This is a genomic window from Micrococcus sp., assembly GCF_034179925.1.
Classification (GTDB): domain Bacteria; phylum Actinomycetota; class Actinomycetes; order Actinomycetales; family Micrococcaceae; genus Micrococcus.
The window spans coordinates 1-55,072 of the sequence record NZ_JAXFPG010000029.1 but is presented as its reverse complement, the minus strand read 5'-3'; the positions used below and the strand labels follow the sequence as shown (position 1 = coordinate 55,072).

Annotated in this window: 52 protein-coding genes (1 of these 52 cut by a window edge); 22 read left to right on the top strand and 30 right to left on the bottom strand. The window is 74.4% G+C overall.

Annotation, left to right across the window (positions count from 1 at the left end):
* The 3 genes from SPI96_RS05355 to nth all read right to left on the bottom strand — a co-directional run.
* Window positions 1-116, bottom strand: partial view of a CpaF family protein gene (locus SPI96_RS05355; protein ID WP_321081329.1) — the 5' end (the start) only. Its footprint begins 1,114 nt before the window's first position; the window shows 116 of its 1,230 coding nt (coding positions 1-116); its start codon is at window positions 114-116; the stop codon falls past the left edge of the window.
* Window positions 117-196: 80 nt separating this feature from the next.
* On the bottom strand, window positions 197-970 hold the full coding sequence (locus SPI96_RS05350; protein ID WP_321081328.1) for a CoA pyrophosphatase: 774 nt from the start codon (window positions 968-970) through the stop codon (window positions 197-199).
* 149 nt (window positions 971-1,119) lie between these two features.
* Entirely contained in the window at window positions 1,120-1,974 is an 855-nt protein-coding gene (gene nth, locus SPI96_RS05345) for an endonuclease III (RefSeq protein ID WP_414601914.1), read from the bottom strand.
* Window positions 1,975-2,070: 96 nt separating this feature from the next.
* Between nth and acs the strand changes: the two genes are divergently transcribed.
* Window positions 2,071-4,005, top strand: coding sequence for an acetate--CoA ligase (gene acs / locus SPI96_RS05340; RefSeq protein WP_321081326.1), 1,935 nt, complete (start codon window positions 2,071-2,073; stop codon window positions 4,003-4,005).
* 160 nt (window positions 4,006-4,165) lie between these two features.
* Here the strand turns inward: acs and SPI96_RS05335 are convergent, their stop codons facing one another.
* The 3 genes from SPI96_RS05335 to SPI96_RS05325 form a co-directional block, all read right to left on the bottom strand.
* A complete protein-coding gene (locus tag SPI96_RS05335) occupies window positions 4,166-4,312 on the bottom strand; it encodes a methionine/alanine import family NSS transporter small subunit (protein WP_321081325.1) in 147 nt (48 codons plus the stop codon).
* 3 nt (window positions 4,313-4,315) lie between these two features.
* Window positions 4,316-5,911 (bottom strand): sodium-dependent transporter, encoded by a 1,596-nt coding sequence (locus tag SPI96_RS05330; protein WP_321081324.1) that lies wholly within the window; start codon window positions 5,909-5,911, stop codon window positions 4,316-4,318.
* A gap of 133 nt (window positions 5,912-6,044) precedes the next feature.
* Entirely contained in the window at window positions 6,045-7,451 is a 1,407-nt protein-coding gene (locus SPI96_RS05325; RefSeq protein WP_321081323.1) for a CvpA family protein, read from the bottom strand.
* A 170-nt stretch (window positions 7,452-7,621) separates the two neighbouring features.
* Here SPI96_RS05325 and SPI96_RS05320 point away from each other — a divergent pair, with 170 nt between their 5' ends.
* Complete coding sequence (locus tag SPI96_RS05320; protein WP_321081341.1) at window positions 7,622-8,299, top strand: Crp/Fnr family transcriptional regulator; 678 nt, start codon at window positions 7,622-7,624, stop codon at window positions 8,297-8,299.
* On the opposite strand, the gene SPI96_RS05315 is transcribed toward SPI96_RS05320, so the two are convergent.
* Genes SPI96_RS05315 through SPI96_RS05305 form a run of 3 tightly spaced genes read right to left on the bottom strand, consistent with a single transcriptional unit; the run spans window position 8,284 to window position 9,888 of the window.
* Window positions 8,284-9,234, bottom strand: a complete 951-nt coding sequence (locus SPI96_RS05315) for an NUDIX hydrolase (RefSeq protein ID WP_321081322.1) — start codon at window positions 9,232-9,234, stop codon at window positions 8,284-8,286. The genes SPI96_RS05320 and SPI96_RS05315 overlap by 16 nt on opposite strands.
* On the bottom strand, window positions 9,224-9,718 hold the full coding sequence (locus SPI96_RS05310) for a RidA family protein (protein ID WP_321081321.1): 495 nt from the start codon (window positions 9,716-9,718) through the stop codon (window positions 9,224-9,226). The genes SPI96_RS05315 and SPI96_RS05310 overlap by 11 nt, the downstream gene beginning before the upstream one ends.
* 2 nt (window positions 9,719-9,720) lie before the next feature.
* Window positions 9,721-9,888, bottom strand: a complete 168-nt coding sequence (locus tag SPI96_RS05305; protein WP_321081320.1) for a hypothetical protein — start codon at window positions 9,886-9,888, stop codon at window positions 9,721-9,723.
* A gap of 117 nt (window positions 9,889-10,005) precedes the next feature.
* On the opposite strand from SPI96_RS05305, the gene SPI96_RS05300 reads away from it, so the two are divergent.
* The gene (locus SPI96_RS05300) at window positions 10,006-12,192 is read left to right on the top strand and encodes a transglycosylase domain-containing protein (protein WP_321081319.1); all 2,187 of its coding nucleotides are present in this window, start codon (window positions 10,006-10,008) and stop codon (window positions 12,190-12,192) included.
* Between the two features lie 2 nt (window positions 12,193-12,194).
* A complete protein-coding gene (locus SPI96_RS05295; protein ID WP_321081318.1) occupies window positions 12,195-13,166 on the top strand; it encodes a metallophosphoesterase in 972 nt (323 codons plus the stop codon).
* Between the two features lie 315 nt (window positions 13,167-13,481).
* Here the strand turns inward: SPI96_RS05295 and SPI96_RS05290 are convergent, their stop codons facing one another.
* Both SPI96_RS05290 and purD read right to left on the bottom strand, forming a co-directional pair.
* Window positions 13,482-14,417, bottom strand: coding sequence for a phosphoribosylaminoimidazolesuccinocarboxamide synthase (locus tag SPI96_RS05290; protein ID WP_321081317.1), 936 nt, complete (start codon window positions 14,415-14,417; stop codon window positions 13,482-13,484).
* Window positions 14,414-15,703, bottom strand: a complete 1,290-nt coding sequence (purD, locus tag SPI96_RS05285) for a phosphoribosylamine--glycine ligase (RefSeq protein WP_321081340.1) — start codon at window positions 15,701-15,703, stop codon at window positions 14,414-14,416. The genes SPI96_RS05290 and purD overlap by 4 nt, the downstream gene beginning before the upstream one ends.
* Before the next feature lie 46 nt (window positions 15,704-15,749).
* On the opposite strand from purD, the gene SPI96_RS05280 reads away from it, so the two are divergent.
* Window positions 15,750-16,007: a hypothetical protein gene (locus tag SPI96_RS05280; protein WP_321081316.1), complete on the top strand. Its 258-nt coding sequence runs from the start codon at window positions 15,750-15,752 to the stop codon at window positions 16,005-16,007.
* A gap of 30 nt (window positions 16,008-16,037) precedes the next feature.
* On the opposite strand, the gene SPI96_RS05275 is transcribed toward SPI96_RS05280, so the two are convergent.
* Both SPI96_RS05275 and SPI96_RS05270 read right to left on the bottom strand, forming a co-directional pair.
* Entirely contained in the window at window positions 16,038-16,682 is a 645-nt protein-coding gene (locus SPI96_RS05275; RefSeq protein ID WP_321081315.1) for a response regulator transcription factor, read from the bottom strand.
* Window positions 16,679-18,130 carry a sensor histidine kinase gene (locus SPI96_RS05270; protein WP_321081314.1) on the bottom strand — a complete coding sequence of 484 codons (1,452 nt, stop codon included), beginning with the start codon at window positions 18,128-18,130 and terminating at the stop codon, window positions 16,679-16,681. The genes SPI96_RS05275 and SPI96_RS05270 overlap by 4 nt, the downstream gene beginning before the upstream one ends.
* 162 nt (window positions 18,131-18,292) lie before the next feature.
* On the opposite strand from SPI96_RS05270, the gene SPI96_RS05265 reads away from it, so the two are divergent.
* Window positions 18,293-19,435 (top strand): ABC transporter permease, encoded by a 1,143-nt coding sequence (locus tag SPI96_RS05265; protein ID WP_321081313.1) that lies wholly within the window; start codon window positions 18,293-18,295, stop codon window positions 19,433-19,435.
* 1 nt (window position 19,436) lies between these two features.
* Window positions 19,437-20,198: an ABC transporter ATP-binding protein gene (locus tag SPI96_RS05260; protein ID WP_414601913.1), complete on the top strand. Its 762-nt coding sequence runs from the start codon at window positions 19,437-19,439 to the stop codon at window positions 20,196-20,198.
* Here SPI96_RS05260 and SPI96_RS05255 read toward each other — a convergent pair.
* A complete protein-coding gene (locus SPI96_RS05255) occupies window positions 20,179-21,114 on the bottom strand; it encodes a glycosyltransferase (protein ID WP_321081312.1) in 936 nt (311 codons plus the stop codon). The genes SPI96_RS05260 and SPI96_RS05255 overlap by 20 nt on opposite strands.
* A 58-nt stretch (window positions 21,115-21,172) precedes the next feature.
* On the opposite strand from SPI96_RS05255, the gene SPI96_RS05250 reads away from it, so the two are divergent.
* The 5 genes from SPI96_RS05250 to purM are packed head-to-tail and all read left to right on the top strand — an operon-like array spanning window position 21,173 to window position 25,954.
* The gene (locus SPI96_RS05250; protein WP_321081311.1) at window positions 21,173-22,279 is read left to right on the top strand and encodes an asparaginase; all 1,107 of its coding nucleotides are present in this window, start codon (window positions 21,173-21,175) and stop codon (window positions 22,277-22,279) included.
* The gene (locus SPI96_RS05245; protein WP_321081310.1) at window positions 22,276-22,677 is read left to right on the top strand and encodes a sterol carrier family protein; all 402 of its coding nucleotides are present in this window, start codon (window positions 22,276-22,278) and stop codon (window positions 22,675-22,677) included. Before SPI96_RS05250 ends, SPI96_RS05245 begins: the two co-directional genes overlap by 4 nt.
* Window positions 22,678-22,719: 42 nt before the next feature.
* Window positions 22,720-23,211: a hypothetical protein gene (locus SPI96_RS05240; RefSeq protein WP_321081309.1), complete on the top strand. Its 492-nt coding sequence runs from the start codon at window positions 22,720-22,722 to the stop codon at window positions 23,209-23,211.
* Window positions 23,208-24,812 carry an amidophosphoribosyltransferase gene (gene purF / locus SPI96_RS05235; RefSeq protein ID WP_321081308.1) on the top strand — a complete coding sequence of 535 codons (1,605 nt, stop codon included), beginning with the start codon at window positions 23,208-23,210 and terminating at the stop codon, window positions 24,810-24,812. The genes SPI96_RS05240 and purF overlap by 4 nt, the downstream gene beginning before the upstream one ends.
* The gene (purM, locus tag SPI96_RS05230) at window positions 24,809-25,954 is read left to right on the top strand and encodes a phosphoribosylformylglycinamidine cyclo-ligase (RefSeq protein WP_321081307.1); all 1,146 of its coding nucleotides are present in this window, start codon (window positions 24,809-24,811) and stop codon (window positions 25,952-25,954) included. Before purF ends, purM begins: the two co-directional genes overlap by 4 nt.
* 90 nt (window positions 25,955-26,044) lie before the next feature.
* Here the strand turns inward: purM and SPI96_RS05225 are convergent, their stop codons facing one another.
* The 6 genes from SPI96_RS05225 to SPI96_RS05200 all read right to left on the bottom strand — a co-directional run bounded on the left by SPI96_RS05225 (window position 26,045) and on the right by SPI96_RS05200 (window position 32,236).
* A complete protein-coding gene (locus tag SPI96_RS05225; RefSeq protein WP_321081306.1) occupies window positions 26,045-27,037 on the bottom strand; it encodes a hypothetical protein in 993 nt (330 codons plus the stop codon).
* Between the two features lie 344 nt (window positions 27,038-27,381).
* Window positions 27,382-28,329 carry a Sir2 family NAD-dependent protein deacetylase gene (locus SPI96_RS05220; protein WP_321081305.1) on the bottom strand — a complete coding sequence of 316 codons (948 nt, stop codon included), beginning with the start codon at window positions 28,327-28,329 and terminating at the stop codon, window positions 27,382-27,384.
* Window positions 28,329-28,544 carry a DUF3073 domain-containing protein gene (locus tag SPI96_RS05215; protein ID WP_321081304.1) on the bottom strand — a complete coding sequence of 72 codons (216 nt, stop codon included), beginning with the start codon at window positions 28,542-28,544 and terminating at the stop codon, window positions 28,329-28,331. The genes SPI96_RS05220 and SPI96_RS05215 overlap by 1 nt, the downstream gene beginning before the upstream one ends.
* Before the next feature lie 141 nt (window positions 28,545-28,685).
* The gene (locus SPI96_RS05210; RefSeq protein ID WP_321081303.1) at window positions 28,686-30,161 is read right to left on the bottom strand and encodes a M20/M25/M40 family metallo-hydrolase; all 1,476 of its coding nucleotides are present in this window, start codon (window positions 30,159-30,161) and stop codon (window positions 28,686-28,688) included.
* A 117-nt stretch (window positions 30,162-30,278) separates the two neighbouring features.
* The gene (locus SPI96_RS05205; protein WP_321081302.1) at window positions 30,279-30,893 is read right to left on the bottom strand and encodes a response regulator transcription factor; all 615 of its coding nucleotides are present in this window, start codon (window positions 30,891-30,893) and stop codon (window positions 30,279-30,281) included.
* Complete coding sequence (locus tag SPI96_RS05200) at window positions 30,890-32,236, bottom strand: sensor histidine kinase (protein WP_321081301.1); 1,347 nt, start codon at window positions 32,234-32,236, stop codon at window positions 30,890-30,892. The genes SPI96_RS05205 and SPI96_RS05200 overlap by 4 nt, the downstream gene beginning before the upstream one ends.
* A gap of 177 nt (window positions 32,237-32,413) precedes the next feature.
* Here SPI96_RS05200 and SPI96_RS05195 point away from each other — a divergent pair, with 177 nt between their 5' ends.
* Window positions 32,414-32,980: a hypothetical protein gene (locus tag SPI96_RS05195; protein ID WP_321081300.1), complete on the top strand. Its 567-nt coding sequence runs from the start codon at window positions 32,414-32,416 to the stop codon at window positions 32,978-32,980.
* Between the two features lie 18 nt (window positions 32,981-32,998).
* On the opposite strand, the gene clpB is transcribed toward SPI96_RS05195, so the two are convergent.
* The 5 genes from clpB to SPI96_RS05170 form a co-directional block, all read right to left on the bottom strand.
* The gene (gene clpB / locus SPI96_RS05190) at window positions 32,999-35,608 is read right to left on the bottom strand and encodes an ATP-dependent chaperone ClpB (protein ID WP_321081299.1); all 2,610 of its coding nucleotides are present in this window, start codon (window positions 35,606-35,608) and stop codon (window positions 32,999-33,001) included.
* A gap of 97 nt (window positions 35,609-35,705) precedes the next feature.
* Window positions 35,706-37,256 (bottom strand): multicopper oxidase family protein, encoded by a 1,551-nt coding sequence (locus tag SPI96_RS05185; protein ID WP_321081298.1) that lies wholly within the window; start codon window positions 37,254-37,256, stop codon window positions 35,706-35,708.
* Window positions 37,257-37,363: 107 nt separating this feature from the next.
* Window positions 37,364-38,473 (bottom strand): sensor histidine kinase, encoded by a 1,110-nt coding sequence (locus SPI96_RS05180; RefSeq protein WP_321081297.1) that lies wholly within the window; start codon window positions 38,471-38,473, stop codon window positions 37,364-37,366.
* The gene (locus SPI96_RS05175) at window positions 38,470-39,183 is read right to left on the bottom strand and encodes a response regulator transcription factor (RefSeq protein WP_321081296.1); all 714 of its coding nucleotides are present in this window, start codon (window positions 39,181-39,183) and stop codon (window positions 38,470-38,472) included. Before SPI96_RS05175 ends, SPI96_RS05180 begins: the two co-directional genes overlap by 4 nt.
* Window positions 39,180-40,748, bottom strand: coding sequence for a CYTH and CHAD domain-containing protein (locus SPI96_RS05170; RefSeq protein WP_321081295.1), 1,569 nt, complete (start codon window positions 40,746-40,748; stop codon window positions 39,180-39,182). The genes SPI96_RS05175 and SPI96_RS05170 overlap by 4 nt, the downstream gene beginning before the upstream one ends.
* A gap of 165 nt (window positions 40,749-40,913) precedes the next feature.
* On the opposite strand from SPI96_RS05170, the gene SPI96_RS05165 reads away from it, so the two are divergent.
* From SPI96_RS05165 to SPI96_RS05145, 5 genes are all read left to right on the top strand, one after another.
* Entirely contained in the window at window positions 40,914-42,149 is a 1,236-nt protein-coding gene (locus SPI96_RS05165; protein WP_321081294.1) for a YihY/virulence factor BrkB family protein, read from the top strand.
* A gap of 131 nt (window positions 42,150-42,280) precedes the next feature.
* Window positions 42,281-43,438, top strand: a complete 1,158-nt coding sequence (locus tag SPI96_RS05160) for a Clp protease N-terminal domain-containing protein (RefSeq protein WP_321081293.1) — start codon at window positions 42,281-42,283, stop codon at window positions 43,436-43,438.
* 90 nt (window positions 43,439-43,528) lie between these two features.
* Window positions 43,529-44,350, top strand: a complete 822-nt coding sequence (locus tag SPI96_RS05155; RefSeq protein ID WP_321081292.1) for an ABC transporter substrate-binding protein — start codon at window positions 43,529-43,531, stop codon at window positions 44,348-44,350.
* On the top strand, window positions 44,347-45,171 hold the full coding sequence (locus SPI96_RS05150) for an amino acid ABC transporter permease (RefSeq protein ID WP_321081291.1): 825 nt from the start codon (window positions 44,347-44,349) through the stop codon (window positions 45,169-45,171). The genes SPI96_RS05155 and SPI96_RS05150 overlap by 4 nt, the downstream gene beginning before the upstream one ends.
* Window positions 45,171-45,986, top strand: a complete 816-nt coding sequence (locus tag SPI96_RS05145) for an amino acid ABC transporter ATP-binding protein (protein ID WP_321081290.1) — start codon at window positions 45,171-45,173, stop codon at window positions 45,984-45,986. The genes SPI96_RS05150 and SPI96_RS05145 overlap by 1 nt, the downstream gene beginning before the upstream one ends.
* A gap of 103 nt (window positions 45,987-46,089) precedes the next feature.
* Here the strand turns inward: SPI96_RS05145 and SPI96_RS05140 are convergent, their stop codons facing one another.
* Window positions 46,090-46,683: a hypothetical protein gene (locus SPI96_RS05140; protein ID WP_321081289.1), complete on the bottom strand. Its 594-nt coding sequence runs from the start codon at window positions 46,681-46,683 to the stop codon at window positions 46,090-46,092.
* Between the two features lie 142 nt (window positions 46,684-46,825).
* Between SPI96_RS05140 and SPI96_RS05135 the strand changes: the two genes are divergently transcribed.
* From SPI96_RS05135 to trmB, 4 genes are all read left to right on the top strand, one after another.
* Entirely contained in the window at window positions 46,826-47,587 is a 762-nt protein-coding gene (locus tag SPI96_RS05135) for a DedA family protein (RefSeq protein ID WP_414601912.1), read from the top strand.
* A 4-nt stretch (window positions 47,588-47,591) separates the two neighbouring features.
* The gene (locus SPI96_RS05130) at window positions 47,592-49,103 is read left to right on the top strand and encodes a hypothetical protein (protein WP_321081287.1); all 1,512 of its coding nucleotides are present in this window, start codon (window positions 47,592-47,594) and stop codon (window positions 49,101-49,103) included.
* A 757-nt stretch (window positions 49,104-49,860) separates the two neighbouring features.
* Window positions 49,861-50,460, top strand: coding sequence for a polysaccharide deacetylase family protein (locus SPI96_RS05125; protein WP_321081286.1), 600 nt, complete (start codon window positions 49,861-49,863; stop codon window positions 50,458-50,460).
* 54 nt (window positions 50,461-50,514) lie between these two features.
* A complete protein-coding gene (trmB, locus tag SPI96_RS05120) occupies window positions 50,515-51,576 on the top strand; it encodes a tRNA (guanosine(46)-N7)-methyltransferase TrmB (RefSeq protein ID WP_414601911.1) in 1,062 nt (353 codons plus the stop codon).
* A 23-nt stretch (window positions 51,577-51,599) separates the two neighbouring features.
* Here trmB and SPI96_RS05115 read toward each other — a convergent pair whose 3' ends face one another.
* The 4 genes from SPI96_RS05115 to SPI96_RS05100 form a co-directional block, all read right to left on the bottom strand.
* Complete coding sequence (locus SPI96_RS05115) at window positions 51,600-52,424, bottom strand: alpha/beta hydrolase (RefSeq protein WP_321081285.1); 825 nt, start codon at window positions 52,422-52,424, stop codon at window positions 51,600-51,602.
* 152 nt (window positions 52,425-52,576) lie between these two features.
* Window positions 52,577-53,185 (bottom strand): heat shock protein transcriptional repressor HspR, encoded by a 609-nt coding sequence (locus SPI96_RS05110; RefSeq protein WP_414601910.1) that lies wholly within the window; start codon window positions 53,183-53,185, stop codon window positions 52,577-52,579.
* Entirely contained in the window at window positions 53,182-54,186 is a 1,005-nt protein-coding gene (locus tag SPI96_RS05105) for a J domain-containing protein (protein ID WP_321081284.1), read from the bottom strand. Before SPI96_RS05105 ends, SPI96_RS05110 begins: the two co-directional genes overlap by 4 nt.
* An 81-nt stretch (window positions 54,187-54,267) precedes the next feature.
* On the bottom strand, window positions 54,268-54,942 hold the full coding sequence (locus SPI96_RS05100) for a nucleotide exchange factor GrpE (protein WP_321081283.1): 675 nt from the start codon (window positions 54,940-54,942) through the stop codon (window positions 54,268-54,270).
* Window positions 54,943-55,072 lie beyond the last annotated feature (130 nt).

Below are 55,072 nucleotides of genomic sequence, written 5' to 3'. Positions count from 1 at the left end.
GTGGCCGCCGGGCCCTCCGGCGGGTCCGGGGGTCGGCGTCGCAGCCGCGGCCGCAGGCGGAGGCGGCCGACGGGGGTGTCGGGGCGGTCGGGGTCGTCGGGCACCCAGCGGTCCATGGCGGTCTCCTCGCAGGGGTCGGGATCCCACCCTCTCCCCCGGCGGGCGGCGGGGCCCGGTGGGGACCGCCGCGGGACCCTCAGCTGTGGACGCCGCCGGGGGCGGACGGGCCTGTGCAGGAGTGGAGGGCTCCGGTCTCGGGGTCCACCACCCGGGCGGCGTCCCAGGGACGGGCCCATCCGGCCAGCTCCAGCACGCGGGAGAGCAGGGCCGCGGTGAACCCCCACACGAGCCGTCCCTGCACCCGGAACCCGGGGGTCGTACCCGCTCTGCCACCGGGGCGGGCGACGGCCACACGCCGGCTCGGATCCACCAGATCCGCGACGGGCACCCGGAACACATCCGTCGCCTCGGCCCGGTCCACCACGGCCACGGTGCTGGGGTCGCGCCACCAGGCGAGCACCGGGTGCACGATGTGCCCCGAGACAACCACCGGCACCGGCGGCAGCACCCCGAGGACCTCCACACCGGCTGGGTCGAGCCCGGTCTCCTCCCGCGCCTCGCGCAGGGCGGTGGCCACGACGTCGTCGTCCCCCTCATCCACGCGCCCACCCGGGAACGCCACCTGCCCGGCGTGCTGGCTCAGCGTGGCGGCCCGCTGGGTGAGCAGCACGTCCAGCTCCGCAGGGACACCGGGTTGCCGCGAGCGGGCGGGCACGGAGTCCAGGGCGCCGAACAGCATCAGCACCGCCGAGGCGCGCGGGGCCTGCGGGCGGGGCCAGTCGAATCCCCACACGCGGGCCGTCTCCGGGCCGATCCGAGTGAGGGCGTCCGGGGTTGAGCCGTCTGGGGCCGAGCTGCCCGGCGCCTGTGCGGGCAGCACCTCGTGCTCGGCCGCGAGCGCGGCCAGCACCGCGCGGGCCCCCTGTCCCGCACGGGAGTGATCCGGGGAGAGCCCGTTTCGTGCACGGGAGTCGTCGGTGAGGCTCCCGTTTCGTGCACGGGAGTACTCCGGGAAGCTCCCGTTTCTCGAACGGGAGTGCGATGGCGGGGGTGTCGTCGTCATGGCCCCAGCGTCCAGCCGCACTCGCGCAGCTCGGCCCGAGTGGCACCGGCACGGAAGAGTTCGAGCAGCTCCTCCCGGCCGGGCTTCCACTCATAGGCCAGCAGCGCACGGGCTGCCCCCGGGTCCGTCTCCCCCTCGGCTGAGGAGGGGCACCAGCGGGCCACGGGGCAGACGCCGCAGGCCGGCCTGCGGGCGTGGCACATGCGCCGGCCGTGGTACACGAGGCGCTGGGACAGGTCGGTCCACTCCTTCGGCGGGAAGAGGGCGGCGACGGCGTGCTCCACCTTCACCGGGTCCGTCTCCTCCGTCCAGCCCAGCCTCCAGGCCAGGCGCCCGAAATGGGTGTCCACGGTGATCCCGGGCCGGCCGAAGGCGTTGCCGAGCACCACGAACGCGGTCTTGCGCCCCACACCCGGCAGGGTCACGAGGTCCTCGAGACGGTCCGGGACCTCGCCATCGAAGCGCTCCACGAGTTCCTGGGAGAGCCGCAGCACCGCCGAGGCCTTGTTCTTGTAGAAGCCGGTGGACCGCACGAGCTCCTGCAGCTCCACCTCAGAGGCGCCGGCCATGGCCGTCGCGTCGGGGAAGCGGGCGAACAGGGCCGGGGTGACGGCGTTGACGCGCACATCCGTGGTCTGGGCGGAGAGCACGGTGGCCACGAGCAGCTCGAACGGGGTGCGGAAGTCGAGCTCGGCCACGGCGTAGGGGTAGGTCTGCCCCAGCACCCGGTTGATCCGGCGAGCACGCCGGGTCAGCGCGAGCGGCGACTCCCCCGTGGGGGTGCGGGCGGGCTCCCCGGACGACGACGCCGGCCCCCGACCGGTGCGCCGGACGTGCGGGGGCGGGGACATTGCTCCGGGATGGTCCATGTGTCCTATTCTGACCCCCGAAGAAGATGTGCTGCAGATCACACCGGAGGCCGGTCTCCGCCGTCGAGAGGACCCACCATGACCGAGATGACCGTCTACCCGCCATCCGCCGAGTTCACCGCCCGCGCCGTCGCCGGCCCCGAGCTGGACGAGGAAGCCGCACAGGACCGCCTGGCCTACTGGGCCCGCCGCGCCCGCGAGGCGCTGCACTGGGAACGGGAGTTCACCGAGGTCCTGGACACCTCCCGGGCACCGTTCTTCCGCTGGTTCGCCGACGGCACCACCAACGCCGCCTACAACGCCCTGGACCGGCATGTGGAGGCCGGTCACGGCGAGCGCGTCGCCCTGCACTTCGAGGGCGAGCCCGGGGACACCCGCACCTACACCTACGCTGAGCTGGCCGCCGAGGTGCGCCAGGCTGCCAACGCCTTCGAGTCCCTCGGCGTGACCAAGGGCGACCGCGTGGCCGTGTACCTGCCGATGGTCCCCGAGGCCATCATCACGATGCTCGCCTGCGCCCGCATCGGTGCCGTCCACTCCGTGGTGTTCGGCGGGTTCTCCGCCGACGCCCTGCGCTCGCGCATCGACGACGCCGAAGCGACGCTCGTCGTCACCGCCGACGGCTCCTTCCGGCGCGGGAAGCCCTCGATGCTCAAGCCCGCCGTGGACGAGGCCCTCGCCGCCGAGGGCCACACCGTCCGCAACGTCCTGGTGGTGCGCCGCAACGGGGCCGAGGTGTCCATGGCCGAGGGCCGAGACCTGTGGTGGCACGACGTCGTCCCCGCCCAGCCCGACGAGCATGCTCTGGTGTGGCACGAGGCCGAGCACCCGCTGTTCATCCTCTACACCTCCGGGACCACCGGGAAGCCCAAGGGCATCCTGCACACCACCGGCGGGTACCTCGTGCAGACCGCCGTCACCCACCACGACACCTTCGACCTGCACGCCGGTGAGGACGTCTACTGGTGCACCGCCGACGTCGGCTGGGTCACCGGGCACTCGTACGTCACCTACGCGCCGCTGGTCAATGGGGCCACCCAGGTGATCTACGAGGGCACCCCGGACTCCCCGCACCAGGGCCGCTGGTGGGAGATCGTGCAGAAGTACGGGGTGACGATCCTCTACACCGCACCCACGGCGATCCGCGCCGCCATGAAGTGGGGCCGGCACATCCCCGAGCAGTACAACCTCAGCTCCCTGCGCGTGCTGGGCACCGTGGGCGAGGCCATCAACCCGGAGGCCTGGCGCTGGTTCCACGAGGTGATCGGCGGCGGCCGCTGCCCCATCGTGGACACCTGGTGGCAGACCGAGACCGGCGCGCACATGCTCACCCCGCTGCCCGGGGTCACCGCGCTCAAGCCCGGCTCCGCCCAGCGGCCGGTGCCCGGCGTCACCGTGGAGGTGGTGGACGAGCTCGGCGAGCCCCTGCAGGGCACGGACCCCGGCTTCCTCGTGGTCCGTGAGCCGTGGCCGGCCATGCTGCGCGGCCTGTGGGGCGACCCGGAGCGCTTCGTCCAGACCTACTGGTCCCGGTTCCCGGGCATGTACGTCGCCGGCGACGGCGCCCGGTACGACGACGACGGCGAGATCTGGCTGCTCGGCCGCGTGGACGACGTCATGAACGTCTCCGGGCACCGGCTGTCCACCACGGAGATCGAGTCCTCCCTGGTGGCGCACCCGAAGGTCGCCGAGGCGGCTGTGGTGGGTGCCGCGGACGAGACCACCGGGGAGGCCGTGGTCGCGTTCGTGCTGCTCACGGAGGAGGCCGCCGCCGCAGGCGAGGACGTCGAGGCCGTGCAGGAGCAGCTGCGCCGGCACGTGGGCCACGACATCGGCGCGATCGCCAAGCCCCGGCGCGTGCTCGTGGTCCCTGAGCTGCCCAAGACCCGCTCCGGCAAGATCATGCGCCGCCTGCTCAAGGCCGTCGCCGAGGGCCGGGACCCGGGGGACGCCACCACCCTGGCAGACCCCACCGTAATGCAGCGGATCGCCGAGAGCCTCGCCGCCCGCTGAGCCGACGGGCCGACGGAGTGCCGGTCGCTGAGCCGACGGACCTCCGGGCGACCGCCGGCACGACGACGCCCCGGCACCCTCCACAGGGAGGGTGCCGGGGCGTCAGCGTGAGAACGGGGGCGGTTCGAGCGGTGAGGCCTGGCCCGCCCCCGTCATGCGGTCACAGCGTGTGGTCGAACTCCGCGGCGTCCGCGAGCGTTCCGGAGGTCTCGTCCGGGTTGCGCAGCAGGTGGATGGCGGAGGCCACGAGCCCACCCCACACGAGAGCGGCGGCCAGGACGAGCATGACGATGGCGGTGGTGGACATGGGTCAGGCCTCCTCGGCGGGGACGGTGCGCTCGGCGCGCGTGGGAGCGGAGTGGTCCATCTCGTGGAGGTTCTCCTCCGAGTGGAGGCTGGACTTGTGGGACCACGGGATCAGGGAGAGCAGCACAGCCAGCACTACCATGCCCAGGGCCAGGCCCCAGCCGTACACGTTCAGGAACGAGGCGGGGTACTCGCCGTAGCCGTTGGTGATGATGGCGATGACCCAGTGGGACCACATGTAGGCCAGCACGAGGGGCATGAGCAGACCCGCCAGGACCATGTAACCCCGGCCCAGGCGGAAGGAGGACACCGCGTTGAGGTGCTCCACCAGCACCCGGCCCTTGCGGGCCAGCCAGAACACGGCGATCACCGCCACCATGGCGGCACCCACGATGCCGAAGTTGTTGGCGAAGGCGTCCACGGTGTCCAGCATCGGCAGGCCCGTGGTGGTGCCGAACAGGAACAGGGACACCACAGCGGACAGTCCCACGACCACGCCGGTAGTGGTCCAACGGCCCCAGCCGAGCTTGTCCTTCACGGCGGAGACGACGACCTCGAGGATCGAGATCAGCGAGGTGAAGCCGGCCAGCACGAGCGAGCCGAAGAACAGGATGCCGATCAGGGCGCCCAGCGGCGCCTGGGAGATCAGGGTGGGGAAGGCGATGAACGCCAGGCCGATGCCGCTGCCGGCCACCTCTGCCACGGACACCCCGGAGGCCTGGGCCATGAAGCCCAGGGCGGAGAACACACCGATGCCGGCGAGGATCTCGAACCCGGAGTTGGAGAAGCCCACCACCAGGCCGGAGCCGGTGAGGTTGGTGCGCTTCTTCAGGTAGGAGGCGTAGGTGATCATGATGCCGAAGCCCACGGAGAGGGAGAAGAAGATCTGCCCGTAGGCGGCGATCCACACGCCCGGCTCGGTCAGGGCGGCCCAGTTCGGGGTGAACAGGGCGTCCAGGCCCTGCACGGCGCCCGGGAGGGTCAGGGCGATGACCACGAGCACCAGGAACATCACCACGAGCAGCGGGATGCCGACCATGGAGGCCAGGGCGACGCCGCGGCGCACGCCGAAGCCCATGATCAGCAGGGTCACGACCCACACCACGAGCATCGGCCAGAACACGCCCGGCACGATGTCGAAGGACGGTGTCGGGTCCGAGGCCGTCTGCAGGTACTGGCCCAGGAACGCCTCCGGGTCCGAGCCCCAGCGCTGGTCCAGGGAGAAGCCGGTGTAGGAGATGGCCCAGCCGATGATCGCGGCGTAGTAGATGGCGATGACCGTGCAGATCAGCACCTGCCACCAGCCGATGGCCTCGGTCCAGCGGCTCATGCGGCGGAACGCCATAGGGGCGGAGCCGCGGAAGCGGTGACCGATCGCGTAGTCGAAGAACAGCAGGGGGATGCCCGCGGTCAGCAACGCGACCAGGTAGGGGATGACGAACGCGCCGCCGCCGTTCTCATAGGCGACGTACGGGAAACGCCAGATGTTACCGAGGCCGACGGCGGAGCCGATGGCGGCGAGGATGAAGGCCCAACGGCCCGTGAACTCCTCGCGGGAGCGCCGAGGCGTGGAGGCCTCGGCGGTGACGGTGGATGACATGGGCGATGACCTCCGGTGCGGGGCGCATCCCGAAGTGTGCGCCGGGTGTGGACGGTGAGAAGTGGGCACACTGTACTGCAGCCCCGATGACGGCCAGGTTACGAGATCGGGCTGCGTCCACCAGGTGGACATTTCAGCCGCCGAGCACGCACTGCCCCGCCGGGACGTCGTCCGTGAGCCCGGGCGCGGCGGCCACGGTCCCGGCGATCGCGTCCGCGGTGAGGGCGTAGCCCACCGTCCCGTCCCCGGGGGCGCGGGCGAACACCAGGCCCACCAGCTCACCGTCGGCCGAGACCACCGGGCCGCCGGAGTACCCCTGCCGGATGTCGGTGTTCAGGGTGTAGACGTCCACGGCGTGGACGGCCTCGCCCAGCACGTCCCTGAGCGGCACCTCGCCGACCGCGTCCACGGTGGCGGGCGCGACGGCGAAGGGGCCGGCGTCGGGGAAGCCCATCGCCTCGGCCTGCGCACCCCGGGTGAGCTCGGGGCCCAGCGGCAGCACGGGCAGGTCCGCGCCGTCCACCGCGAGCACCGCGAGGTCGCGGGCCGTGTCCAGAGCGACCAGCCGCGCCGTGTGCACCCCGCGCTCGGCGTCCTGCACCATGGGGGTCTCCACCCCGGCCACGACATGCGCATTGGTGAGCACCCGGTCCGGTGCCACCGCCACCCCCGTGCCGGACTGCACCTGCCCGCACTGCTCAGCGGTGCTGCTCACCCGCACCACGGCCTCGGAGGGGTCCGAGGCCATCCGCACCGCCGCCTGCTCGGGCGGGAGCGTCGGGCTGGGCTCCGTCTCCGAGACGGGGGCTGGGGCAGGTTCCTGAACCGGGGCCAGGGAGGGCTCCGGGACGGGAACTGGGGCAGAGGAGAGGGGCGGCATCGGAGCCGGGTCGGAGGAGGGGGCCGGAGCAGACTCAGGGGCAGGGGCAGGGGCTGGGGCTGGTTCCTGGACCGGCACCGGGGGCGGGGCCGGGGCCGCCTGCACGGTGGCACCACCCGGGGAGGCCGGGGGCGGAAGCCGCATCTCGGGAAGGACGTCGAGGTCCGTGACGGCCGAGCGCGTGCGGGCCGCCCAGGCCTGCACCGAGCTCGGGGTGGTCCGATCGATCAGGGCCAGCACCTGCGAACGCGCGATCTCCCGGGTGATCGCCGGCGAGCCCAGCCCGCCGAGCGAGAGCGCCACGAGGCCGAACAGCAGCGCCGCCACCACCACCGAGGCCAGCCCACCCAGCCAGCGGTCCACCCGGCGCAGCGCCGGCAGCCCCACGTGCAGGCGGATGGCCCGGCCGATCGAGGAGCCGATCCACTGGCCGAGGGAGAGCAGCGCCACCGTGGTCGCCACGACGGCGGCCACACGCCACATCGGGTCGGCGACGGCCTCGGTGACCAGGGGGATCGCGTAGAAGGCGGCGACGGCGCCGGCCGCGAAGCCGGCCAGCACGCCCGTGACCACCCACAGTCCGCGGCGATGGCCCTGCACGAGAAAGGAGACCAGCAGGGCGATCAGCAGGAGGTCCAGCCAGGTCATGCCGAAGAGCATCGGCTCGTCCTCCCTCGGGGCGACACGGATGGGGCGGGGAGGTGCATGCACAGCCCGCCGGGGAATGCCCAGGGTATCGGCACCGCCTGGGAGGATGGGGCACAATGGCACGGACAGACCGGGCGGACGACGCCGCGGACGGACTGAGCTCAGAAGGGACGCGCCACACCATGGATCTCGAGGTTCTGCGGAAGGCACCGCTGTTCACCAACCTGGACGACGAGGTGTTCTCGACTCTCACCTCGGAGCTCACAGAGGTGGATCTCTCCCGAGGGGCCTCGGCGTTCCATGAGGGCGACCAGGGCGACCAGCTGTACGTGATCATGTCCGGCAAGATCAAGCTCGGCCGCACCGCCTCGGACGGCCGCGAGAACCTGGTGGCCGTGCTCGGCCCCGGTGAGATCTTCGGAGAGATGGCCCTGTTCAACCCGGCCCCCCGCTCGGCCACGGCCACCGCCGTCTCCGCCACCCGCCTGGCCGGCCTGCGCCACGAGAACCTGCGCCGCGCCATCGCCGCCTCCCCGGATGTCTCCCTGCAGCTGCTGCAGGCCCTGGCCCAGCGCCTGTCCAAGACCAACGAGTCCCTCGCGGACCTCGTGTTCTCCGACGTGCCCGGCCGTGTGGCCAAGGCCCTGCTGGACCTGGCGGACCGCTTCGGCCGCCCGGCCGCCGACGGCCTGCTCGTGGCGCACGACCTCACCCAGGAGGAGCTCGCCCAGCTGGTGGGCGCCTCCCGCGAGACCGTGAACAAGGCCCTGGCCGAGTTCGTGCAGCGCGGCTGGATCCGCCTGGAGAACCGCGCCGTGGTGATCCTGGACCTGCAGCGCCTGCGTCAGCGCTCCCGCTGACTCTCCCCCACCAGCTCGGGCACGGCCCAGAGTCGGCCGTCCGGGATCTCCCGGCTGGCCGGCTCGGCCGCCGTGCGCAGCCGGTACTCCGGCACCACCGTGCCGCCACCTCCGAGGGAGAGCAGGAACCCGGCCGCCGTGCGGTGCCCGGCCACCCGGCGGAGCACGATCTGCGTCAGCGGCACCGTCACCGCCGCCAGCTCTGCAACACCCTCCTCCCCCAGCCAGCCCTCGGGGCCGGGCAGGGCCACGGGCCCGGACAGCAGCGCCCGCACCGGGCACCAGGCCTGGTGGGTGAGAGCGTCCGGCCGCCCGGCTGCCCGCTGCTGCGGGGGCAGGGCGGCGGCGAACACCACGGTGTCGAAGCGCCGAGGGCTGTGCGGGGTGGAGTGCCAGCGCCCCACCGGGCGCAACAGGTCGGTGCGCAGCCCGAGCCCTCGCTCACGCAGCACCTCGGGCAGGCCGACGTCACCGGTTTCCAGGGATGAGCGGTGCGCACCCCAGGACTCGCCGCGGGCGTCCTCGGCGATCTCGTCCGGCGTGTGCCCGGCCAGCAGCACCCCGGACTCCTCGAACAGTTCCCGCACCGCCGCGACCACCCGCTGACGCACGCGCCGACGGTCGGCGATCCCCAGCCGGCGCGACCACACGGCCGGCTCTGGCCCGAACCAGGGGCAGGGGTCGGCGTCGGACTCCAGCAGGGACCCACCGGGGAAGCCCACCCGGCCCAGCGGGGTGCGTCCGGCCCGATGGCGCAGCAGCACCTCCACGCCGTCCCGGCCGTCTCGCACCAGCACCACGGCCGACGCCGGCCGGGCCGGACGCACCTGGCGGTGGCGCTGCGCAAGCCACTGGCGGGCGAGGCCCTCGTCCTCGGCAGGCAGCGCGACGGGCTCTTCGAACCCCGCCGGACCCCCCGGGGTGTCAGCGGACACGAACGGTGAGCTCGACCTCCACGGGCGAGTCCTTCGGCAGCACCGCCACACCCACCGCGGAGCGTGCATGGCGGCCGGCCTCACCGAACACCTCACCCAGCAGGGCGGAGACGCCGTCGACCACCGCCGGTTGGCCGGTGAACTCCGGCGCCGAGGCCACGAAGCCCACCACCTTCACCACGCGCTCGACGGCCTCCAGGCCGCCGAGCAGCTCGTGCACCGCCGCCAGGGCGTTGACCGCTGCCGTGCGGGCCAGGGCGACGGCGTCCTCCGGGTCCACCTCGGCGCCCACCTTGCCGGTGGCCGGCAGGGCGCCGCCCACGAAGGGCAGCTGCCCCGAGGTCAGCACGAGGTCACCGTCACGGAGGGCCGGCACATAGGAGGCCAGAGGTGCGGCCACCGGGGGCCGCTCGATGCCCAGCGCGGCCAGGCGTGCGGCGGCCTCACCCTCTCCCCAGCCGAGATGGGTGCGCTCGGCGGACATGCTCAGGCCGCCTTGGGGCGCTTGAGGTAGGCCACCGGGTTGGTGCCGTCCGGGCCGGGCAGGACGGTCACGAGCTCCCAGCCGTCCTCACCCCACTGGTCGAGGATCTGCTTGGTGGCGTGGATGAGGAGGGGGATGGTGGCGTACTCCCACTGGGTCTGCGAAGTCATGGGGCCAGCCTAGCCGTGGCACCCGGCAAGGGAACGGCCTCCGAAGCCCGACCCCAGGTCCGCCCGCAGGTCGGCCCGCAGGTCCGGTCCCAGCGGACACGGCTACACTTCCCGACCATGGCCTCCCGCTCGTCCCGCCGTCTTCCCGCGCCCGCGTCCGTCCCCGGGCGCCTGCTCGCCTTCCTCGGCCTCTCCTCCCTGGCGGGTCTGCTCGTCGCGGCGCTGCTGCTGCCGATGGCCGGTCTGACGGGTGCAGTGTTCGCCTCCGGCCGGGACATGCTGGACCAGCTGCCGGATCAGCTCCCCTCGGAGCCGATCTCCGTGCCCTCGCGGATCCTCACCGCGGACGGTGAGACCATCGCGACCTTCTTCGAGGAGAACCGGGCCCCGGTCACCCTGGACCAGGTCTCCGACCACATGGAGCACGCGATCGTCGCCATCGAGGACGAGCGGTTCTTCGAGCACGACGGCGTGGACGCCCGTGGCCTGGCCCGTGCCCTCCTGAACAACGCCACCTCGGACTCCACGCAGGGTGCCTCCACGATCACCCAGCAGTTCGTGAACAACATGCTGATCAACGCGCAGCAGGTGCGCGGTGACTCCCGCCTCACCATCTCGGGCACGAAGAACGTGTCCGACAAGGTGAAGGAGATGAAGCTCTCCGTGGCCGTCGAGGACCAGATGTCCAAGGAGGAGATCCTCCAGGGCTACCTGAACGTGGTGCTCTTCACGGACCGCGCCTACGGCGTGGAGGCCGCCTCCCAGTACGTGTTCGGCAAGCCGGCCGCGGACCTGGAGAGCTGGGAGGCCGCCACCCTGGCCGGCATGGTGCAGTCCCCCACCGGCTACAACCCCGGGCGCCACCCCGAGGCCGCCACCGAGCGCCGCAACACCGTGCTCCGGGCCATGCTCCGCAACGGGTACCTCTCCCAGGAGGAGTTCGACCACGCCGTCGCCCAGCCCCTGAAGGTGACCATGAAGGCCACCTACTCCGGCTGCCTCAATGCCGAGTTCGGCCCGTACTTCTGCGACTACGTGGAGCGCCAGATCCTCGCGGACCCGACCTTCGGCCCGGACGTGGCCGCCCGCCAGGCCCTCCTGGACCGCGGCGGCCTGACCATCCGCACCACCATTGACTCCGAGCTGCAGCGCAAGGCCGACCACCTCACGCGCCGCGCCATCCCGAACACCACCTCCCTGGGCGCCGGCCACTCGCTGATCTCCCTGGAGCCGGGCACCGGCAACATCCGCACCATGGCGCAGAACACCGAGTACGCCGTCAAGGACGAGCTCGGCATGACCTCCCTGAACATCAACGTGGACCGCGAGTGGGGCGGCGGCGCCGGCTTCCAGGCCGGCTCCACGCTCAAGCCCTTCACCGCGCTCACCTGGCTGCGCAACGGCAACCGCCTCGTGGACTCGGTGGACGGCTCCCGGAACTTCTACCCGGCCGGCACCCGTTTCAACGCCTCCTGCCTGCCCAGCGGCTACGCCACGGTGGACACCGACTGGGCCATCAACAACGTGGTCGCCGGCATGCTCAAGCGCGACCGCATCGACGAGGGCCTGTTCTGGTCCGTGAACACCCCGACCGTCGCCACGGCCTACCAGATGGACCTGTGCGACATCACGAGCACCCTCACCCAGGTGGGGATCCGCCGGGCCGTGGACGGCACACCCGTCGACCCCCGCCAGCCCTCGTTCCTGCTCGGCGCCGACTCGATCTCCCCTCTCTCCCTGGCAGGGGCGTACAACACGATCGCCGGCAACGGGAAGTACTGCGCCCCCCGCGCGATCCTCGAGGTCACCGACGCCGCCGGCAACCAGTACCCCGTGCCGGAGCCGGACTGCCGCCAGGTGCTGGACCCTGCCCACGTGGCCGAGCTGATGCCCGTGCTGCGGCACATCGCAGCGCTGAACGTGGCCCCGGACGGCGCCGGCTACGAATTCGCCGGCAAGACCGGCACGAACAACAACATGTCCTCCACCTGGTTCGTGGGCTTCACCACGGACCTCACCACCGCCGTGTGGGCCGGCCGGTACACCAGCCAGAAGACCATGGTCGGGGAGACGATCAACGGCGTGCACCGCAACGAGTTCTACGGCACCTCCATCAACGGCGGCACATGGCTGGAGTACAACAGCCTGGCCCGCCAGAAGCACGAGCCCGGTGACCTGCCGGACTGGGACGGGCCGCAGTCCGAGAACCCGGGCGACGTGGGCGACCACCCGGACGGCCGGTTCTTCCCCGTGGACGACATCCAGCGCGAGGGCCCCCAGCCCGAGACCCGGGCGGGGAACTGACTGTGGGCGCCCGGCATCGGGGACGACGCCGGCCCCTCGCCCTGGCGGGGCGGGCCGCCCTCGCGGTGGGGGCGGCCGGCGTCGTGGGTGTGGGCTACGGGCTGTGGGAGGCGGAGAATCGTGTGCTGCGCCGCCACTCGCTGGCGGTGCTGCCGGCCGGGTCCGCACCGATCCGCGTGCTGCACCTGTCCGACATCCACCTGCTGCCGCACCATGCCGGGCGGATGCGGTGGATCCGTGAGCTGGACCGCCTGGCCCCGGACCTCGTGGTGAACACGGGGGACAACATTGCCGCGGCCGCGTCGATCGGCCCCCTCCTGGAGGCGCTGGGCCCTCTGCTGGACCGGCCGGGTGTGTTCGTGCCCGGCTCCAACGACTACTACGAGCCGAAGTCCGCCAACCCGTTCCGGTACTTCGCCGGCCCCTCCCGACTGGACGAGGACCGTCCGCACCTGCCCACCGAGCAGCTGTTCGGCGCGTTCCGGGCCGCCGGCTGGGCGGATCTGACCAACCGGTCCGCGCGGGTCCGCGCCGGGGCCGAGGGGGCCGCCGTCGAGGTGCTGGCCGTCGGGACGGACGATCCGCACCTGGGCTTGGACGACTGGCCGGGCTTCACCGACGCGGGTGAGAAGGAGGGCAGCGCGGCGGAGCGCAGCGGGCAGGAGCCGGTGCTGCGTCTGGGCGTCACGCACGCCCCGTACCGCCGGGTGCTGGACGCGATGGTGGCCGACGGAGCAGGCCTCGTGCTCGCCGGGCACACGCACGGAGGCCAGGTGTGCCTGCCGTTCGTGGGTGCGCTGGTGACCAACTGCGACCTGCCGCGCCGTCAGGCCTCGGGGCTGTCCTCGTGGTCGGCGCAGGGGCGCACGGCCCCGCTGGAGGTGTGCGCGGGGCTCGGGGCCGCGCCGTCGATGCCGGTGCGCACGTTCTGCCGGCCCGAGGCCGTGCTCCTGGAGCTGACTGCCCGCCCCTGACCCCACCATTCCCGTGGACGGAATGGGAACTCCCCCGGACGCTTTCGTGTACGAAACGGGAGGCTCCCACACCGTTCCCGTGTGAGAAACGGGAGGCGGCGGGCAGGCTCCCGTTCGAGAGATGGGAGCGTTCAGGGCGAGGCTCTCCCCGGGCCTCCCGTTCCTCGAACCGAAGTGCTCGGGGAAGCTCCCGTTCCTCGAACCGAAGTGCTCGGGGAACCTCCCGTTTCCCGAACGGGAGCACCCGGAGAACCTCCCGTTTCCCGAACGGGAGCACCCGGAGAACCTCCCGTTTCATACACGGGAGCGCCGGGGTCAGGCGGCGGGGCGGAAGGGGCGGCCGGTGAGCCGCTCGTAGGCCTCCACATAGCGGGCCCGGGTGCGCTCCACCACCTCAGCTGGCAGCGACGGCGGCACCTCACCGGAGCGGCGGTCCCAGCCGGAGTCCTCCGAGGTCAGCCAGTCGCGCACAAACTGCTTGTCGAAGCTCGGCTGCGCCCGGCCCGGCTCGTAGTCGGCGGCATCCCAGAAGCGGGAGGAGTCCGGGGTGAGCACCTCGTCGCCGAGGACGAGCGCCCCGGTCCGGGCGTCCCGGCCGAACTCCACCTTGGTGTCGGCCAGGATGATCCCGGCCTCCCGGGCGATCCGCTCAGCGCGCGAGTACAGCGCCAGGGTGCGCTCGCGCAGCTCCTGGGCGGTCTCCTCGCCCACTCGTCGGGCGGTCTCCTCGAAGGTGATGTTCTCGTCGTGCTCGCCGACCTCCGCCTTCGCCGAGGGGGTGAAGATCGGCGTCTGAAGCCGGGACCCGTCCACGAGCCCTTCCGGCAGCGGCAGGCCCGTGACCGTCCCGTGCTCGCGGTACTCCTCGAGCCCGGAGCCGGTCAGGTACCCGCGGGCGATGCACTCCACCGGCACCATCTCGAGGCGGCGCACCACCATGGCACGGCCGGCCACCTCGGCGGGCACGTCCGTGCTCACCAGGTGGTTCTCCACCCCGTCCGGGCCCTCAGCGAGGCGCTCGAACCACCACAGGCTCAGCTGGGTGAGCACGGCGCCCTTGTCCGGGATGGGCGGCTCGAGCACGTGGTCGTAGGCGCTGATGCGGTCCGAGGCCACCACCAGCAGGGTCTGCGACTGCCCGGGGGCTTCATCCGCAGGCTCGTAGAGGTCCCGCACCTTGCCCGAGTACACGTGCCGCCAGCCGGGCAGCTCGAGGGCCTGGGCCCCCGTGAATCCGATGCGCTCGCTCACGCCTGGCTCCTCTCCGGGACGGTGATCTGCCCGCGCTCGGCCCTGAGCGCGATGTCCGAGCGCCGCTGCGCCCCCGTGAACCGGATCCGCTCGGCGCCGGCGTAGGCCCGCTCCCGCGCCTGGGCCAGGTCCGCCCCGCGCCCGACGACGGCCAGCACACGGCCACCGGCGGTCACCAGGGCGCCGTCCTCGTTCCGGGCGGTGCCGGCGTGGAGCACGTCCACGCCCTCGAGGGCCAGGGCGTCCTCCACGCCTTCGATCACGTCGCCCGTGGAGGAGCCGGCGGGGTACCCGGCGGAGGCCAGCACCACGTCCACGGCGACGTCGTCGCTCCACTCCAGGGTGCGGTCCGCGCCGAGGCGGCCGGCGGCGGCGTCGGCGAGCAGCTGCCCCAGCGGGGTCTGCAGGCGGGCGAGCACGGTCTGGGTCTCCGGGTCTCCGAAGCGCACGTTGAACTCGATCACCTCGGGGCCGCGGGCCGTGACGGCCAGGCCCACGAAGAGCACTCCGGTGAACGGGGCCCCACGGCGGGCCATCTCGGCGAGCACGGGCCGGACCACGCGGTCCATGACCTCGTCCACGAAGCCCTCGGGCAGCCAGGGCAGGGGCGTGTAGGCGCCCATGCCGCCGGTGTTGGGGCCGGCGTCGCCGTCGTGGATGCGCTTGAAGTCCTGGGCGGGGGTCAGGGGGACGGCGTGCTCGCCGTCGCACACCACGAACAGGGAGACCTCGGGGCCGTCGAGGAAGTCCTCGACCACCACGGTGCCGCCGGCGGCGAAGCAGGCCTCGGCGTGCTCGAGTGCGGCGGCGCGGTCCTCGGTGACCACGACGCCCTTGCCGCCGGCGAGGCCGTCGTCCTTGACCACGTGGGGGGCGCCGAACTCCTCGAGCGCGGCCTCGGCGGCGGCCCGGTCGGCGCACACCCGGGCGCGGGCGGTGGGCACGCCGGCGGCGGTCATGACGTCCTTGGCGAAGGCCTTGGACACCTCGAGCCGGGCGGCAGCCTTCGAGGGGCCGAACACGGCGACGCCGGCCTCGCGCAGGGCGTCGGCGACACCCGCCGCCAGGGGTGCCTCAGGGCCGATCACGACGAGGTCCGCCGCCAGCTCGCGGGCGAGGCCCACGACGGCGGCCGGGTCCGCGGCGTCGACGGGGTGCAGGGTGGCGGCGTCCGCCATGCCTGCGTTGCCGGGGGCGGCGTGGAGCTCGCCGACCTGGGGGTCACGGGAGAGGGCGCGCAGCAGCGCATGTTCGCGGCCGCCGTTGCCGAGCACGAGGATCTTCACGTCCGCCAGCCTAGCGGGGGCGGGCGCCGTCGTTAGGGTGGACGACATGACGCTTCCTCCCCTGCACCACGGACGAGACGACCACGAGGCCGCCGCCGGACGCGGCACGGGCGGGCCCGGGGCCGGTCTGCGCACGGCCTACGTGTTCGTGGGCGTGTGGTTCGCCTGCTCCCTGATCGGGTTCTTCTCCCTTCGCCTGCTCGGCGTGCAGCGCGGGGAGATGTCCCTGCCGGCCGCGCTCGGGGTGCTGGCCGTGGGAGCTGCGGTGGCCGCGGTGGTCACGCGGTCCGTCCGGGGGCGCTGACGCCCCTCGGCGGAGGGGGGCTGAGCCCCCTCAGCGGATGATCCGGCGTCGCCGGGCCTCGGTCACGGCCTCGGTGCGGTTGCCCACCCCGAGCTTCTGGAACACGTGCACGAGGTGGGTCTTGACAGTGGCCTCGGAGAGGAACAGCGCCTTGGCAGCCTCCCGGTTGCTCGCGCCGCCGGCCACGAGCTCGAGCAGCTCGATCTCCCGCGGGCTCAGGGCGGCCGCGGCACTGGGCCCGGCGGTCCGCTCGAGCAGCCGTTCGGCCACGCCGGGGGCGAGGGCCTGCCGTCCGGCGGCCGCCCGGTGCACGGCCTGGGCGATCTGCTCGCTCGGGGCGTCCTTGAGCAGGTAGCCGACCGCGCCGGCGTCGAGGGCGGCGAGGATGTCCGCCTCGGTGTCGAAGGTCGTGAGGATCAGCACGGGCAGTCCGGGCATCCGCTCGTGCAGCGCGCGCGTGGCGCTGGCCCCGTCCATGCCCTCGCCCATCTGCAAGTCCATGAGAACGACGTCGGGCGCCTCCGGGGTGCCCGCCCTCGCCTCGAGCTCGCGCAGGGCGGCGGCGCCGTCGCCGGCCTCGGCCACCACGGTCAGCCCGGGGTCGGCCTCGAGCACGGCGCGCACACCGGCCCGCACGATCGGATGGTCGTCCACCAGCATCACCTGCACGCTCATCGCGGCATCGTCCTCTCCTCGTCGCCCTGGTCCGTGACCTCCGCGCCCCCCGCGGGGTCCTCCGGCCGATCCGCAGGCCGGTCCCCCACCCCGGGGGCCGGCAGCGGCGCGGCGGGGGCGGCGGCCACGGGCACGCGCACCGCCACCACCGTGCCCTCGCCGGGCGCGGACTCCACCTCCACCGAGCCTCCCACGGCGGCCACCCGCTCACGCAGACCCGCCAGCCCGACGCCGGTCCCGGCCGCCTCCTCCGCGGAGTCCGCCTCCCACTCCGGGCGGCCGACGGCGTCGGCGACGTCCACGGCGAACCCCCGGCCGTCGTCGGCGACGTCCAGCGCCGCCTCCCCGTCCAGCCAGGTGAGCGTGACTCGGCAGCGCGAGGCCTCAGCGTGCTGGCCGACGTTCGCCAGGGAGGCCTGCGCGGCGCGCACCAGCACGGTACCCACCGCCTCGGTGACGTCCCGGGCCCGCCCCACCTGCTCGAACTCCGCCCGCACCGGGTGCCCGGCCGCCATCTGCCGGGCGCCGAAGGCCCGCACGGCCGCCTCGAGCGAGGCCACCAGCTCCCCCGCCAGCCCGTCGCCGGCCCCGCCGCGGGAGGCGCGCAGGCCGCGGATGAACGCCCGGGACTCGGCCAGGGACTCCGCCGCGGTGGCCCGGACGGTCCCCAGCCGCTCGTCGGCGAGCGCGCTGTCCCCGGCCCCGAGGGCGTCCTGGGCGGCCCGGGAGACCAGCACGATCGAAGCCAGCCCCTGGGTGAGGGTGTCGTGGATCTCGCGGGCGAGGCGCTCGCGCTCGGCGAGCACACCGGCGTGCCGCTCCGAGGCGGCCAGGTCCGCGCGGGTGGCACGCAGCTCCTCGGCCACGGCCCGCTGGCGCTCGGACTCGGCCAGCAACAGCCGGTAGGCGTGGTACATCACCACGGCCACGCCGGCACCGATCACCGGCCCCAGCACAGCCCCCACCGGGGGCGGTCCGCCCGCGCGCAGGGCCCCGGCCCCCACGACGACGGCGGTCGCCGCCGCCACGAGCACCACCGCGAGCGCGGGGCGGCCCAGCAGGGTGGTGACCACGTGCAGCACCACGAAGAACAGGGGGAAGGCGAGCCAGGTGAGGTCGGCGTGGTGGAGGACGGCCAGGGCCCAGAGGGCGAGCACGAGGGCGAGCCAGCCGGCGGCGGCGCGGGGGGCGGGGGTGCGTCCGGCGTGCCAGAGGCGGCGCTCGTGGATGGTGCCGGCGAGGTAGACGCCGCCGAGGCCGAGGACCAGCGCTACGAGGGCGGCGGCGGTGGTCCCGCGCACGGGTGGGGCCTCGGGGCTGCCGGCGAGGGCGCGGGCCAGGCCGAGGGCGAGCAGTGCGGCGAAGGAGGCGTGCAGCACCACGCGCAGGCCGGCGAGCAGGGCCCGGGTGGAGCGGCCGGCGTCGTCGTGGGGGGCGAGGGGGGTCACGTGCCCAGCGTAGGCCGGGCGGTGTGGGGGCGGGCCGCTGTGGCGGGTGCGGGCGGGCCGGGTCAACCGATCGGTTGATCCGGGATCGTCCGGGGCGGCCGATGTGCGGGTGGGCGGGGGCCGGGAGGCTGGAGCCATCAGCCGTTCGAGAAGGAGTCCCCCATGTTCCTCGCTCTGCGCGACCTGCGGTTCGCCACCGGTCGCTTCGCCCTGATGGGCGCCGTAGTCGCCCTGATCACCGTGCTGCTCGTGATGCTCTCCGGCCTGACCGCGGGGTTGGGGCGGCAGAACACCGCCGTGCTGGACGGCTTCGGTCAGGACGGTGTGCAGCGGGTCGTGTTCGGCGGCACCGCTGGGCAGGATCCGGCCGTGAGCTTCACGCAGTCGGAGTTCACGGACGCCCAGCGGCAGGTGTGGGCGTCCACGGTGGGGGTGGCCGGCGTCGAGCCCGTGGGGCTGAGTCAGGGCCGGGTCGTGGGCCTGGCCTCCCCTGCCCCGGAGGGTCCCGTGCAGAGCGCGGAGCTCGACGTCGCGGCGGTCGCCTCGGCCGCGTTCGTGGGCCTGGCCCCGGGGGCGGCGGAGGCCCCGGCGGGCCTGGCCGACGGTGCGCTCGTGCTGTCCCGGTCGCTGGCCGAGCAGGCCGGTGTGGCCGCCGGTGGCCGGGTGGAGGCGTCCGGGGCCGTGTACACGGTGGCGGAGGTCGTGGACGACTCCTACTACTCGCACACCCCGGTGGCCTGGGCCACCCTGCACGACTGGACCGCCCTGACCCACGCCACGGACGCCCGGGTGCTGGGCACCGCCGGGCTGGTCCGGTTCGAGCCCGGCGCGGACGTGGAGGCCGCCACGGCCGCCGCGGACGCGGCCGCGCACACGGTGGCCACGGACGTGCCCGGCTCCTATGCGGCGCTGCCGGCGTACTCCTCGGAGCACGGATCGCTGACGATGATGCAGGGCTTCCTCTACGGGATCTCCGCGCTCGTAGTGGTCGCGTTCCTGTCCATCTGGACCGTCCAGCGCACCCGGGAGATCGCCGTGCTCAAGGCCCTCGGTGGGTCCACCGGCTGGGTGCTGCGCGACGCCCTGGCGCAGGGCGGGATCGTCCTGGCCCTGGGTGTGGCGGTGGGCACGGCGGTGGCGACGGCGGCCGGCCGGTTCGCCGCGCAGGCGGTGCCGTTCGTGCTGGACGCCACCACCACCGTGCTGCCCGCCCTCGGCATCCTCGCCCTGGGCCTGGCCGGCTCGGCCCTGGCCGTGGCCCGTGTGGCCCGCATCGACCCCCTCATCGCCCTGGGAGGCAACTGACATGACCATCACCGAGATGACCCCTGACGCCCGCATCGCCGCCACGGCCGCCGAGGCCGGCACCGGCGCCCCCGCCCTGTCCGTGAGGGACCTCGTGCTCGAGTACCCGGACGGGGAGAACGGCACCCTGCGCGCCCTCGACGGCGTCTCCCTGGACATGCACTCCGGCGCGTTCGCCGCCCTGACCGGGCCCTCCGGCTCGGGCAAGTCTTCCCTGCTGGCCATGGCGGCGGGGCTGGTGGCCCCGACCTCCGGCACCGTGCACGTGGCCGGCACGGAGCTGACGGCCCTCCCTCGCGCCGAGCGCACCCGCCTGCGCGGGGAGCGGATCGGGATGATCTTCCAGCAGCCGAACCTCATCCCCTCCCTCACGGCCCGGGAGCAGCTCGAGCTGGCCGTGCACCTGGACCGCACGGCCACCCGCGCGGACCGCACCGCCGCGAGGGCCCGGGCCCTGGAGCTGCTCGAGCGGGTGGACCTGGCCGCCCACGCGGACAAGCGCCCGCACCAGCTCTCCGGCGGTCAGCGCCAGCGGGTGAACATCGTGCGCGCGCTCATGGGCTCCCCCGCCCTACTGCTCGTGGACGAGCCCACCTCCGCCCTGGACCAGGAGCGCTCGGCCGCCGTCGTGGAGCTGCTGGGCCAGCTGACCCGGCAGGAGCGCGTGGCCACGCTCATGGTGACCCACGACGTCGAGTTCCTCGACGCCACGGACGCCGTGCTGACCATGGTGGACGGGCGGCTCAGCCGTCCCAGCGCGTGACGTCGCTGGGGGCCCGGCCCATCGCCACCGCCGTCCACTTGCGCTGCAGGTACTCGCGGTCCGCGGCGTGGTCGCGGCGGTGGCGCATGTACTCCCGCCGGTACGGGGTGCGCACGTGGTAGGCCCCCACGGAGAGGTCCAGGACGGTGAGCAGCCGCCCGGAGGCGCGGTGGAAGAAGTCCCGGTGGTCGAGCATCCGCACGCCCTCGTCCCAGCCGATCCGGCGCAGGGAGGCGGTGCGGGCCACGTAGTTCTGCGCCACCATCAGGCGCACGGGCAGGCCGTCCACGAGCTCGCCGTGCTCACGCAGCGGCGGCAGGGTGCCGGCGGTCATGCGGTCGGTGCCGACGTCCGCCACGCGCCGCTCCGGCAGGTTCATCAGGCCCATGCCCACGATGTCCACCTCGGGGTTGCGGCGCAGGTAGTCGATCACCTCGTGCAGGCGCGTGGCCCGGGAGAGGACGTGGTCGTCGTCGGTGATGAAGGTGAACTCGGTGTCCACCTCCGCCAGGGCGCGGTTGCGGCCGACGGCCACCCCGGAGTCGAAGGGCAGGGCCACGACGTCGACGCGCGGGTCCGCCACGGTCAGCGGGGTCGGGGAGTCGTCCGCCACCACGATCCGGCCGTCGAACACCTCGCGCGCTGAGCACAGCAGCCGCCGGCACACGTCCGGGCGGAGGAAGGTCTTAACCACGATGGTCAGGTGCTCGGCGACGTCGGCCCGCTCGGCCGGCGTCGGGTCGGGCTCAAGGAGGCGGTCCCGGGTGCGCAGCACCGCCAGCTCGGCGGCGGCGAGGCCTTCGTGGGCGGCCCGCAGCGGGGCGCCGGCGCGGTGGTTCAGGGCACGGGAGAGGGTGCGCCGCAGGCGGGCCCTCAGCGGCAGCGCGCGGGCGGGGCTCACGCTCGGGGGATGCATGGCCTCAGGGTATCCGCCGGGCCCGGGGCCGGGACCCGCCCCGGACTACGCTGACCCCATGACCTCCGCCACCCTCCCCCTCGCCGACGCCGTCGAGCTCGTCCACGTGGTCCGCAACGGGTTCGTGGAGTCCCGCACCCCGGGGGCGGCCGTCGTCACCGGCCCGGACGGCGCCGTGCTCGCCGCCCTGGGGCCCGCGGACGCCCTGGTCTACCCGCGCTCCACGCTCAAGCCGTTCCAGGCGATCGCCTCCCTGCGGCACGGGGCGCCCCTGCAGGGTGAGGCCCTGGCCCTGGCGTGCGGCTCCCACCGCGGCACCCGCGCCCACCGGGACCTGGCCGCCTCCGTGCTGGCGGCGGCCGGGCTGTCCGCGGCGGACCTGCAGTGCCCGCCAGAGCACCCGGCCGACCCCGCCGAGGTCCTCCTGCTCGCCCGGCAGGCGCAGCAGGACGGGCGGGAGTACGCGCCCACCCCCCTGGCCTACAACTGCTCCGGCAAGCACGCCGGCTTCCTGGCCGCCTGCGTGGCAGCGGGGCACGACGTCCGCACCTACCTGGACCCGGAGCACCCGCTGCAGCGGGAGGTGACCGCGGTGATCGAGCAGTACTGCGGCGAGCCCGTGGCGCACCTGGGCGTGGACGGCTGCGGGGCGCCGGCCGCCGTCGTCTCCCTGGCGGGGCTGGCCCGCGGGATCGGGCAGGTGGCGTCGGCGCCGGGCTGTGCGGGGGCGGAGCCGCACGCGGCGGCGGCCGCCTCGGCCATGCTGGCGCACCCGTGGGCGGTGCAGGCCGAGGGCCGGGCGAACACCGTGGTGATGCAGCGTCTGGGGCTGATCGCCAAGCTCGGCGCGGACGGGATCACCGTGATGGGCGCCCCGGACGGCACCGCGGTAGCGGTCAAGGCCCTCGACGGCGGCTCCCGCGCCGGGGACCTCGTGGCCCTGGCCCTGCTGGCCCGCTTCGCCCCGGACCATGTGGACCGCCGGGAGCTGCCCGGCGTGCTGGCCGCGGTGGCCCCGAGGATCCTGGGCCGGGGCAAGCCGGTGGGCGCGGTGCGCCTGGCCGAGCCCGTGCGGCAGGCCGTCGGGGCCGAGGTCGCCGCGCTCGTGGACGACGCCGTCCCCGGCGGCCTGGTGGGGCCCCTCGTCCCGGGTGGGCGGGCATGAGCACCGGCGCCGTCCCCAAGCGCCGGGTGCCGGTGGCCGAGGGCCATGCCGCGCTGCGCACCTGGGCCCGCACCCACCGGGAGGACCCGGCCGCCGCCGCGGCTCTGCCCCGCAGCGCCCGGGCGACCGCGGTGCGTTTCGCCCTCGAGGAGCTCGCCACCCGCACCCCCGGGAACTCGGTGGAGGTGCGGGTGCCCCCGTTCGGGGTGGCCCAGTGCATCCCCGGGCCGCGGCACACCCGCGGCACCCCGCCGAACGTGGTGGAGACGGACGCCGTGACCTGGCTGTCCCTCGCCACCGGCCTGACCGGCTGGGAGGAGGCGCTCGCCTCCGGGTCCGTGCGGGCCTCCGGGGTGCGCGCCGACCTCGGCGAGCACCTGCCGCTGATCCGCCCCTGATGCTGGGGCCATCCCGTCCCCCGGCTCGATAGACTGCCGACCATGACGTCCGGCCCCGTGCACGAGCACCCCCAGCCCGCCTCCGCCCCCCGCGGCGGCGAGGCCGAGGTCGCCGTCGCCTCCGACGCTCCCGCCCCGCGGGAGTACACGCTGCGCCGCGCGCCCCGGCTCGGGGCCGTCGTCGTGAGCGCCACGCTGCTCGGCCTGCCGGCCGCGCTCGTGGCCACCCTGATCGCCCGCTCCGGCGAGCCCCTCGTGGACCCGTACTCCGGGGCGCCGCTGACCTTCGGCTCCACGTTCGGCTTCATGGCGTTCGCCTGCTGCCTGGCTGCCGCCGTCCTGGGACTGTGCGTGTGGCTGCTGCTGGACCGCCGCTCCCGCCGGGCGGAGCGGACCGTGCTCCTCGAGCGCACCGACGACCCCGCCTCGGCGGACGTCGGCCTGACCCGTGCCGCGGCCGAGGACCTCCGCGGCCGCCTGGACGCTCCCGCCGGGAGCGCCACCCCCACCTCCGAGAGGACTGCAGACCGGTGATCTCCACTCGCACCCGCCGCGGCGACGGCCGCCTCACCGCCGCGCTCGACCCCCAGGACGCCGGCCCGCAGGACGAATGCGGCGTCTTCGGGGTCTGGGCCCCCGGCGAGGACGTCGCCAAGCTCGCCTACTACGGCCTCTACGCCCTGCAGCACCGCGGCCAGGAGTCCGCGGGCATCGCCGCCTCGGACGGCCGACGCATCGCCGTGTACAAGGACATCGGCCTGGTCTCCCAGGTCTTCGACGAGCCCACCCTCTCCGCCCTCACCGGGCACATGGCCGTGGGCCACTGCCGCTACTCCACGACCGGCGCGAACAAGTGGGCCAACGCCCAGCCCACCCTCGGCGCCACCGCCGACGACGGCACGGTCGCCCTGGCGCACAACGGCAACCTCGTGAACTCCGCGGAGCTGCTGCGCATGGTGCAGGCCACCGAGGGCCGCCACACCCAGGGTGAGATCAAGCAGGGCAATACCACGGACACCGCCCTGGTGACCGCGCTGCTGCACGGCGAGCCCGGCGTGCCCCTCGAGCGCACCGCCCTCGAGCTGCTGCCGCGCATCCGCGGCGCCTACTGCTTCGTGTTCATGGACGAGAACACCCTCTATGCTGCCCGGGACCCGCAGGGGGTGCGCCCGCTCGTGCTCGGCCGCCTCTCCCGCGGCTGGGTGGTGGCCTCCGAGCAGGCCGCCCTGGCCACCGTGGGCGCCTCCTACATCCGCGAGGTGGAGCCCGGCGAGATGATCGCCATCGACGAGGACGGCATCCGCTCCACCCGCTTCGCCGAGCCCGCCCCCGCCGGATGCGTGTTCGAGTACGTGTACCTCGCCCGCCCGGACGCCACCATCGCCGAGCGCTCCGTGTACGAGTCCCGCGTAGAGATGGGCCGCCGGCTGGCCCAGGAGCACCCCGTGGAGGCCGACGTCGTGATCCCCGTGCCGGAATCCGGCACCCCGGCCGCCGTCGGCTACGCGGACGCCTCCGGCATCCCGTTCCGCCAAGGTTTCGTGAAGAACGCCTACGTGGGCCGCACCTTCATCCAGCCCTCCCAGACCCTGCGCCAGCTCGGCATCCGCCTCAAGCTCAACGTGCAGCCCACTGTGGTGGCCGGCAAGCGCGTGGTGGTGGTGGACGACTCGATCGTCCGCGGCAACACCCAGCGCGCCATCGTGCGGATGCTTAAGGAGGCCGGTGCCGCCGAGGTGCACGTGAAGATCTCCTCGCCGCCGGTGAAGTGGCCCTGCTTCTACGGGATCGACTTCGCCACCCGCGCCGAGCTGATCGCCAACGGGGCCGCCGTGGAGGAGATCGCGTCCTCGATCGGTGCGGACTCGCTGGCCTACATCAGCGAGGAGGGCATGATCGCCGCCACCGAGCAGCCCCGTGAGCGCCTGTGCACGGCCTGTTTCACAGGCCGGTACCCCATCGAGCTGCCCGAGGAGACCGAGCGCGGCAAGGGCCTGCTCGAGAGCGCGGGCGCCCAGGTGCGCGTGCCCGAGGCGGACGGGACCACCACGACCATCGCCGCCACCGGGTGTGAACCCGGGCCGGACTCTGAGGACGAGAAGCTGCTCACCACGACCGACAGGACCCCGCTGTGACCGAGAACCCCACCCCCATCACCTACGCCTCGGCCGGCGTGGACGTCGAGGCCGGCGACCGCGCGGTGGAGCTCATGAAGGACGCCGTGAAGGCGACGCACACCGCCGAGGTGCTCGGCGGCGTCGGCGGTTTCGCGGGCCTCTGGGACGCCTCCGCGCTGACCGGCTACCGCAAGCCGCTGCTGGCGACCTCCACCGACGGCGTCGGCACGAAGGTGGCGATCGCCCAGGCCCTCGACAAGCACGACACCATCGGCCAGGACCTCGTGGGCATGGTCGTGGACGACATCGTGGTGGTCGGTGCCAAGCCGCTGTTCATGACCGACTACATCGCGTGCGGCAAGGTCGTCCCCGAGCGCATCGCGGACATCGTGCGTGGCGTGGCCGAGGGCTGCCGCCTCGCCGGCACCGCCCTGGTGGGCGGCGAGACCGCCGAGCATCCGGGCCTGCTCGCCGAGGACGAGTACGACGTCGCCGGTGCGGCCACCGGTGTGGTCGAGGCCGACCGTGTGCTCGGCGCCGAGCGTGTGCACTCCGGCGACGTGGTGATCGGCATGGCCTCCTCCGGTGTGCACTCCAACGGCTACTCGCTGGTGCGCCGTGTGGTGAACGCGGCCGGGTGGAGCTTCGACCGCGAGGTGGACGAGCTGGGCCGCACCCTCGGCGAGGAGCTGCTCGAGCCCACCCGGATCTACACCCGCGCCTGCCTGGACCTGATGGACTCCCTGAACGGCACCGACGGCGGCGAGGACCTGCCGCTGCGCGGGTTCTCCCACGTGACCGGCGGCGGCCTGGCCGCGAACCTGGCGCGTGTGCTGCCGCAGGGCTTGATGGCCACCGTGGACCGCGGCACCTGGTCCCTGCCGCCGGTGTTCCGGCTGGTCGGCGAGCTGGGGCGTGTGCCCCAGGCGGACCTCGAGCGCACCCTGAACCTGGGCGTGGGCATGGTGGCCGTGGTGGCCGCCGACGCCGCAGACCGTGCCGTGGCGGCCGTGGAGGCCGCCGGCATCCCGGCGTGGACCATGGGCACCGTCGGCGAGGTGACCGACGAGGCCCGGTCCGCCGGGGAGGACTTCGTGCAGGGTGCCAAGGGCGTGGACGGCGGCGCCGTGCTGCTGACCGGCTCCTACGCCGCCTCCTGACACTTCCGTTCGAGAAACAGGAAGCCCCCGGGGCGCTCCCGTGTACGAAACGGGAGCCTCCGGGGGCGCTTTCGTTCGAGGAACGGGAGATCAGCGCACCGCGAAGACCCGCCCGCCCAGGCGCTCGCGGTGCGCCACCACCTCGGCGACGACCCTGCCGAAGCCGTCCCGCGCGTCGTCCTCGGTGACCACGATCTGCGCCCACCCGGCCCGCTCCCACCCCTCGTTCCGGCGTCGATCCCGCGCCTGCTGCTCCAAGCTCCGGTGGTGGGCGCCGTCATAGTGCAGCACCAGCCGCCACTGCCGGTAGCCGAGGTCGGCGTCGGGTGAGCCGCGCCTGCCGGGGTGCAGCATCAGCTGCAGCTCCGGCTCGGGAAGCCCGGCATCGATGAGCGCGAGTCTCAGCGCCGTCTCCGGCGGGGAGTCCGCGCCCACGCGCACCAGCTCCAGCGCCGCACGGGCCATCCGGATCCCGGAGAAGCGCCCGGAGCGTTCAAGGCAGGCGCGCAGCCGGGGGATGGTGGTGCGCGGCGGCAGGCGGCCCTCGGGCGTCCACAGCGGGGTGACGGCGGCATCACCGGCGGCGACCACCGGGTCCACCGGGCCCCGCGGCAGCATCGCGGCCAGGTCCGCCCAGGTCCGTTCGATCGACGTCACCGGGATCCCGTGTAGGCGGACCACGTCCTGTCCCGGCACGCTCCGGGCGTGGGAGGTGACCTCAGGCCGGAGGCTGGCGCCACGCCGGTGCGGCCGCGAGAGGTGGACGGTGCCGTCCTCAGTGAGGAACGGCGGCAACGGCAGCCCGTGCAGGAGCAGCGCGGTCACGTGGGAGGCCACGCCCCGGGCGGCCTGCACGACGGCGGCCACCTCCTCTGGAGCGAAGGGTGCCGGCGGCACGGGGTATCCGAGGGCGTCCCAGGTGAGGGGCGCGTCAGCGGTGCGCCGGTGCACGCCGTGGGTGACGCGGCGGATGTCGCCGGCGCGGAGGCGGTCCTCCGGCAGGCCGTGAGCTCTCAGGTCGGCACGGGTGAAGGTGGGTGCCGCGGTCGGGCCGAGGGTGGCGGGCAGTGCTCTGGGGTGCATGTCTGCCAGCCTGGCCCGTTGATGGCGGGACGGGGCAGGGGACCCGGCCGAGATGGGGAGGATGTGCCGGGGGCGGGGCGCTGTGCAGGAGGCGACGCCCGGTTGGAGGGGATGGACGGGGCTGGACCGGCCCGGGTGGGTCAGTGCGGGCCGACAGCCTCCCGTCTCATGCACCGGAGTGTTCCGGGAACCTCCTGTTCCACGCACCAGAGCGTCCGGAAGAGGGCCCGTCTCACACACGGGAGCGCCCGGAGAAGCTCCCGTTTCGTGCACGGGAGCGCCTGGGGAAGCTCCCGTTTCTCGAACGAGAGTTATGGGAGTGGGGCTCTGGGGGTGGGGGTTCGTCAGTGGAGGTGGGCGTCGAGCCAAGTGAGAGCCTCGGCCGCGCCGGTGCGCCAGCGCCAGCGGGCCTTGGTGTCGCCGCGGGTGGGGCCCAGGGAGACCAGCCCGACGTCCTTGCCCGCCCGCTCGGCGCGCAGCACGAACCGGAACCCGCTCATCACGGCCAGCGAGGTGCCCACGGCCAGCACCGCACGGCCCTCGTCCACGAGCTCGTCGGCCCGCTCCCGCCAGGCCCGGGGCACGTTCTCGCCGAAGTACACCACATCCGGCTTGAGCTCCACGGAGCCGCAGGCCAGGCAGCCGACCATCCGGAAGGCGTCCACCCACCGCTGGTCCAGGGTGACATCACCATCCGGGTTGACGGCGTCGCGCTCCACGGCCACCCGCTGCAGGAACCCGGGGTTGGCGGCCTCAAGCCGCACATCCAGCGCCCGCCGGGACTCGAGTGCCCCGCAGTGCAGGCACACCACCCGGGCGAGGTCGCCGTGCAGCTCCACGAGCAGGTTCGGGTCCATGCCCGCGGCCCGGCCGGCCTCAGCATGCAGGCCGTCCACATTCTGGGTGACGATCCCGCTCACGACGCCGCGGCGCACCCAGTCCGCGAGGATCCGGTGGGCGGGATTCGGCCGGGCCTCGTCCATGCGGCGCCAGCCCACGAACGAGCGCGCCCAGTAGCGGTGCCGTGCGGCGGGGTCGTCCCGGAACTCCTGGAACGTCATGGGCCGGTGGCGGTGGAGGGAGCCGTTCGGCCCCCGGTAATCCGGGATCCCGGAGTCCGTGGAGACGCCGGCACCGGTGATCACCACGGGCCGCTGCTCGGCGAGCATGCGCAGAAGACCCCGAGACGCCGTCTCGGGGTCCTGCTCAGGAACGGTCTCCCCCACCACCCGGGCGATCGACCGCAGTGCGGCACGATGTCCGTCCAGGGCGGGGTGCTTCGCGGGCGTCATCAGCGCCGCGCGTCGTCCTCGTCGTCCTCGTCCGCGTAGAGGTCCGCGTAGGGATCCTCGTACTCGGCCTCGTCGACCTCCGGCTCCGCCGTGGGTGCGCTCCTGCGCCCGCCGGCGAGCTCTCGCTCCAGTGCCGAGAGGTCCGTTCCGGGGACGAAGTACTTCATCTCCCGTGCCTGCTTCGTGGCCTTCGCCTTCTGACGGCCGCGCCCCATGAGCGTGACCCCCTTCGCATCTCTCGTCTCCCGGGCTGAGGGCACGCAGAGGCCCGCCGGGTGTCACTGGTCAATATGGTTCGTGCGCACAAGGGTACATCACGGGGCGCACACCCCGGGCGGCATCGCTGTTCCCGCAGGTCAGCGCGCCGTGAGCGCGGAGGCGTCGTCCCGCAGCACCCCCACCAGGTGCCCCAGGGCCCGCGTGCTGCGCTCGAGGCGCTCGACGGAGACGTTCTGGGGGCCGTCGTCGGGAGTGTGGTTGGCGGCGTCGTCCTCGGAGAACAGGCCTGTGGCGGGAATGTCCGCCCAGCGGAACGGCCCGAAGTCGGACCAGCCGGTGGACTCGGTGACGGCCGTGGTCTCGCCATCGCGGCGGAGCTGATCGGCCAGCAGCCGCTCCGCTCCGGGCCGGCCGGAGTCGGCCAGCACACGCACCGGGTCGTCGGTGTCGACAGGGGCCACCATGTCCACGTTCACGTAGAGGGCGATCCGCTGCGCCTCGGCGTCGGTGAGCGCGTCCACATAGTGGCGCGAGCCCTGGAGGCCGATCTCCTCGGCGCTCCACAGGGCGAAGCGGACGGGGTGCTCGTGGGGGCCGGAGCCCGCCGCCCGGCGGGCGATCTCCAGGACGGCGGCGACCCCGGTGGCGTTGTCGTGGATGCCCGGGCCGAAGGGCACGCTGTCCAGGTGGGCGCCCACCAGCACGGCGTCCTGGCTGCGGCCGGGGGCCTCGGCGAGGACGTTCACGAAGGTGCGCTGCTCCACCTTCTCGTCCACGCGCAGGTCCACGCGGGCCTGCCCGGTGCGTGCGGCCGCCAGCAGGTCCCGGCCGAGTTCACCGCTGACCGCCACGGTCCCGGCGTGGTCCTCGTGCGGGTAGCCGAGGGAGGCGTAGAGCGGTCCGTCAGCGTCGTTGTAGACGACGACGCCGACCGCCCCCGCGCTGCGGGCCACAGCGGACTTGGTGCTCAGGGAGCAGTCCCCGGCCACCGAGACCAGGGCGATGGCCCCGGTGAGGTCCGCCCCGCCCCAATCGGCGCTGCTGCATCCGTCGGCCACCGCAGGCGCGCGCAGGGGTGCGTTCTGCGCGGTGATGGCCGGCGAGTAGCGCAGCACGGTGTAGTCGAGCGAGCGCGGGGCAGGCCCGCGGAGGGTGAACGCGTGCGCGGTGTTCTCCCGGTAGGTGCCCTCGAACGGCTGCAGCTGGACCTCGTAGCCGGCCTCCTCGAGTTCGGCGACGACGTACTCCACGGTGGCGTCCGCCCCAGGGGTGCCGGAGGCTCGGTGCCCGCCGTTCTCCCGGGCGATGCGCTCGATCGCCTCGAGGTCCTCGCGCAGGGCGTCCTGCCGGACGGCGGCCACGAGGGCTTCGGGGGTGTCGGCGGGGCCGGTGCCGGAGGGCTCTGCGGTCTCCGAGGCGTTCGGAACGGCCGGTGCTGTGGTCTGCCCGCTGGGGGCTGCGGCCTGCCCGTTGGGGGTCGGCCCGGTGGGCGTCTGCCCCGGGTCCTGCGCTGCGGGCACACACCCGCCCAGGGTGAGGGCGGTGAGCAGGCTCAGGGCCGCGGCGGGTGCGGGGGGCAGGGCGGAGCGCAGGGTGCGCCGGGGCTCGGGCATCGAGGTCCTTTCGAGGAGGGGCGGGCCGGGGCGAGGAGGGGCGGGCCGGGGCGAGGACCGGGGCCGAGGATCAGCCGGGGCGGCTCACGCGGATGGTTCCGCCACCCTACGCCCGTCTCAGATCCAGCCGGCCTCCCAGGCCCGCTGCGCCGCCTCCTGACGGGTGCGCACGCCGAGCTTGCCGATCGCGCTGGAGAGGTGGTTCCGCACGGTCCCGGGCGCCAGGTGGAGGGCATCGGCGATGTCCTCCACCCGGGCGGCCCGGCGCCCCTCGCGCAGCACGTCCAGCTCGCGGTCGGTCAGGGGGCTGCGCTCGGCCGTCAGGGCGGAGGCGGCGATCTCCGGGTCCACGTAGCGCCGCCCCGCCGCGACCTGCCGGATCACGTCCGCGAGCTCCTCGGCCGGCGTCGACTTCGGCACGAACCCGGCGACCTGCTCGGCCAGGGCGCGCCGGAGCACCCCGGGACGGGCGTGGCGGGTGAAGATCACCACCCGGGTGGGCACCGTCCGCAGGATCCGGTGGGCGGCGTCCACGCCGTCCAGCCCGGGCATCTCCAGGTCCAGCAGGCACACATGGGGGCGGTGCTCGACGGCGGCGCGCACCGCGGCCTCGCCGTCGCCGACACCGGGGATCACCTCGAGGTCGTCCTCGAGCCCGAGCAGCGCCTCGACGGCGCCGCGGATGAGCACCTCGTCGTCCGCGACGAGCACCCGGATGCGGTCCCGGCTCATCGTCCCTCCTGTCCGGCCGCACCGTGCGGCACCGTGATGGTCAGTGTGAACTCCGCGTCCTGCCGGGCGCCCTCGGCACTCCCGCCCAGGGCCCGGGCCCGCTCGGCGAGCGAGGCCAGACCGCTGCCGCGCGTCGCTCCGGCCCCGCCGGGACCCCCGCCACCGCCCTCGACCCCGCCGGCACCGTCAGCACCGTCGTTGCGGACGGTCAGGCGCACGGCGTCCGGGCCGCAGCCCTCGAGGCGGAGGCCCACGTGCTCGGCGCGGGCGTGGCGGAGGATGTTGGTGGTGGCCTCGCGCACGGCCAGGCCGAGCACCCGCCCGGCTTCCCCCGGGATCCGGTCCGCGCCGGGGTCCACGCGCACGTCCACCGCGGCGCCGGCGGCGGCCAGCACGTCCGCGGCGTTGGCCAGCTCGTCGGCCAGGGACACCGCGCGCAGGTCCCGCACGAGGGCCCGGGTCTCCCCGAGGGCCTCGGCGGCGGTGCCGCGGACCTCGGCGAGCGCGGCGGCGGCCTCCTCGGTGCGGCCGCGGTCCAGCAGGCGCTCGGCCAGCTCAGCTTTGAGGGCGATCACCTGCAGGTGGTGGCCCTGGACGTCGTGCAGGTCGGCGGCGAAGCGCAGCCGCTCCTGGGTGACGGCGAGGTCCCCGGCCTGGCGTCGGGCGTCCTCGAGCCGCAGGGTGAGGCGCCAGAACCAGACGGTCGGGGGCACGGTGAGCACCATCATCAGCAGCCAGAACAGCACCCCGAAGGCGCTGTCCGCGGGGCCTGCCGGGGTGCGCACCATGGTGGCGACGGCGCAGCCGACCACCGCGACCGCCCCCAGGGTGAGCACCGCGCGGCGGTCCGCCTCCGGCACCAGGCAGACCAGGAGCACCACGGCCAGCCACAGCGGCAGCACGCACCACGGGGTCAGACCGACCATGGGAGCCAGGAGCACGCCCGCCCCGGCCAGGAGCAGCGGCGGGCCCAGCAGGGCGGCCAGGAACGGTGGGCGGGGCCAAGAGGTCGGATGCAGGGGCAGGTCTCGGAGGGTGAGGACGGCCCAGCTCGCCCCCGCGGCGCAGGCCGCCGAGAGCACCGTCGCCACCGCCCTGAGCGCCGGGGACAGCTCCGCGGCCGGCTCCGCGCGCGCCCCGTCCAGCACGAGCACCAGGGGCATCCACCCGGTGGCCAGCACGACGACGAGCAGCAGCCCGCCGGCCGTGTACCACCAGGCGGCACGCAGGGCGGGGGAACGGCCCGGGGCGGTGCCGGCCGCGGAGACGGGCGGCTGGGTGGGCAGCTGCCCGGAGGGGCGCGGTCCGGCGGCGCCCGCGGGGTCCGATGCGGGGGTGCTCATGCCCAGCACTGTAGGGCCATGACACATGTCACGGGTGGGCGTGCGCATCCGGCCGACAGGCCGTGACGTGAGGGCACTTCCGGGTCCCCGGGCCGCCCGGGAACAGTGGTGGTCATGGACATCGGGGCCGCGGACACCGCGTCCGGGCCCCGCCGAGACGACCGCCGGGAGGCAGACATGATCCAGGAACTGACCCGTTCGATGCACGGCTTCGTGGAGGGCCTGCCCGAGGCGCTGCAGGGCCTCGGAGTGTTCCTCGTGGGGCTGGTGCCCCTCGTGGAGGGCGAGGGCGCGGCGATGATCGGCGTGATCGCGGGGGTGAGCCCGTGGGTCGCGGCGCCGGCCGCGGTGCTGGGCAACCTGCTGGCGGTGGGCCTGCTGGTCTACGCCGCGCACGGGACCCGCTCGGCCCTGGCCCGGCGCCGGGCCGCCGGGGAGGGCAGCACCGCCTCCGGCACGGCCCCCGCCTCGGTGGCCGACGACACCGCGGACCCGCGCCGGGCCCGTCTGCGCCGTCGCTTCGAGTCCTGGGGCGTGCCCGGAGTGAGCCTGGTCGGTCCGTGGCTGCTCATCCCCGGCCACCTCGCCGCCCCCGCGATGGTCTCCTTCGGGGCCTCCCGGAACCGGGTGATGGCCTGGCAGGCGGTGGCGATCGTCCTCTACTCGGGGCTCGCGGCCGTGCTGGCCGCGCTCCTGATGCACGCCGTGGGGGTGCAGGCCACGGCCGAGACCTTCGGCCTCTGACCCGCACCCCCGAGGCGGTCAGTCCCGCCGGGCCCGGACGGTGAGCCCGTCGACGTCCTCGCCGGCGGCCGCGTCCACCACCACGGTGTCCCCGTCCACGATCTCGGAGGCCAGCAGGCCCCGGGCGAGCTGGTCGCCGATCTCGCGCTGGACGAGCCGGCGCAGCGGACGGGCACCGTAGGCCGGGTCGTAGCCGGTGAGGGCCAGCCACTCGCGGGCCGCGTCCGTGACCTCCAGGGTGAGCCGGCGCGCGGTGAGCCGCTGGGCCAGCGCGTCCACCTGCAGGTCCACGATCCGGGCGAGGTCCTCCACGCCGAGCGCGTCGAACATCACCACCTCGTCCAGGCGGTTGAGGAACTCGGGCTTGAACGCCCCGCGCACCACGTCCATCACCCGGTCCCGGCGCACCTGCTCCTCGAGGGTCTGATCCACCAGGAACTGGCTGCCCAGGTTCGAGGTGAGGATCAGGATCACGTTGCGGAAGTCCACGGTGCGGCCCTGGCCGTCGGTGAGGCGGCCGTCGTCGAGCACCTGCAGGAGGATGTCGAACACCTCCGGGTGGGCCTTCTCCACCTCGTCCAGCAGCACCACCGAGTACGGGCGGCGCCGCACGGCCTCGGTGAGCTGGCCGCCCTCGTCGTAGCCCACGTAGCCGGGAGGCGCCCCGACCAGCCGGGACACCGCGTGCTTCTCCGAGTACTCGGACATGTCGATCCGCACCATGGCGCGGTCGTCGTCGAAGAGGAACTCCGCGAGCGCCTTGGCCAGCTCGGTCTTGCCCACGCCGGTGGGGCCGAGGAACAGGAAGGAGCCGGTGGGGCGGTTCGGGTCCGAGATCCCGGCGCGGGCACGGCGCACCGCATCCGAGACGGCGGCCACGGCGTCCCTCTGGCCGATCAGCCGCTCGCCGAGGTGCTGCTCCATGGTGAGCAGCTTCTCGGATTCGGCGGTGAGCATGCGCCCGGCGGGGATGCCGGTCCAGGCGGAGACCACCTCGGCGATGTCGTCCGCGGTGACGTTCTCCGAGACCATCGACTCGCCCTCGGCGGCGTCCGAGGCGGACTCGGCGGCGACGGCGGCGGCCAGCTCCTGCTCCAGGGCGGGGATCTCCCCGTAGAGGATGCGGGAGGCCTCGGCGAGGTCGCCGTCACGCTGGGCCTTCTCGGCGGCCGAGCGCAGCTCGTCGAGCTTCACGCGCAGGTCACCGGCCTGGTTCAGCGAGGCCTTCTCGCGCTCCCACCGGGCGGTGAGGGCGGTGAGCTCCTCCTCGCGGTCGGCCTTCTCGGCGCGCAGCGCGGCCAGGCGCTCGGCCGAGGCGAGGTCGGTCTCGCCGTCGAGGGCCAGCTCCTCCATGGTGAGGCGGTCCACCTGGCGGCGGAGCACGTCGATCTCCTCCGGGGCGGAGTCGATCTCCATGCGCAGCCGGGAGGCAGCCTCGTCCACGAGGTCGATGGCCTTGTCCGGCAGCTGGCGGCCGGTGATGTACCGGTCGGACAGCGCGGCGGCGGCCACGAGCGCGGAGTCGGCGATCTCCACCTTGTGATGGGCCTCGTAGCGCTCCTTCAGGCCGCGCAGGATCGCGATGGTGTCGTCCACGCTCGGCTCACCCACGTACACCTGCTGGAAGCGGCGCTCCAGGGCCGGGTCCTTCTCGATGTTCTCGCGGTACTCGTCCAGGGTGGTGGCACCGATCAGGCGCAGCTCGCCGCGGGCCAGCATGGGCTTGAGCATGTTGCCGGCGTCCATGGCGCCCTCGGAGGCGCCGGCGCCGACCACTGTGTGGATCTCGTCGATGAACGTGACGATCTGCCCGTCCGACTTCCGGATCTCCTCGAGGACGGCCTTGAGCCGCTCCTCGAACTCGCCGCGGTACTTGGCGCCGGCGATCATGGCACCCAGGTCCAGGGAGATGAGGGTCTTGCCGCGCAGGGACTCGGGGACGTCCCCGGCCACCATGCGCTGGGCCAGGCCCTCGACGACGGCGGTCTTGCCGACGCCGGGCTCGCCGATGAGCACGGGGTTGTTCTTGGTGCGCCGGGAGAGCACCTGGACGACGCGGCGGATCTCGGCGTCACGGCCGATCACCGGGTCCAGCTTGCCGGAGCGGGCCACCTCGGTCAGGTCCGTGCCGTACTTCTCGAGGGACTGGAAGGTGGCCTCCGGGTCCGCGGTGGTGACTTTCGCATCCCCGCGGACCTGGGTGAAGGCGGCCTGCAGCGCCTCCACGGAGGCACCGGCCTCGCGCAGGGCGCGGCCGGCCTCGCCCGGGTCCGCGGCGAGGCCGAGCAGCAGGTGCTCGGTGGAGACGAACGCGTCCCCGTGGCGGGCGGCCTCCTGCTGGGCGGCCTTGACGACGCCGAGCCCCGCCGAGGACAGCCGGGCCTCCGCCACCGTGGAGCCGGTGACCTTGGGCAGTCCGGCGATGGCGGTGGAGGCTGCGGTGGAGACCACGTCCGGGTCCGTGCCGGCGGCCTTGAGGACGGCCACGGCCACGGAGTCGCGCTGGTCCATGAGCGCCTTGAGCAGGTGAGCGGGCTCGACCTGCGAGTTCGAGGCGGTGGAGGCGTTCATGGCCGCGGCCGAGAGCGCCTCCTGGCTCTTGGTGGTGAACTGCGGGGTGGGGTTCATGCGGGGAGTGCTCCTTCGCCGTCGATAAAACTGAGTCTGCCTGACTCAACCCCGCGCGTCGAGGGGTTATTCCACCCGCCCGGATGCCCCTCGCCGATCAGTAGCGCAGGCTCGTCATCATGCCGAGCTCGGCGTGGTAGATGTTGTGGCAGTGCAGCATCCAGACGCCGGGGTTGTCGGCCTGCAGGTCGGCCTCCACGGTCTCCATCGGACGCAGCAGCACGGTGTCCTTGCGCAGGCCGCCACTGCCGGGCAGAGCCCAGGTGTGGCCGTGGATGTGCATGGGGTGGGCCATCGCCGTCATGTTCCTCATCCGCAGGCGCACCCGCTGGCCGGCGCTGACCTCCAGGGGGGTGTCGTGGCCGAAGCGCGTGCCGTTCAGCCCCCACGCATAGGGCTGCATCTGGCCGTTGAGGTCCACGTCCAGGGTGACGTCAGGCTCGCGCTCGGGCAGGCGGGCGCCCTCGGCGGGGGTGAGCTCGGTGGTCAGCAGGACCTTCCCGTCCAGTTCGGCGATGCGCTTGTCCACGGCGGGCACACGCCCGGCACCGGTGCGCACGATGGCCCGGGCCGGGGTGCCGTCCTTGCCCTCGGGGGCGGCCTGGAACACGAACACGCCGTCGTCGAGGGTCACGAGCGCGTCCAGGCGCTCCCCCATGGCCAGGTAGACGGCCACCGCCTCGGTGGGGTTCACGGGGAACCCGTCCGTATGGGTCACGGTGAGCCGGTGGCCCTGCAGGGCGAACCGGAAGATGGTGTCCGAGGCGGCGTTGATGATCCGCAGGCGCACCCGCTGCCCGGGCCTGCCGGTCAGCGTGCGGGGTGCCTCGGGGACACGCCCGTTGACGAGGTAGTGGGGGTAGGCGAGGTCGCCGGCGTCGCCCAGGGGCGAGTCGCCGTGGTGCATGCCGGCCATGTCGTGGCCGGCTCCGTGCCCATGGCCCGTTCCGTGCCCGTGCCCGGCCCCCTGCCCCATGCTCTCGGAGGCGGCCCCCGCGGAGGCGCTCGGGTCGGCCAGGTCACCGCTCTGGGCCTGGAGCCCGGCGAGGAGATCGTCCGGAGAGCTGCCGACGCCGTCGGTCCAGTCGTCGAGGGTGATGACCCACTCCTGGTCGTAGTGGCCCGGGTCCTCGGGGTCGTCGATGATCAGCGGGCCGTACAGGCCGCGGTCGATCTGCACGCCCGTGTGGGGGTGGAAGAAGTACGTGCCCGGGTCCGGGGCGACGAACTGGTACGTGAACGAGGCGCCTGCCTCGATGGGCTCCTGGGTGACGCCGGGGACGCCGTCACTGGCCTGGCGCAACGCCAGCCCGTGCCAGTGCACGGAGGTGTCCGTGGGCAGCCGGTTGTCCACCCGGACCTGCAGCAGATCACCGGCGGTGGCCCGCAGGGCGGGGGCGTCGAGGCTCTCCTCATAGGCCCAGGTCTTGGCCGTGACCCCGCCGAGGTCGAGGGTGACGGGCCGCGGGGTGAGCACGTGCTCGACGGTCCTGGTGCCGGGAGCCGCCGTCAGCGGGGACTGGCTGGGGATCGCCGGCGTGCCGGGCGCGGAGCCCGGGGTGGCACGGGAGCCGCAGGCGCTGAGCGCCCCGGCCGAGGCCAGCCCCAGGCCGGCGAGGAGGACATGGCGGCGGGAGGGCGTGTGCATGGGCACGAGTCTGACGGACCCTCCTCCACCCTCCGGGAGAATTCGATGAAGATCCCGTCAAGATTCCCCAGTCTGTCCCCCGCCGGCCCCGGCCTGCGCCGCCGGCCTCACGACGCCGCGGCGGGCAGCGTCAGCGTGAAGGTCGCCCCGTGCCCGGGGCCTTCGCTGCGGCAGCTCAGCTCACCGCCCTGCGCGCGGGCGATGGCCCGGCAGATCGCCAGGCCGACCCCCGTGCCGCCGTCGACGTCCCGGGTGCGGGTGTGCTCGAGGCGGTAGAAGCGCTCGAAGACGTGCGGCAGGGCCTCGGTGGGGATGCCGACGCCGGTGTCGGCCACCCGGACCACGGCCCCGCCGGTCTCATGGCCGGCGGTGACGAGCACCCTGTCCCCGGCCACGGTGTGCTGCAGGGCATTGCGCAGCAGGTTGTCCATCACCTGACCCAGGCGGGCCGGATCCACCTCCACCACGACGCCGCCCGCCGCCTGGACGTCCAGCCGCACCCCGGCGGCGTCGAAGGCGTGGCGGGCCGCCACGGCGCTCGCTTCCACCAGCTGCGCCAGGTCCTGGCGGCTCGGGCTCAGGGCGATCGCCCCCTCCTCGGCGCGGGAGACCTCGGAGATGTCCGCGGCGAGCGCAGTGAGCCGCCGGTTCTGCCGCAGCAGCACAGCGACGGCCTCCGGGGTGAACTCGACCACACCGTCCTGCAGCCCCTCCAGGGTCACCTGGGTGGCGGCCAGCGGGGTGCGCAGCTCGTGGCCGAGGTCGGTGAGCATGCGGCGGCGGGTCTGCTCGGTGGCGGCGATCCGTGCGGCCATCCGGTTGAAGGCCTCGGCCACCTGCGCCAGTTCGGGGCTGGAGGAGGGCGGGGTGACGGGGTGCCCGTAGCGGCCTGCGGCCACCTGCCGGGCGCCGTCCACCAGGGCCTCCACGCCCTGGGCCAGGCTGCGGTTCAGGACGGTGGCCACCCCGAGGGCCACGAGCATCGCCGCCCCCAGTCCCACGGCCAGGGAGACCAGCCCCGCCTCGGCGAAGGCCTGTTGGGCGTGGGCCACGACGTCGTGCCGGGGGTCAGCGGCCTCGTGGAGGTGCGCGCGGAACCAGGCCGGGCCGACCGCCAGCGCTGTGAGCACCATGGTCCCGGCCATCGCGGCCACCACGGCAGCCTGCGTCCACAGCAGGCGCCGTCCCCAGCCGCCGCGCGTCCGTGGACGGCTCACCGGGGGCGCTCCATCCGGTAGCCGACCCCGCGTACGGTGTGCACGAACCGGGGGCAGGACGGGTCGTCCCCCAGCTTCCGGCGCACATGGGCGATGTGCACGTCCACCAGGTGGTCGTCACCGCCCCAGCCCTCGCCCCAGACCGCGTCGATGAGCCGACGCCGGCTGAGCACCCGCCCGGGCTGCTCCACCAGGGCCTGGAGCAGGTCGAACTCGGTGCGGGTCAGCTCCACCGGCGCCCCGTCCACCTCCACCCGCCGTGAGGACGGCTCCAGCACGAGCCCGCCGACCCGGTGCACCTCCTCGGCGGGCGCGCCGGTGCCCCCGGTGCGGGGCCGGCGCAGCAGCACCTGGATGCGGGCCACGAGCTCACGCGGGCTGAACGGCTTGGTCATGTAGTCGTCCGCACCGGCCGTCAGGCCGAGGAGCGTGTCCGCCTCCTCCGCACGGGCCGTGAGCATCATCACGTAGCAGTCGCTGAAGGTCCGCAGCCGGCGGCACACCTCCACACCGTCGAGGCCGGGCAGGCCGAGGTCCAGGACCACCACATCGGGCGATGCGGTGCGGATCCGCTCGAGCGCGCTCAGCCCGTCCCCGCAGGTGCTCGCGGACATGCCCGCCCGCTCCAGGTAGGTCTTCACCGTGCCCGAGAGCACCGGCTCGTCCTCGACGACCAGCACCCTCGGGGCGGCACCGCGCGTGCCCGTCACCGCCGGGCCAGCGCAGCCTGCATGGCCTCGGCGAGCGCGGCCTCCCCCTCGGCGACGGCCGGGCCCTGCTGGGCGGTGAGCCGGCCCACGAGCCAGCCGTACGTGTAGGTGGGCTCACCCTTGCGCCCGGCGGTGGAGCGCAGGCGGCGCAGCGTCTCCAGGGTCACCTCGAGGTCCTGCACCTGACCGAGGGTCTCGGTCACCTGCTCCCACAGTCCGGCCCGGTGCTCGGCGTCCTGCCCGAAGGCGGGGGCGAGGGCCTCGTGGGCGTAGCGCACCGCCTTGGCGGCCTTGCGGGTCTCGTGCAGCAGCTCCATCCGTTCGGCGCCCTCGGCGCGGTCCGCGGCCCGGTGGCGGCACCGGGCACGGCGCTCGGCCTTCTCCACGAGGGCCGGCAGCACCTCCCGGGCGGGCCGGCCGGCACGGCTGCGCAGCGGAGGCGAGGCCACGAACTCCACGAGGCGGTCCATCAGCTCGGCGTAACGCCGCCCGTCCATCGCGGTGACCAGGGCCGCGTGGGCCTCGCGGTGGCGGCGGTTGAGCTCGGCGGTGCTGCTGCGCTTGACCGGGCCCTCGTAGTCCTGGCGGGGGACGGCGTCGATCTCGGCGATCACGCGTTCACGCACCACCTCGGCGTCCCGGGGGCCGCCGAGCACCCCGGCGTACCAGCGCAGCTCGTCGCGCAGCGGGTCGGTGACCTCCCTGTCCAGGAGGGGCCGGAAGGTGCGCAGGGTGCTGCGCAGCCGGCGGGTGGCCACGCGGGTCTTGTGGACAGCGTCGGGGGCGTCGGAGCGCACCTCCTCTTCCCGGCCGGTGAGCACGGCCAGCTGTGCGGCGGCGTGCGCCATCACCACACGCGCGGCCGGGCCCTTGCGCCGGGGACCCTTGCCGCGCTCCACCCGGCGCACTTCGTCCTGCAGGGCACGGCCGAGCTTGGAGGGCATGCGGGCGGTGTGCACGCCCTGCTCGGCGAGCAGGTCCACGGCCCGGGCGAGTAGGCTCGGGTCTGTGCCGGGCAGCAGCTCGATCTCCAGCTCTCGCCAACGCCGGCCGGAGGGCTCGGCCTGCACGACGTCGTCGCACAGCACGGCCACGGCGGTCCCCTCGGCATTGAGCAGGTCGGTCTCGGTGCGCCGGGTGGTGATCACGGCGGCGGGCACGAGCCCGCGGGCAGAGGCGGGCCGGTCGGTCCACTCCTGGCCCAGGTGCCCGGCGAGGGCCTCGCGCAAGGCGTCGGGCACCCGCCAGGTGCCGGGGCCGGTGACCGGTTCGGCGTGCACTTCGAGCCGGTCGGCGCCGGAGGGCAGCTTGAGGTGCCAGCCGGCGTCGTCGCCGCCCTCACGACGGCGCAGGGTCACCCGGGCGCGGATGAGGGTGAGGTCCGTGGTGTCGAAGTACACCGCGCGCAGGCGGTGCTCGCGGCGCTGGCCGAGGTCCGCCAGGGAGCTCAGGTCCGGGAGGCTGTCGCCCTCGGCGATCTCGAAGGTGGCCTCGGTCTCGACGGCGGCGCTCACCCCCTCGGGCAGGTCGTCGGGGTGCGCGGTGCGGGGGCGGTCGGCGGCCATGCGGGGTCCTCCAGGTCGGGGCGGGCTCACCTCCATCGTCCCCCGCCCTGCACGGGCCTCACAACAGCACCGGCCCCACGGGCCGGGTCCGGGCTTGGGCCTGAGAGGGCGTCCGCGCAGGTCCGGCCGCAGGCGCGGGCCCGCCGGGGCGGCTACCGTGGCGGCATGTCCACCGCATCCCCGTCCGGGCCCCGTCGTCTGCGCCTGCGCCGGCGGCCCGCCCCGCGCACCTACCGCCGGCCGCGGGTCTCCCTGCTCTACGTGATCTCCCGCACGTGGAGCCGTCTCATGGACATCCAGGTGTGGGACGTGGCGGCGGCGATGACGTTCTTCGGGGTGCTCGCACTGCTGCCCACCCTGGTCGCCTTGGTCTCCGTGGTCTCCCTGCTGGGGCTGCGGGAGGAGACCGCCGAGACTGCCGCCGTGCTCGTGGTGGAGCTGTGGCCCTCTCTCGACGCCGGCACCGTGCAGGGGTGGATCCTCGGGCTCGGCGGGCAGCCGGCCGGTACCGGGGGGCTCGTGCTCGGCACGGCCGGCGCCGTGTTCTCGGCCTCCGGAGCCGTGGCCGCGTTCCACCGGGCCATGCACCGCATCCACGACACCCGTGAGGGCCGCGGCCTGATCCCCTTCCGGTTCGCTGTGGTGGTGGAGACCCTCGTGCTGCTGGTCGGCATTGCCCTGGTCCTGGTGCTCGTGCTGCTCGGCGGCGACCTCGCCGTGCGCGCCGGTCGCCTGCTCGGGGTGGACGCCGCCGCCGTCGAGACCTGGGACGTCGCCAAGTGGCCGCTGATCCTGGTGGTCATCGCCCTGGCTGTGACCCTCGCCTACTACGTGGGACCGAACGTGCGCCAGCCCCGGTACCGGCCGGTGACCACCGGCGCCGTGGCCGTCGTCGCCCTGCTGTTCGGCGCCACCGTGCTGCTGGGCTGGATCTCGGACCGCTTCGGTGAGTATGCGGTGGTCGGACGCTTGAACTCGGCGATCGGCGTGCTGGTCCTGGCCTGGGCCGCGGGCATGGTGCTCGTGGCTGGTGCCGCCTGGGACGCGGAGATGCTGCGCGCCCGGCAGCTCGCCGCCGGCCTGGCCGCCGAGGACGAGATCCAGCTTGCCCCCCGGCATGTGCGTGTGCTCGAGCAGACCGAGCGCCAGGCCGTCCTCGAGCGCCGTCTGGGCCGGGCCGTGCGCACCGCCGCCGCCAGTGGGCGCGGGCTCACTCTGACACGCACCGCCCTGCTCGCCGAGGACGGCTCTCTCGGGGCTGTGGGCACCGCCGGGCGTCGGCCCGAGGAGCTCTCCTCCGGGCGCCCGTTCCACACCCCCGAGGCTGCCCCGGCCTCGGCCGCACCCGGCACGGCGGCCATGCCGTCACCGGAGGGCGGCAGAGAGGACCGACCCACCTGATTCGGTAGGGTTCCTGGGGACGCGACCCTCGCGGAGGAGCGCACTGCCCTCCCCCGCGTCCCGGGTCGCCCCGAGACCGCCTCGGCCGCCCGCCCACGCGGGCCGGCCACCACCCGGAAGGACGCCCTCCCATGCCCCAGGAACCGCTCGGCTGGCGCCGCACGGCGGTGCTGCTCTCGGGCGCGTGGCGGGAGGCGCTGCGGGTGTCCGCCCCCTTCGTGGAGACTGAGCACCTCTTCCTCGGCGTCCTGGCCTCCGGCGGCCCCGCCGCCCGCATCGCCGCCCACCATGGGCTCTCCCTGGAGGCCGCCCGCCGCGGTGCCGCCGTCCGCGTGAACCGTCAGCTGCGGGCCGTGGGCCGCGACGTCGCCCGCGAGGGCGTCGTGCCCCGTGCACCCCTGGGCCGCCTGGATCGCGGTGGGGCCTCGACCGTGCCCCTGGCCTCCGCCACCGAGGGCATGCTCCCCGAACGCGGCACCCCCCAGTCCGAGGTCGCCTGGACCCTGGACCTGCTCCAGGAGCCCGCCGGTGCCGTGTCCGCACTCGTGGCCGCCGCTGAGGTCGACGTCGATGCCCTGCGTACCGCCCTGCGCGCCGCCGAGCATGAGGCCGCCCCCCTGCCCGGCGCCCTTCTGGACCTCACCCCCGGCCCCTGCACTGTCCCCCTCGACGCCCTCGTCCCCCCGGACGGGATCCGCGCCTCCGGTTCCATGGCCGCCCGCGCCGGGCGCCTGACCGCCCTCGGCGCCGAGTGGTTCGTCTCCGCCCCCCAGCAGGAGCTGCTGAACCTGCTCCGGGACCCGGCGACCATCCGCGCCGTCACCGCCCAGCCCACCGAGGCCGAGATCGACGACGCCTTCGGGGTGGTCACCACCGTCCGCGAGCGCGGCACCGGGGCCGCCGCCCGCCGCATCACCCGGCAGCTCTTCCCCGCCGAGTCCGCCCCCTCCTCCCTGCCCGAGGGCGTCCGGCGCATCCGCTGGGCCGAGATCCACGACGAGCACCAGGTGGGCACCGGCGGCACCGATGAGCGCGACTACGCCGGTGCCCTGGCCGGGGCCTTCGAGTTCACCCTCGTGCCCGACGCCGTCGAGGCTCCCCGCCGGCCCGTGGACTACCCCGGGCATGAGCCGCTGCGGGGCGAGGGCACCCGCGTCCGCCTCGTGCGGGTGCGGCGCACCCTGCGCCGCCGCGATGCCCTCTCCTCCCGTGCCACCCGCTGGCCGCAGGCCTGGGCCGTGGCCCAGCACCTGCAGTCCCTCGCCGGGCTCGCGGCCACCCGCCTCTGACCGGGGCGGACGGCCCGTCCGGGGCCGCCCCGCCGGACACATTCCGTGACCGCCGGGGGCCGGGGGGCGCCCACCCCTAGGATGTCCCCCATGTCTCGCACCCCCTCCCGCGCCCTGGGCGCCCTGAGCCTGGGCGTCAGCGCCGCACTGCTCAGCGGTTGCGCCGTGATCGGCGGTGATGCCGGCACCACCGGCATGACCGCCGAGGGCGACCTCGCCTCCACCTATGACCTCGTGTCGCCGGGCATCCTGACGGTCTGCTCGGATATCCCCTACCCGCCGTTTGAGTTCGAGCAGAACGGTGAACTGACCGGCTACGACATCGACCTCACCCGTGCGATCGCGGACGACCTCGGCCTCACCCTGCAGGTCGTGGACTCCTCCTTCGAGGGCATCGAGTCCGGCGCCTCGCTCACCGGCTGCGACCTCAACGCCTCCTCGATCTCCATGACCGAGGCCCGCAAGCGCGTCATGGCCTTCACCCTGCCCTATCTGGACGACGACCTCGTGCTGATCGCGGCCCGCGGCTCCGGCGTCACGGATGTGGCCTCGGCCAAGGGCGTGCGGGTCGGCGTGCAGGCGGCGACCACCGGCGACGAGTACGCCCAGGGCCAGGGCCTGACCACCGTGCAGTTCGAGGATGCCGGCATGCAGGTGCAGGCGCTCCAGGCGGGCACCGTGGACGCCGTGCTCGGCAACCAGTCCACCCTGATGTACTCCCTCAAGGACGACCCCCGCTTCCAGGTGGTGGAGGAGCTGCCCACCGGAGAGCAGCTCGGCATGGCCGTGGCCTCCGACAAGGGCCAGCTCCTCTCCGCGATCGACCGCTCGCTCCTGAACCTGCGCAACCGCGGCACCCTCGGGCAGCTGCAGCAGAAGTGGTTCGGGGCCGCGCAGGAGGACTACCAGTGACCGCTCCCGCACCCGCCGTCGCCGCACCGCGCCCCAGCCGGGCCGCCCGCCGACGCCGTACCTCCCTGACCGTCCAGGCCGTGGTCTTCGTGGCCGTCCTGGTGCTGCTGGCCCTGCTCACCGACTGGGGGGCCCTCGCCGAGAACGTGTTCAACTTCGGCGCCGTCGCCCCCATGTTCCCGGGCGTGCTGCTGGTGGGCCTGGGCAACACGCTCTTCTACACGGCCACCGCGTTCGTGGTGGGCCTGCTCGGCGGCGCCCTGCTGGCGCTCATGCGTATGAGCTCGTTCGCCCCGTACCGCTGGCTGGCCACCGCCTACGTGGAGTTCTTCCGCGGCGTCCCGGCGCTGCTGGTGTTCCTCGCCTTCGGCTACGGTGTGCCGTTCGCGTTCGGCGTCTCCTGGCCGATCCCCGTCGTCGTGATGCTGGCCCTGGGCATGGTGTCCGCGGCGTACATCGCTGAGACCCTGCGCGCGGGCCTGCAGGCTGTGCCGCGCGGCCAGATGGAGGCCGCCCGCTCCCTGGGCATGCCCCATTGGCGGGCGATGGTCACCATCGTGATCCCCCAGGCCCTGCGGATCGTGCTGCCGCCGCTGACCAACGAGGTGATCCTGCTGACCAAGGACTCCTCGCTCGTGTACGTGCTCGGCCTGGCCATGCACGAGTACGAGCTCACGAAGTTCGGGCGGGACGGCATCTCCGCCCTCGACGCCGGGATGACGCCGATCCTCGTGGCCGGCCTCTGCTACCTGGTGATCACCGTGCCCCTGTCCCTGCTCGCGCGCCGCTTCGAGGCCCGCTCCTCCCGGAAGGCCTCGTGATGTCCCACGCCAGCCCCTCCCCGCAGACCGACGCCGCGGCCGCGCCCGCGGAGCCCGTGGTGGACGCCGCCGGGGTGTCCATCGTCGCGCTGAACAAGTCCTACGGCTCCAACCATGTGCTTCGGGGCATCGACCTGGAGGTCTCCCCCGGCGAGGTCGTCTGCCTGATCGGCCCGTCCGGCTCGGGCAAGTCCACGCTGCTGCGCTGTGTGAACCTGCTGGAGGTTCCGGACTCGGGCTCCGTGCAGGTCGGCGAGTTCGCCGTCACGGACCCGGATGTGGACCTGGACGTGCTCCGCCGCCATGTGGGCATGGTGTTCCAGCAGTTCAACCTGTTCCCGCACCTGACCGTGCTGGCCAACTGCACAGTGGCCCAGCGCAAGGTGCTCGGCCGCCCCGCAGCCGAAGCCGAGCGGGTGGCCCGTCAGCAGCTGGAGCGGGTCGGCCTGGCCGAGCTCGCCGACCGCTATCCGGACCAGCTCTCCGGTGGCCAGCAGCAGCGGGTGGCGATCGCCCGTGCCCTGGCCATGGACCCGCAGCTGATGCTCTTCGACGAGCCGACCTCCGCCCTGGACCCGGAGACCGTGGGCGACGTGCTGGCCATCATGCGCCAGCTGGCCCAGGAGGGCATGACGATGCTCGTGGTCACGCACGAGATGGGCTTCGCCCGTGAGGTGGCCGACCGTGTGGTGTTCATGGACGGCGGCGTGGTGGTGGAGTGCGGCCCGGCGGCCGAGGTGATCACGGACCCGCAGCAGCCGCGCACGCAGGACTTCCTGCGGCGGGTGCTGCACCCCACGCAGATCGGCCTCTGAGCCGGGCCCGGCCCCGGGTCGGCTCGGACGCGGAAAGGCCCCCGCCGGATTCTCCGGCGGGGGCCTTCATGCATGCGGGCCCGGGTGGGGCCGCGGCGGCCGGTCAGGCCTTCTTGCGCAGCTTCTTCAGCTCGTCGCGGGCGGCGCGCAGGGCATCGGTCTGCTCGTCGCGGGCGGCGAAGATCGCGGCGACCTTCTCGTCCTTGGCGTCGCGGATGGCCTGCACCTTGGCCTCGCGGGCGGCGTCGATCCTGCGGACGCGCTTGGCGGCGGCCTTGCGACGCTTGCCGGAGCGGTTCACCACGGAGTCGCCGGCGATGGCCAGGCCGGCGCCGACCAGCCACACGTCCTTGGCGACGGCGGTGCCCTCCTGGGACGGGCGGACGCCGTCCTCCTGGGTCATCTCCGGGGTGTTCAGGTACATGGACACCAGGCCGCCGCCGAACGCGGTGAGCGCCGAGCCGGCGATCCAGCCGGGCACGAAGGGGGCGAGCAGCAGGGAGCCGACGCCGATCTCGGAGGCGGTGATGAACTTCTTGAACTGGTCGGCGGAGAGGTCACCGAGGGCGGGCACACCCTTGGCGGCCATGCCCTGCAGGTGCGAGGCGGCCTCCTGGTCCAGCTTGGACTTGCCGATGCCGGAGTTGAGGATGTACGCGCCGGTGGCCAGGCGCAGCGGGATCTGGATGATGCTCATGGCAGTCGTCCTTCCAGTGGGGCACGCGGCACGTCACGACGGGATGTGGCGCGAACGATGGATCGGTCAGCACCGTCACCCTACCAATCGGGGCGCCGGCGGCAGAGGGCTCCGGACCCCTGACCTCCGCACATGGTGGAGAATGGGGTCCATGTCCGCGCTCGTCTCCGCTCTCCCCCTCGCCGCAGCCTCCGCCCCCGAGGCCGACTACGGCTGGCTGGGCAACATGGTCGTGCAGATCATGGATGCCGTCGGCCCCGTCGGCGTCGGTCTGGCCGTGTTGGCCGAGAACGTCTTCCCCCCGATTCCCTCCGAGGTGATCCTGCCCCTGGCCGGGTTCACCGCGGCCACCGGCGCGTTCAGCCCGCACGCGGCCCTGATCTGGGCCACCGTGGGCTCCGTGCTGGGCGCCCTGCTGCTCTACGGGGTGGGTGCGGCCCTGGGGCGGCGCCGCATGTACCGCATCGCCGACCGCCTGCCCCTCGTGGACATCGGCGACGTCGAGCGCACCGAGCTGTGGTTCGCCCGCTACGGGGTGTGGACCGTGCTGCTGGGGCGCATGGTGCCGGTGTTCCGTTCGCTGATCTCCATCCCGGCGGGCATCGAGCGCATGAATCTGGGCGTGTTCGTCCTCTACACCACCCTCGGCTCGCTCGTGTGGAACGCCATCTTCGTGTACGGCGGCTTCCTGCTCGGCGAGCAGTTCCATGTGATCTCCGACTACGCGGACGTGTTCTCCACCGTGGTGATGGTCCTGATCCTCCTCTTCCTCGTGGTGTGGGTGGTGCTGCGCGTGCTGCGCAACCGCCGCCGCGCCGCCGACGGCACCCACGAGCGCGAGGACCCGGAGGCGGCCGCCTCCCGCGTGGAGGCCGTGATCCACTCGATGCGCCCCAGGAAGTGACCGCATGTCCCCCCTCTCCTCTTCCCGCCCGCTGCGTGCCCGCCACGCGGCCGGAGCCGGCCTCGCCGCCGTCGCACTGTTCGCGCTGACCGCGTGCGGTGGGGGCGACCAGCCCGCCCAGGAGGCCACGCCGTCGTCGGCGTCCGCCACCCAGGAGCTGGCGCCCATGGACATGGCCCCGTTCACCCTGGACGTACCCTCCCTCGGCCTGGAGCTGGTGCCCGGCTCCTCGCTGGCTGTGATCGAGGGCGACGGCCCCGAGTACCACGCGGCCTGGCTGTCCGTGCCGGGCGCCCCGGCCTGGACCGAGGAGATGTCCCGCCGGGTGCGCGACCATGTGGACCAGTACACGCGGGACACCGACCGCGCTGCGGACCCGGTGCTGGACGTGCAGCCGCGCCTGGCCGTGGTGGGCCGGGACATCGCGGCCGCCCGCCTGCTCTCCACGGAGCGCCGCGGGGACCGCTCGTCCTCGGCCTCGCAGGTGGTCTGGTACTCGGCGCGCGAGGACCGTGTGCTGAGCACCCGGGACCTGTTCACGGAGCAGGGCTGGGCCGATCTGCGCTCCGAGGTGCGCCAGCGCCTGTCCAACGACCCGGCCGTGGTGCAGGACCGTCTGACCTCCGCGGTGGAGCAGCCGGACCAGGTGGAGAACGCCCGGATCTGGGACGGGCTGGTGTTCCTGCCGGACGGCAGTGCGCTGCTGGAGGTGGACCAGGCCTCGATCGCCCCGCAGGACGCCGGGGTGCTCACGGTGCGCATCCCCGCGGACCGGGTGCGCCCGTGGCTGTCCCCGTTGGGGGTCGCCGGCCAGGCTGCCTCGCAGAGCCCGCAGGCCCTGGTGCTGCCGGAGCGTCTGCCCGAGCCCTCAGCACCGGTGCAGGATGCCCCGGACCCCTCCCCGTCGGGTTCGGCACCGAGCGAGCCGGCCCTGCCGGTCCCGGCTCCGGCCCCGTCTTCCGCGTCGGAGACCGCCGTCCCGTCTGCCCCGGCACCGGGTACGACGTCGGCCCCCGCCCCGACGTCTTCGGCCCCGACCCCTTCAGCGCCGACTCCCTCGGATCCGAGCACCACGGTGCCGGGCACGCCGAGCACGGGCCCCTCGGGCACCGCACCGGGGCCCTCGCCGTCGGAGCCTTCGCCCTCGAGCACGGCGTCGACCTCTCCGACGCCGCGTCCGACGCCTTCCTCCCCGAGCGCCTCGGCGACCGCGCCGAGGCCGGTGCCCTCGAGCACGGCGCCGACCTCCTCGTCCCCGACGAACCGGCCGACGCCGTCGAGCCCGACCCCGTCGGCTCCCTCTCCGTCGGGCTCGGCGCCGAGCAGCACGGCCCCCGGGCCGGCCCCGGCGCCAACACCCACGAGGCCAGCATCCACGAGTGCTGTGCCCACGAGCGCGGCCCCTGTGCCGCAGCCGTCTGCCACGCAGATCACCGCTTCCGCCCCGGTGACGCCGACCTCCGGCGCCGAGGTGCCGCCGTCGCCCACGTCCCCGGCCGCCTCCCCGACGGCCTGACCGGGAGGGGCGCGGGGCCGCGGAATCGTGTCCGATCCGTGACCCCGCATGGGCCGTGCGCTGACCCTGCCTGCTGACAGGATGAGGAGGGTCCTGTCCGCGCGCCCGTCGGCACGCTCTGCCCCGTGGAGGTCCTGCACCCATGCCCGTCCCGTCCCGCACCCGCCTCGCCGCCGGCCTCAGCGCCCTCGCGCTCTCCCTGACGGCCTGCGGACTGCTGGGGCAGACCGACGACGCCGGGCCCGCACCGGGCGCTGCGCCGAGCCCGTCGCCGAGCGTCTCGGCCGCCGCTCCGGCGACGGCACGCACACCCTCGCCGATGCCGACCTCGGCCACCCTGACGACGCCGTCGGCAGCCACGCCGTCCTCGTCGGCGGCTGCACCCTCATCAGCTGCTGTGACCACGTCGGCGCCGTCGGCGCCTGTGTCCACGCCGTCCCCGTCGCGCCAGGGCCCGCCTGCATCCACGCCCAGTGCGTCCACGCCCCGGCCCAGCACGTCGGCGTCCACGCCCCTACCCTCGCCAGCATCCAGCGTCCCCGTTCCCACCACGTCCGCATCCGCGTCCGCGCCCAGGCCCACCGCCTCCGCACCCTCGGCCCCAGCGGCCCGCCCCAGCCGTCCGCCGGCCCCGGCACCCACCACAGCTCAGCCGCCCACCGCGTCCGCACCGGCACCCACCACAGCACCGGCTCCCACCTCCGCTACTCCGACCCCCGCCCCCACCCGGACCACCGGCGGGGTGGACTGCACCGCCGTGCCGTGCATCGCGATGACCTTCGACGACGGTCCCGGCCCCTCCACCGGTCGCCTGCTGGACATCCTGGCCGCTGAGCGGGTGCCCGCCACCTTCTATGTGGTGGGCTCGAGTGTGGAGCGCCGTCCCGGCCTCGTGGCGAGGATGGCCGCCGAGGGCCACCAGGTGGGCAACCACACCTTCACCCACCCGGTTCTCACCGCGCTGACACCCGCGCAGATCACCGCCGAGATCCGCCGCACGGACGCGGCCATCCGGGCGGCCGGGGCCGTGCCCTCCACCGTGCGGCCCCCGTACGGGGCCCTGAACGATTCCGTGCTGGCCGCGCTCGCCCCGATGCCCGGCGCCGGCTCAGTGCGCTGGAGCGTGGACACCCTCGACTGGCAGCACCGCAGCCCGGCCCGCACCCTCGCGGAGGTCAAGGCCGCAGCCGCCCCCGGCGGGATCGTCCTGATGCACGACAGCCACGCGACGTCCGTGGACGCGGTGCCCTCCGTGATCGCCTGGCTCCGGGCGCAGGGCTACGTGTTCGTCACGGTGGACCAGCTCACCGGCGGTGTCGCCTCCGGCACCACGGTCAGCCACGGCCGGCACCCCTGAGCCGGGCCCGGCCGCCTGCGGCGAACCCGCAGGGCCGCATGAAAGGATCGGGCCGTGACCTCCTCCGCCGACCACACCCCCCGCACCGACGCCGTCGACCCGGCTGACACCACCGTCACCGCCGACGCCCCTGACACGTCTGCTGACGGCGGCCCCGCCCCCGCCACGGACGCCACCGCGCCCGCCGGCACGGACCGCGCCCACGCGCATGACCACAACCGGGACAAGGACCCGGCGCTGCACCGCACCGAGCCGGTCTCCTTCGTGCGCCGCGGTGCCCGGCTCACCGCCGGCCGCCAGGCCGCCTGGGACAGGCAGGCCGGGCGGGTGCTCGTCCCGGTGCCCCGGCACCACGGGGCCACCTCCGTGGACCCGCAGGCTGCCGTGGACTGGGACGCCGTGTTCGGCCGGCACGCTCCCCTGCTCGTGGACGTCGGCTCCGGGCTGGGCGAGTCGACCGCCCAGGGTGCCGCGGACCATCCCGAGTGGAATGTGCTGGCGGTGGAGGTCTACATCCCGGGCTTGGCCTCGCTCATGTCCCTTGTGGAGCGCCGAGGCCTGGAGAACGTGCGCGCTGTGGAGGCCAACGCCCCCGAGCTCATGGACCACCTGCTGCCGGCCGGCTCCGTGCAGGAGCTGTGGGTGTTCTTCCCGGACCCGTGGCACAAGAAGCGCCACCACAAGCGCCGGCTCGTGACCACCGCCTTCGCTGACCGGGCGGCCCGTGTGCTCGCCCCCGGCGGGGTGCTGCGCCTGGCCACCGACTGGTCCGGCTACGCCGTGCAGATGCGTGAGGTGATGGACGCGCACCCGGCCTTCCGCAACCTCCACCCGGGCCGGGCCACCGGGGAGGACTCCCCGCTCACCCGGGTGCGCCGCGAGGGCCGCGAGGCGGAGGTCGGGGCCCAGCCCCTGCCCGCCGGATGGGACGACGACGCCGCCGAACGCCCCCTGCGCGCCGGCCTCGGCGAGGCGGTGGCCGCCCAGCAGGAGGACCCGGTGGACCGTCTCGGCGGATGGGCGCCACGCTTCGAGGGCCGCCCGCTGACGCAGTTCGAGAACAAGGCCCTCAAGGCCGGCCGCCTGGTGTTCGACCTCGCCCACGAGCGTCTCTGACCGCCTGAGGCGGACATCCAGCCTCAGGCGGAGGCCTGCGGCGGGCCCACAGTGGCCCGGGCCATGGCCGCGAGCGTCACGGTGCCCGGATCGCGGTAACCGCGCGGGCCGGCGTCGGGGCCCTCCTCGGGGCGCCAGCGGGAGGTGTCGTGCCCCCGGACCCCGGCGAGACCATCCCCGGCGGTCACCGGCAGGGCCGTGGCCCCGCGCCAGGGCACACGCCCGGCGAGGATGCGGCCGAGGGCGGCGAGCACGTCCGCGGGGGCGCTGGCCTCGTACACCCGGCCGGTGTGCAGGCCCTGGCGGTCCAGCTCCTGTGCCAGGGCGCGCGGCAGCCCCACGGCCCCGGAGAGCACGAGTGCGTCCACCCGGCGGGCCGGATCGGCGCGGGCCAGGGACACGAGGGCGTGGGCGGCCACGAGCGTGCCGTAGGAGTGGGCCTCGACGGCGGTGTGCACGGTCGGGCCGGATCCGGCGGTCTCGGCGTGCCGGAACCAGGACTCGAGGTGGTCGGCCAGGCGGGTGGCCCCGCGCCGGGCGACGCCGCCGTCGAGGGTCCGCCACCAGCGGGGGCCGGGGTGCCCCAGCCAGGAGACCACGCAGGGGCGCGGGGCCCCGGCCTGCTGCTGGGCGCGGGCGAGCTGAGCCGCCTCCCGGGCGCTGCCCCAGGCGGCGGTGCGCGCCTCGATGCCCATGCCGCTGACCTGCCAGGTCAGGTGGGTGGGGGTGTCCACCGCCCCGGCAGCGATCACCGCGGCGGGCCCGGCGGGGTGGTGGAGGTCGAGCTCGAGCAGGGTGCGGGCCGGCAGGTCCGGGTCCATGGAGTCCGGGTCGAGCGCATGGGCCACCCCCTCCAGGGCGCGGCGCTGCGGCTCGGTGAGGGCACCGTCCTCACGTGCGAGCTCGCGGGCGTCGGCCAGGGCCTGGGCGGTGCGCCGGCGGGCCTGCGGCGTCCAGGGGTCGGAGGGGGCAGAGAGGGAGGCCCGGCCCGGCTGCCCGTTCAGCCTCGCTCCTGCGGCCGCAGTGCGAGCATTCCGCGGGTGCGGGTCGGGGCGGTGGGCAGGGCGCGCAGCACCACACTGCGGACGCTGCGGCCGGAGGCGGCCGTGGAGCCCTCGGTGCGGCGGGGCCGGGGCTGGGCGTGCTCGTCGTGTCGAGCGTGCTCGTCGTGCCGAGCGTGTTCGTCGTATCGGGCGGAGACGTCCCCGCCGGCGCCCACGGCGAACACGCGCGCCAGGCGCGAGGAGTTGTGCAGGCGGTCCACCTGGGCGGCGAGCTCCACCACGGTGTCCTGAAGGCGTTCGACCTCCCGCTGCAGGTCCACGATCCGGCGGATGCCCTCGAGGGAGACCCCCTCCCGGCTGAGCGCCTGGATGGTGCGCAGACGTTCGACATCGGCCAGGGAGTAGCGCCGGTGGCGTCCGCCCTGGCGCTGGGGCACCACCAGGCCCATCCGGTCGTACTGCCGGAGGGTCTGCGGGTGCATGCCGGCCATCTCCGCAGCCACGGAGATCACCAGCACGGGGGCGGTGCGGTCGGCACCGCGCCCGCCGGCCCGGCCCTGCCCGGGGCTGGGGCCGTGCCCGGAGCGGGAGCCCTGGCCGCTCACCACTGGGCCCTCCGGGCCAGGTCCTTCCGCGGGTCAGAGCCGGCGGTGGCCTCGGCGAGGGCCTGCACGGCGGCGCGGGCGGCGTCGTCGAGGTCCGTGGGCACAACCACCTGAAGCTCGACGATGAGGTCGCCGGTGTGCTTGGCGGAGGCCACGCCGCGGCCCTTGAGCCGCAGACGGCGCCCGGACTGGGAGCCGGCGGGCACCTTGACCTTCACGGAGCCGTCCAGGGTGGGGACCTCCACCGTGGCGCCGAGGGCGGCCTCGGCCACGGTGACGGGCACGGTGATCCGCAGGTCGTCACCGTCGCGGTGGAAGAACTTGTGCTCGCGGACCTGCACGGTGACGATCAGGTCGCCGCGCCCGGCCGTGCCGGGTGAGCCCTTGCCACGGGCGCGCACCTTCTGGCCGTCCCGGATGCCCGCGGGGATCTTCACCTCCACCGTCTCCCCGTCCGCGGCGCGCAGGGACACCGTGGTGCCCTGCACGGCGCCCCGGAAGGAGATGGTGGTGGTGGCGGTGCGGTCCGCGCCCTTCGTGGGCTGGGGCTGGCCGAAGCCGCCCCCGAAACCGCCTCCTCCGAACCCGCCGGCACCACCCCCGAAGCCGCCGGCACCGCCGGTGAAGGCCCCGAGCAGGTCGGACAGGTCCGGGCCGCCGCCCTGGGAGGTGCGGAAGCGGGTGCCCCCGCCGCCGAACATGTCCCCGAAGACGTCCTCGAAGCCGCCGCCACCGCCGCCGGGGGCGGTGAAACGGGCTCCGCCGCCGCCCATCGCGCGCAGGGCGTCGTACTCCTGGCGATCCTTGGGGTCGCTCAGCACGGAGTACGCCTCGCTGATCTCCTTGAAGCGGCGCGAGGCCTCCTCGTTCCCGGCATTCTGGTCCGGGTGGTGGGTGCGGGCGAGCTTGCGGTACGCCTTCTTGATGTCGGACTCGGAGGCGTCCTTGGACACCCCCAGGGTCGCGTAGAAGTCCTTGTCGAGCCAGTCCTGCGAGGCCATGGTGCCTCCTCTCTCCGTCGTGGGGTCACGGGTCGTGGGGTGGGGATGCGGGGGCGGGCGTGGGGCCCGCCCCCGGCCGGGTCACTCGTCTCCGGCGGAGACCATCACCTGGGCGGCGCGCAGCACGCGCCCCTGGCGGTGATAGCCGTTGCGGAACACCTGGACGATGTGCTCTGCGGGCACGTCCGCGCTGGGCTGGCGCATGACGGCCTCGTGGCGGGCCGGGTCGAACTCGGTGCCGACCAGTGCCTCCTGGTCCTCGCGCACCAGGCCGAGCCCGGCCAGGGCGGCGTCGAGCTTGGCGGCGATGGCGGCGAACGGCCCCTCGGCGAGGTCGCCCGCGGCCCGGGCGGCGTCGAGGTCGTCCAGCACCGGCATCAGCGCGGCGACGGCGGAGAGCACGCCCTGGTCCTTCGCGAGGTCCCGGTCGCGGTCCACGCGGCGCTTGTAGTTCACGTACTCGGCCTGCAGACGGCGCAGGTCCTCCTCGAGTTCGGCTTCACGGCCCGGGGCCGCAGCGGCCGCGGCGTCCTGGCCGGCGTCGTCGAGGATGCGCTGGGCCTGGGAGAGCGCGTCGCCCTCGGCCTGCGGCTGCTCAGCCTGCTCAGCGGCGGATGAGGCCTCCTGGGCTGCGGTCTCGGCGGTGGGGCGGGCCTGGCCGGTCTCCGGGTCGATGCGACGGCGGTCGCGGATCACGGGCTCCTCGGCGCCGGGGCCCTCCTGGGGCACGGCGTCCCTGTTCTCGTTCTCGCTCATGGTGTCCTCTCGCTGGTTCGCTGCGGGTGCGGGGCGTACAGGCCGGCGGGGCCCCCCGGGGCGGGCCCCGACCGCACGGCCCGCCCCCCCGCCGGGGGGACCCCCCCCCGGGCGGGCGGCCCCCGGGCCC

Excerpts from the sequence above, each read along its gene's own strand:
- nth (WP_414601914.1), bottom strand. The coding sequence starts at position 1,974 with ATGTCCCCGCCCCCGCACGTCCGGCGCACCGGTCGGGGGCCGGCGTCG.
- acs (WP_321081326.1), top strand. The coding sequence starts at position 2,071 with ATGACCGAGATGACCGTCTACCCGCCATCCGCCGAGTTCACCGCCCGC.
- SPI96_RS05335 (WP_321081325.1), bottom strand. The coding sequence starts at position 4,312 with ATGTCCACCACCGCCATCGTCATGCTCGTCCTGGCCGCCGCTCTCGTG.
- SPI96_RS05330 (WP_321081324.1), bottom strand. The coding sequence starts at position 5,911 with ATGTCATCCACCGTCACCGCCGAGGCCTCCACGCCTCGGCGCTCCCGC.
- SPI96_RS05325 (WP_321081323.1), bottom strand. The coding sequence starts at position 7,451 with ATGCTCTTCGGCATGACCTGGCTGGACCTCCTGCTGATCGCCCTGCTG.
- SPI96_RS05320 (WP_321081341.1), top strand. The coding sequence starts at position 7,622 with ATGGATCTCGAGGTTCTGCGGAAGGCACCGCTGTTCACCAACCTGGAC.
- SPI96_RS05310 (WP_321081321.1), bottom strand. The coding sequence starts at position 9,718 with ATGTCCGCCGAGCGCACCCATCTCGGCTGGGGAGAGGGTGAGGCCGCC.
- SPI96_RS05305 (WP_321081320.1), bottom strand. The coding sequence starts at position 9,888 with ATGACTTCGCAGACCCAGTGGGAGTACGCCACCATCCCCCTCCTCATC.
- SPI96_RS05300 (WP_321081319.1), top strand. The coding sequence starts at position 10,006 with ATGGCCTCCCGCTCGTCCCGCCGTCTTCCCGCGCCCGCGTCCGTCCCC.
- SPI96_RS05280 (WP_321081316.1), top strand. The coding sequence starts at position 15,750 with ATGACGCTTCCTCCCCTGCACCACGGACGAGACGACCACGAGGCCGCC.
- SPI96_RS05275 (WP_321081315.1), bottom strand. The coding sequence starts at position 16,682 with ATGAGCGTGCAGGTGATGCTGGTGGACGACCATCCGATCGTGCGGGCC.
- SPI96_RS05265 (WP_321081313.1), top strand. The coding sequence starts at position 18,293 with ATGTTCCTCGCTCTGCGCGACCTGCGGTTCGCCACCGGTCGCTTCGCC.
- SPI96_RS05260 (WP_414601913.1), top strand. The coding sequence starts at position 19,437 with ATGACCATCACCGAGATGACCCCTGACGCCCGCATCGCCGCCACGGCC.
- SPI96_RS05255 (WP_321081312.1), bottom strand. The coding sequence starts at position 21,114 with ATGCATCCCCCGAGCGTGAGCCCCGCCCGCGCGCTGCCGCTGAGGGCC.
- SPI96_RS05250 (WP_321081311.1), top strand. The coding sequence starts at position 21,173 with ATGACCTCCGCCACCCTCCCCCTCGCCGACGCCGTCGAGCTCGTCCAC.
- SPI96_RS05245 (WP_321081310.1), top strand. The coding sequence starts at position 22,276 with ATGAGCACCGGCGCCGTCCCCAAGCGCCGGGTGCCGGTGGCCGAGGGC.
- SPI96_RS05240 (WP_321081309.1), top strand. The coding sequence starts at position 22,720 with ATGACGTCCGGCCCCGTGCACGAGCACCCCCAGCCCGCCTCCGCCCCC.
- SPI96_RS05225 (WP_321081306.1), bottom strand. The coding sequence starts at position 27,037 with ATGCACCCCAGAGCACTGCCCGCCACCCTCGGCCCGACCGCGGCACCC.
- SPI96_RS05220 (WP_321081305.1), bottom strand. The coding sequence starts at position 28,329 with ATGACGCCCGCGAAGCACCCCGCCCTGGACGGACATCGTGCCGCACTG.
- SPI96_RS05215 (WP_321081304.1), bottom strand. The coding sequence starts at position 28,544 with ATGGGGCGCGGCCGTCAGAAGGCGAAGGCCACGAAGCAGGCACGGGAG.
- SPI96_RS05210 (WP_321081303.1), bottom strand. The coding sequence starts at position 30,161 with ATGCCCGAGCCCCGGCGCACCCTGCGCTCCGCCCTGCCCCCCGCACCC.
- SPI96_RS05205 (WP_321081302.1), bottom strand. The coding sequence starts at position 30,893 with ATGAGCCGGGACCGCATCCGGGTGCTCGTCGCGGACGACGAGGTGCTC.
- SPI96_RS05200 (WP_321081301.1), bottom strand. The coding sequence starts at position 32,236 with ATGAGCACCCCCGCATCGGACCCCGCGGGCGCCGCCGGACCGCGCCCC.
- SPI96_RS05195 (WP_321081300.1), top strand. The coding sequence starts at position 32,414 with ATGATCCAGGAACTGACCCGTTCGATGCACGGCTTCGTGGAGGGCCTG.
- clpB (WP_321081299.1), bottom strand. The coding sequence starts at position 35,608 with ATGAACCCCACCCCGCAGTTCACCACCAAGAGCCAGGAGGCGCTCTCG.
- SPI96_RS05185 (WP_321081298.1), bottom strand. The coding sequence starts at position 37,256 with ATGCACACGCCCTCCCGCCGCCATGTCCTCCTCGCCGGCCTGGGGCTG.
- SPI96_RS05170 (WP_321081295.1), bottom strand. The coding sequence starts at position 40,748 with ATGGCCGCCGACCGCCCCCGCACCGCGCACCCCGACGACCTGCCCGAG.
- SPI96_RS05165 (WP_321081294.1), top strand. The coding sequence starts at position 40,914 with ATGTCCACCGCATCCCCGTCCGGGCCCCGTCGTCTGCGCCTGCGCCGG.
- SPI96_RS05160 (WP_321081293.1), top strand. The coding sequence starts at position 42,281 with ATGCCCCAGGAACCGCTCGGCTGGCGCCGCACGGCGGTGCTGCTCTCG.
- SPI96_RS05155 (WP_321081292.1), top strand. The coding sequence starts at position 43,529 with ATGTCTCGCACCCCCTCCCGCGCCCTGGGCGCCCTGAGCCTGGGCGTC.
- SPI96_RS05145 (WP_321081290.1), top strand. The coding sequence starts at position 45,171 with ATGTCCCACGCCAGCCCCTCCCCGCAGACCGACGCCGCGGCCGCGCCC.
- SPI96_RS05140 (WP_321081289.1), bottom strand. The coding sequence starts at position 46,683 with ATGAGCATCATCCAGATCCCGCTGCGCCTGGCCACCGGCGCGTACATC.
- SPI96_RS05135 (WP_414601912.1), top strand. The coding sequence starts at position 46,826 with ATGGGGTCCATGTCCGCGCTCGTCTCCGCTCTCCCCCTCGCCGCAGCC.
- SPI96_RS05130 (WP_321081287.1), top strand. The coding sequence starts at position 47,592 with ATGTCCCCCCTCTCCTCTTCCCGCCCGCTGCGTGCCCGCCACGCGGCC.
- SPI96_RS05105 (WP_321081284.1), bottom strand. The coding sequence starts at position 54,186 with ATGGCCTCGCAGGACTGGCTCGACAAGGACTTCTACGCGACCCTGGGG.
- SPI96_RS05100 (WP_321081283.1), bottom strand. The coding sequence starts at position 54,942 with ATGAGCGAGAACGAGAACAGGGACGCCGTGCCCCAGGAGGGCCCCGGC.